Here is a 55463-nt window from a genome sequence, read left to right as displayed (position 1 = left end):
GTGCCAATATGGCGTCAGGTATGCGACCACGGCCAGATCCAGCAACGCAAGCGCCGTTGCGGCCACCAGATAGCGCGAGCCATACCGGACCCCGTACCCGACCGTCATCCAGAGCACGACGGCGTAGACGGGAAGCAGCGCGCGTCCGCCCAGAGCCAGATGGAAACCCAGGGCCGAATAGTCGTTGACCATGGCGAACACACGCCGGGCCGGATAGTTTCCCGGCCAACGGATGATGGCCCATCGCAGCAGTAGCGAAATGATGAGAAACGCCATGCCGTGCGCCGCCAGGAGCGCGGCGCGTTCCATGGGCAACTGCCCTGCCCATGCCAGGGCTGGCGCGTAGACCGTGACGAGCAAGGCGCTCAAGAGCCGCACGGTGGCTTGCGCGCGTTCAGTGTCTTTGACTTGTTCTGCCATGGTCCCCCAGCTTTCCCCCAGGCGTCGCCCCACTGGGCGGTCGACCGGTATTTTCCGCCCCTTTCAAGCGGCCCCGTCTGATCTGCCCGGGTTTCCGGTGTACTAGTACACCGGAAACCCGGGCGAATTCTTGATCGGGCAAACCTGCCCACTTATTATTTGCAGCGCAAAGGCGCAGGCGGGGAGGCTTGGCCGCGCACAATAAAAGGAAAAGCACGTGCGATTCAGTTTTCAACGAGCAGTGTTGGCATGCCTATGCGGCACCTTGCTGACGGCATGCACCACCTGGGACATCGCCCTGGCACGCCAGAAAGGCCGACCGGTCAATGACCTGGTTGCCGAATGGGGTCCGCCCAACAAGGTCTACGCAAGCGACGAGCTTCCGATCGGCCAATTGGTGTATTTGTACTCGACCGCCGACAACGTCGAGTGGAACGAAGCCGTGGGCTCTTACGGCAACTTCAACTACGGCGGCACGATCTACCAGCGCCGCTCCGGGGTGGCGAATTGCTACACCAGCTTCTTCGTCGACGAAAACGGCATCATCGTCGGTGGCAACCTCGAAAATGAGGGGGTGCGTTGCAAGATGTGGTGACCGCGGCCAACTTGCCTTGGCTCAAGTCCCCCATACCGCACGCCTACCGTACTCTCGCGAGCAAACCCAAGATGATTAAAAAAAACACCCTCGTCCCCTGGCTTCTGGCGGCCTTGCTGGGCATCTCGGCAGCAGCCCAAGCCGAAGAGAAAATGAGCCCGGGAGACATTTCCCGCGCTGTCGCCTACACCGATGCGATGCGCGCCCAGGCCTATCAAAAACAAGCCGAACAGTTCAAGGACTGGGCCGACAAAGTCGGCCCCGGCCAAGACGGCTCGGAAGCAATGGGCAAAGCGGTTAAGCTGATGGGATTGGCGAACCAAGCCATGCGGGCCGCCTGCACCCGAGAGCCCCACTATGTGGAAAAAGGCATCAAGGCGTTCCGCTGTAGCGCGTTGAAGTGATTTCGGCGCCGCTGCAACCATCATCGCCGCCTCCGGCAAGGGAAGACGCAACATGAAGAAGACTATTGCCCTCAGCACGACCTTTACCGCACTGGCCATCGCCACCTCCGCAGCACTCGCCCAGCCCGCGCCGGCTGGCATCCAAATGACGCCGGAACAACAGAAGCACCTGGATACCAACAAGGACGGCAAGGTCAGCCGCGCCGAATACCAGACCTTCATGGAAGCGTCGTTCGCGAAGCTGGACGCCAATGCCGACGGCCGCCTCAGCCAGAACGAGTTCCCGAAGAGCCTGACCGCGGAACAGTTTTCGGCCATGGACAGCAACAAGGACGGTCAAGTCGACCGCGCCGAGTTCATGAAGCAGGTCATGAAGGAATACAAGGACTGAACCCGCCTGGGTTCGCCCGCGCATGAAGCCGGCCCAGTTCACCATGCAACGCAGCGCGCTTGCCGGCGTGCAAGCGGTGGCTGCGCAAAGCCGGCACCGCTTCGCCCGGCACACGCATGATCAATTCGGTATCGGCGTCATCCGCGCAGGTGCGCAGGTCTCTCATAGCGGTCGTGGGCAGGTGCAAGCCGGTCCCGGCCACGTCATTACCGTCAACCCCGGCGAGGTCCATGACGGAGCGCCCATCGGCGATGGCATGCGCGCCTGGCAAATGCTGTACCTGGACCCCGACGTGGTGGCGCAAAGCGCAGCCGAATTGATTGCCGACGGACGGCGCTACGAATTTGAACACCCCGCCCAGAACCAGCCAGGCCTGGCGCGCGATGTGCTGGCGCTGTATGCCTGCCTTACCAGTGGCGTCAATGCCACGCTGGCCAGCGACGCCCTGCTATTGCGCATTGTGGCCGCCGCGCACAGCCCCTATGCCCCACAGGCCATCCACCTAGGCGCTCCCGCCTCCATACGTCATGCGCGCGCCCTGATCGACGACGATCCTGCCGCCGAGCGTTCGCTGGCGGACCTGGCCGTGGTCAGCGGCCTGAGCCGTTATCAGGTATTGCGCGCCTTTGCCAACGCCACCGGGCTGACGCCCCACGCCTATCAAATACAACGCCGCCTGCTATTGGCCCGCCGCCTGATTCGTGACGGCGAGCCGTTGGCACACGCGGCCGCGGCGGGCGGCTTTGCCGATCAAAGCCACATGACCCGCTTGTTCGTGCGCGCTTACGGCATATCGCCCAGCCGCTATGCGCTGGCAACGCGCTGACTGCCGTCTTTCCGCTTCCCATCCTGCAATTTCGTTCAAGACCCGCCCCCGGCTCGGGCCCTACGCTGCGTTTTTCTCGACACGCGACGTAGACAGACATGCATGCAAAGAGACTGGGGTATTGCTATCTGGCGGCAGCCATGGCGCTGGTGGGCAGCACGGTGGTGGCCAGCAAGATCATCGGAACCGGGCTGCCGCCCTTCACCGCGACCGCGCTGCGGTTTGCCATCGCGCTGCCCTGCTTTGCGCTGCTGATGGCCGCCACCGGCGCTCGCCTGCCGCGCCTGGGCCGGCGCGATTGGATCTTGCTGGCGGCGCAAGCCATCGCCGGCAGCGTGGGCTACACCACGCTGCTGATCGCCGGACTACAGCGCACATCGGCGGTGGACGGTGGCGTCATTCTGGGAACGCTGCCGCTGGTTACCGCCGCCATCGCGATCCTGCTGCTGGGAGAACGCCCGGGCAAAGCCTTGCTGGCCGCGATTGCCACCGCCGGCTTCGGGGTGTGGCTGATGACGCGCCATGCCAGTGGGGCGAATGGCGTGTCGTCATTGACCGGCAATGCGCTGATCCTGGGCGCGGTGCTGTGCGAAGGGCTGTTTATCCTGCTGAATAAGCGCCTGCGGGTGCCCGTGCCGCCGCTTGCGCTGTCCACCGTCATGACCGGCTTTGGACTGGCGTTCTCGGCATTGGCGAGTCTGGCTGAATCCCCCTGGCAAGGCAGCTTCAGCACAGATGCCGTTCTTGCCGTGGCCTATTACGCCGTGGTGCCCACGGTAGGCGGCTTCCTGCTTTGGTACGCGGGTGCTGCGCGCGTGCAAGGCTCTGAAGCCGCGCTCTTCACCGCGCTGGCGCCCGCATCCGCCGTGGGGCTGGCGGCGGGACTGCTGGGGGAATCATTGACCGGTGCGCAGATCGCGGGCATGGCTTGCGTGCTGGGCGCGGTGACGTTATTGGGCTGGCCACGCCGCAAACGAGCTGCGGCCAGCCATTAACCGTTTGCCGTTGGCCGTTAGTCGTCATCCATCAGCCGCGACTGAACGCCAACGCGAAATCGTCAGAGAAGATATCGGCCAATGATTGCCGCAAGGCGGCCGCGCGCTCTACGCCAAAGGCGGCTTCAAAGCGGTTCTGCGCATCCTTCCACAAGCGTTTGGACTCGGCCAGCTTGGCGCGGCCCGCTTCCGTCAATGCCACGCGGCGGCTGCGGCCATCGTGTTCGTCACGCGCCGTTTGCACATAACCGTCGCGCTCAAGCGGCTTCAGGTTGTGCGCCAGAGCGGAACGGTCCAGCACCATGGCGCGCGCCAGGTCCGTCATCGACGGCGTGCCGGCACGGGCGATATGAATCAGAATCGAATGCTGCGACACTTTCAGGCCGCAAGGCGCAAGCACCGTGTCATACAGCTGCGACACGCGCCGGGTGGCCTTGCGCAAGGCGGCGCCGTTGCAAACAAGCGGGTCCGGCACGACAGCGGAGACGGAAGGATCGGTAGCGGGCATGGCAAGGGGCTAACGCAGGAGCACTCGGGAAGGATTACCCGGCAGCAAGGTCATTACGCTACTGCCGGGACGGGATCGCGTCCAGTTCATTCTTGACAGATATTGGCATATGCACGTAAATTTTACCGCATCCCGTTCTGGTCATCCCCCATGTCAGCGACACCTTCGCCACGCCCCGCCAATGCGCGCTTGCAGGCCATGCTTGAAGCGCCCATCGCCCCGACGCTGGCACGTCTGGCCTGGCCCAATATCCTGATGATGTCGGCGCAATCGGCCACCGGGCTGATCGAGACCTGGTTCCTGGCGCGGCTGGGCACCTCCGTATTGGCGGGCGTGGCGTTGGTGGTGCCAGTGCTGTTCCTGATGGGAAATATGTCACAGGGCGCCATGGGCGGCGGCATTTCCGCCGCGGTGGCGCGTGCGCTGGGCGGCGGCCGGCAACAAGAGGCCGATCAACTTGTGCTGCACGCCGTCGTGCTGAATGCATTGCTCGGCTTGCTCTTCTGCATCCTGCTGCTGGCGTTTGGCCCGCAGCTGTATCGCGCACTCGGCGCGGAAGGCGAAGCGCTGGACGCCGCGCTGGCCTATTCCAACGTCATCTTCGGCGGCATCGTGCTGATGTGGCTGATGAACGCCTTCGCCAGCGTCATCCGGGGCACCGGCAACATGCTGGTGCCCGGCGCAGTGATCTGCGGCGGAGCGTTGTTGCTGATCCCCCTGTCGCCTTGCCTGATCTTCGGCTGGGGCCCCTTTCCCGCCCTGGGCGTGGCCGGTGGCGGTTGGGCGCTGGTCATCTACTACGGCGCGGGCGCGCTTATCCTGGGCGCGTACTGCGCCAGTGGGCGCAATCCTGCGCGGCTGGTCGCCAGCCGGCTGCACCTGAGCCTGATGCGCAGCATCCTTAGCGTGGGTGCGCTGGCCACGTTGAACCCGCTACTGACCAATGCCCTGGTGGCACTGACCGCTGCGTTGGTCGGCGCGTACGCCGGCACGGCGGCGGTGGCCGGTTACGGCATCGCCGTGCGTCTGGAATATCTGCTGATCCCCATCGCCTTCGGACTGGGCGCCCCCATGGTCGCGATGGTCGCATCCAATATCGGCGCTGGCCAACCAGAGCGCGCCATGCGGATCGCCCTGACCGGCGGCGCGATGGCCTTTGTGCTGGCCGAGACCATCGGCTTGGCTGCGGCGTGCTTTCCAGAAGCATGGCTACGGCTGTTCGGCGCTGAAGACCACATGCTGGAAGCCGGCTCCGCGTATCTACGCATGGTCGGCCCGGTATATGGGTTCTTTGCGCTGGGGTTTTCGATGTACTTCGCGTCTCAAGGCGCAGGCCGGCTGAAGTGGCCGTTGGTCGCGGGTTTCCTGCGCTTGCTGATCTGCGTGGGCGCGGGCGGTGTCGCGCTGCACCTGACCGGATCGCTGACCGTGTTCTTTCTGACTGCGGCAGTGGGCATGTGCCTGTACGGCTTGATCATCCTGACCGCCGTAGCGTCCGGGTCGTGGTTCAACCGGGGACATCTTCGCAAGCCCCAGTCGCTGGTGCGTCCGTAGCCGCAGGCGCATCGCGCAGCGCATAGGCCACCAGTTCGGCGGCGTACGCCGGCAAGGCATCGCGCACGCATAGCACCAGATCACGCGAGGCCCAGTCGTCCGCCAGCGCCACGCGCTGCACGCGGGCGGCGCGGCCATAGCGCACTGCGGCCACGCGCGGCACGATGCCGATGCCGACGCCTTGCCCCACCATCCGGCATACCGCGTCAAAGCTGCGCAGGCGCACGCGGTAGGACAGCACCTTGCCGCCACGCCGAGCGTGGTGCGCAAGATGCTCCTGCAATGCACTGCCCTCCACCAGCCCCACGAACTCCTCGTCCGCCACATCGGCCAGCATCACCGACGGGCGACCAGCCAGCCGGTGGCCGTGCGGCACGATCAGCGTCAGCGGATCATGCCGGAAGGTCTGCACATGCAGGCCGTGCAAGTCCGTCGAATCCGCCAGCACGCCGATATCGCAAGCGCCCGCGCGCAAGGCATCGGCGATCTCGTAGCTGAGCCGTTCCTCAAGGTCCACGGACACGCGCGGATGGTCTTTCAGGAAATCTCCCAACACCGCCGGCAGATATTCGCTTAGCGCCGTGGTGTTGCACAGCACGCGCACATGGCCCTTCAGTCCGTGGCCGTAGTGATCCAATTCGCCACGCATGCGGTCCATCTGCGCCAGCACCACCCGCGCGTGATGGGCCAGCGTGCGGCCGGCAGGCGTCGGGTCAACGCCCCGATGCTCGCGCAGCAGCAGCGGCACGCCCAGGGTGTCCTCCATGCCACGGATGCGCTCGCTGGCGGAAGCCAGCGTCATGTGGGAACGCTTGGCGCCCGCCGTGATGGAGCCGGTTTCCTGGACATTCAGGAAGAGCCGCAGATCGGTCAGGTCAAATCGCATTCGGTCAGCGTAGCACGCAAGACTCAGGCTGAACCATAGGCAGGCTATGAAAGATCCCGATGCCGGATTCGGTGACATGCGGCGCAGAATGAGGCGTATCGCCCCTTGTCGCACGGCGCGGAATCCCTCTCATCAGCCCCCGGAACCAGACCATGACCCCGAATCGTTGCACCAGCCTGGCGCGATGGCCAGGCGTGACGCTGCTGTTGCTGGCGTTGCATACCTCAGGCAATGCCATAGCCCAGCCCGGCCTTGCCGCCCACACCACCCCCGCGCAAAAATACGCACTGGCGCTGGAAGCCCAGACCGAGGGCGATGTGCCTGCCATGCTGGCCTGGCTGCGTGCCGCCGCGCGCGATGGCCACGCCCCCGCGCAGCGCCTGCTGGGCATGGCGTTGCTCGGCGGCCCAGCCCTCTACGGCCCGGCCATGCCGACGGATCTGTGCGAAGCCCGGCAATGGCTGCTGCGCGCCGCGCGCCAGGACGGCGCGGGACCCGGGGATGTCGCGTATGCCCTATACGGCCGCCCCAGGCAGACGCAACCCCAACCTTGCGAGCGCTCATGAACCCGCTGGATCTGTTGCCCGGCGGCACACCCGCGTTGTTGGCCACGACCGTCGCCGTGTTTGTCCTGGCGGGCGTGGTGAAGGGCGTGGTGGGCTTGGGCCTGCCCACCATTTCCATGGCGATGCTGGCCCTGGTCATGGCGCCCGCGCAGGCCGCCGCCTTGCTGATCGTGCCGTCGCTGATCACCAATCTGTGGCAAGCCCGGCCCTTGCCCACATTCGGGCAGATCCTGCGCCGCATCGGCGCCATGCAGGCAGGTGTGTGCGTCGGCACCCTCGCCGGCGCGCTGTGGCTAGGTGCGCCAAGCGGCCATTGGGCCAGTGTCTGCCTGGGGTTGGCGCTGATCGCCTACGCGGCCTGGGGCCTGTTGGGATCTCCACCCGCCGTGCCGCCCCAGCACGAGCAGGCGCTGGGCGCTGTGGTCGGCGCGATCACTGGCGTGATCACGGCGGCGACTGGCGTATTCGTGATTCCGGCCGTGCCCTATCTGCAAGCGTTGAACCTGGGCAAGGATGGATTGATTCAGGCCATGGGCATATCGTTCACGGTGTCCACGATCGCCCTGGCTGCGGGCCTGTGGCTGAATGGCGGTTATAACGCCGGCGCCGCCAGCGCTTCGATGCTGATGCTCTTGCCCGCGCTGATCGGCATGGCGTTGGGACAATGGCTGCGCAACAAGTTATCCGCGCGGACCTTCAAGCTGTGCTTCATGATCAGCCTGGCGTTACTGGGCGCGTATCAAGCGGTGCAAGGCTGGACCGCGTAAGTCCTGCCCCGCACCCGGATCCACGCATCAGGCGGCCAGACGGCGCTCGTCGACAAAGCCGATCGAGACCGACATCTCGCGCCAGCGCGCCAGCTCCTGCTGCACCGACTGGATCTTGCCGCGCGCCTGATCAAAGGCGTCCCGGCCCAGAAACAGATGCAGGGGCGCGTATTGCGCCTCGGCGGCGCTGATCAACGCTTGCGCCGCCTTGATCGGATCACCGCCCTGCTCTGGCCTTAGCGGATCGCGTGCGGCCATTTCCGGCGCGCTGGCGCCATCGGCGTTCATACCCGCGCGCATGGCGCCCGGATACACCAGCGACACGCGCACTCCCCACGCCGCGGCCTCTGCCGCCAGCGCTTCGGTCAAACCGCTGACCGCGAATTTGGCGGCGCTATACGCGCCCCATTCCGCGTGGCCGCCATCAAAACCCAGGATCGACGAGATATTGAATACGTGCCCGCTGCGTTGCGTCCGCATGCGCGGCAGCACCGCGCGAATGACGTTCAGCATGCCGAAGACATTGATATCGAACGTGCTGCGCAGCGCGTCGTCGGACAAGCTGTCCAGCGACCCCTGCAAAGCGTCGCCCGCATTGTTCACCACGACATCCACACCGCCGAACGCGGCCATCGTGGCGTCCACCGCGCGGCGCACGTTGTGCTCGTCGGCCAGGTCCACCGACAGCGGCAGGAACTGTCCTTCCAGCTTGGCGCCCACGGCTTCCAGCAGGGCATCGCCATCCCGGGCCGTCGCCGCCACCAGATGCCCCCGGTCCAGCAGCATCTTCACCAACACCAGCCCCAAGCCCGTCGACGCGCCCGTCACCAACCAGATTTTTTCGGATTTCATGCGATACCCTTCCCTTGCTAGCCTGCATGCTTGCAGCCGCCGGCAAGATGCCGAACGGCCAGGCCGGGCCGATGCGTTCATGACGAACCGTTCGGCCCTGAGCCTGGAAGGGATATTAAGAATCCGGCACCCGGACGTACAGGCTCGTTCTTGCGTGAAACCTGCCTATTTCTCCGTTGATGCCTTGGCCGCGGGCGAACGTGGGTTCAACCCAGCGCGCTGCGGTAATGCTCGCTATCGAACGCGGGCGCGGTGTCCTCGGCCACGACGGCCGGTGCCGCAACCGGTTCGTCTGCCGTCTGCACGCCGAACAACGAGAGCTCGGCGTTGACCAATGCCAGTAAGAAATTTGCCATGATGACTCCTAGAGTGAAGCGTCCCGGCCCCGGGACTGCGCCGTGGCCTTGGTAAGGACATGAGCGTCATGGTGCGGGCCATGCCGCGCGGCGTCCATTTGCTTTACTCAATGGTGGCGATAAAGGGCGACGATGCACCGTTGCGGTGCTTGCCCGATCAGCGCCCGAAGCGTCGCCGCTGCCCTGTCTGCCTGACCGCCGTCACCAGCGCCTGCACGGCGGGTTCGACAGAGCGCAAGTAGGCATAGAAGCGCGTGATCGGCAGTTCCGGCATGCCGTCCTCATGCGACAAGGCCCGCAAGCCTTCACGCAATTGACTGCGCGCAACCGGTGCCACGGCGAATCCCGCCAGCGCGGCGGCCAGGCAACCCGCCATGCTGCCGCTTTCAAACGCAGGCACCCATCCTTGCTGTGTCTGGCCCAAGGCGTTGATGGCTGCTTCGCGGTACACGCAAGGTTCGGGAAACACCGCCAACGGCACGGGCCGGCCCGGCTTCCAGGGCTTGTCCTCGCCCCATGCCCACACCAGTTCCTCTTCCCACAAGAGTTCGCCATCGTCCTGCACCCGCGAGCACTGCTTGCCGAACACCACGTCCAGCTTGCCCCGCGCTTGCTGGCGCAGCAGGTCGGCGGTGACGCCCACCTTCAACTCGATGGAGGCCTCCGGGTGGCCGCGATGAAAGGCTTGCAGCACCTCGGCCAACCAGGCCCCTGCAAAGTCCTCGGACGAACCAATGCGCAAGCGGCCCTTCAAGCGCGTGCCGCTCAGACGGGCGCGCGCCTCGCGCTCCAGGTCAACGATGTTGCGCGCATAGGCATACAGCGTCTCGCCCGCCGGCGTCACTTCAAAGCTGCGCGTCGTGCGGTCCAACAGCGTGGCGCCCGCCAACACCTCCAGGCGCTTGATGTGCCCGCTGACGGCCGATGGCGTCAAGGCAAGCACATCGGCGGCCAACGCAAAGCCGCCGCTGTCCACGACCTCCAGGAACGTGCGCAAAAGCGTCAGGTCCAACACCGCGCCTGCGGATTCGGGGATATCCATCGCCTGCCATCCTTCTATTCATGATTTGTTGATAATAAGCGCTAATTCATCAAGAATCATGACAAGACCGGCCGCTATCGTGACAGCACCCTCACCGAAAGAAGGAACTGCATCATGTCCGCCTATGCCCACATCCAGACCCCTTTGCTGGACATCGCCTACCTGGAATGGAATCCTTCCGGATCGCGTAGCGCCGTGCTGGTACATGGCTGGCCCGACAGCCCCGAAAGCTGGAACACCGTGGCCGAACGTCTGGCGGCAGACGGTTACCGCGTGCTTTGCCCCGCCTTGCGCGGCTTCGGCCCGACGCGGTTCCGCGACGCCGCCACGCCGCGCAGCGGTGAACTGGCGGCCCTGGGGCGCGACCTGCTGGACTTCATCGATGCGCTGGGCCTGCAACGGCCACTGCTGGCAGGACACGACTGGGGCGCGCGGGCAACCGCCAACGCCTGCGGCCTGCGGCCTGGCGTGGCGGCTCAGCTGGCGCTGTTATCGGTGGGCTATGGCACCAACGACCCGAATCAGGTTTTGTCGCTGACCCAGGCACGCAACTACTGGTATCACTGGTTCATGGCCACCCCGCGCGGCGCCGACGCGGTGCACGGCAATCGCCGGGAATTCACCCGGACCATGTGGGACACCTGGTCGCCCGGCGCCTGGTATGCCCCCGAGGATTTCGATGAAGCGGCGCGCGCCTTCGACAACCCCGACTGGGCCGACGTGGTGCTGCATTCCTATCGCCATCGCTGGGGGTACGCGGAAGGTGATCCCGCCTACCTCGCCGACACCGCCGTGCTGACGCCCGCCCCGGTGCTGACCGTGCCTACCCTGGTGCTGCACGGCGGCGCCGATGCCTGCAACCAGCCCGCCACCTCAGAAGGCAAAGACGCCTTTTTCACGGGCGGCTATGAACGCCGCGTACTGGACGGCGTGGGCCATTTCCCGCAGCGCGAAGCCCCGCAGGCTGTCGCCGACGCCATCCTGGCGTTCTGCGCCAAAGCCGGTGCCTGAGGCCCGCATTTCCCCGCAGGGCGATGCGCGCCACGTCCCACGCGGGCCGCCCGTTGGGCAGCCCGCCCCGGAATGGCGGATAATCCGTCTGTTTCCCGCCGCTTCATGCGGCGGATTTTCGTGGGCGCACGGCGCCCGACAGCATTCGGAGTCAGCTATGTATCGCGACATTCAGGCGATTGAACAATTCATGGAATCCATCGGCCTGACCTGGCGCCCCGGCTCGACCGAAAGCGCCGAGCTGCGCGTCAGCTACCGCATCGGCAACACCCGCCCCCTGGGCATCGACCGCACCTTGGTGGAATTTCACTGTGACGCCAAGCGTCCCAAGGTCTGGGTTCCGGAGTTTTCCCGCACCAGCTTCCACCAGTGGTTTGAAGTGCCGTTCCAGGACTTTGAATTCACTCCTGGCGGCTCGATGCTGAAAATCAAGGCAGCCGCCCGCGGCAACGCGCCCCCTTACAGCGTGGGCATCAAGCCGCTGGCCTGACGCGCCCCTGTCGCTTGGCGCCGGCTACACCCGTTTGTACATGATCGTTGTCGCATCCAGCTTGCCCGCGTCGTGCGGGTCGCGGCTGAATCCCGGGATCTGGCCCACCACCACATAGCCCAGCGACACATACAAGGGTTCGGCGCTGTCGCCGGTGCGAATATCCAGCGTGATCAGGCTGCGCCCCATGCGCACCGCGTGCGCTTCGGCTTCACGCATCAAGCGCCGGGCAATGCCCTGGCGGCGAAAATCGGGGTGCACCAACAGCTTGCGCACTTCGGCGCGATGCGGCTGATTGGGCGGCGTGTCGCAATCCAATTGCACCGCCCCCGCGATCCGGCCCCCTTGCCGCACCACCCACAACGCCAACTTGCCTTCCAGCAGCGCCGGCAGAACCTTGGCACGCCAGAAGGCTTGAGCGTCTTCGGGCGAATACGGCAACACGAAACTGACGCTGGCGCCGCCCTGCACGCAGGCATGCAGCAGTTCGCCCAGCGCGGGCAGGCTTGCGGCGGCGTCTTCCGCCGTCAACAGGGTCAATTCAAGGCTAGCGTGGTCTTGGGTCATGGCGGGTTCAGACGATGAAGAGCAGGTAACGGGCGCCGCAATGCGGCGGGGTGACAAACAGGCTGGCGCCGAACAACTGATAGCGCAGGCAATCGCCGGGCGCCAGGGAGTGAGTCTGGCCATCGACGGTAATGAGCAATTCGCCTTCCAGCATCAGCAGATGGTGTTCCAGCCCCGGCCGCGGCGATTCCTCGTAGGCAATGCGCGCGTCAGCCTTCAATTCGCAAGCCAGCACTTCGCCGGCCAACTGCTGCGCGGGCGGAGACACCGAGCGCCGACGGAACCCCGCGCTGTCGTCGACCCACACCGCCTGCGCGTGTTCGGGCACCAGCGGCGCGAAGTCGTCTTCCACCAGCATCATCAGCCGCGACATCGTCAGGCCGTGGGCCGCGCACAGCTTTCCCAGCACGCTGGCCGTGGGACTGACTTCCGCATTCTCCAGGCGCGACAGGGTGGCGCGGCTGACGCCGGCCAGGCTGGCCAGCTCATCCAGGGACCAGCCGCGGTCTTGACGCAGGGTCTTCAGGCGCTGGGCGATGCGCCGATCCAGATCGCCATCGATATTGGGTTTTTCCATATATGAGAATTTATCCCTAATACGGAAAATTATCAAGCCCGGGCTTCCGCCACGTTTTTCGGCACAATACGGGCATGTTTCTGGCCAAACCCCTACTTATGACCGCCCTCTGCCTTTCGTTTCTCAGCGGATGCAGCCTGCCCCCGCTGGACAAGCGCAGCGAATCGCAGGCGCTGACACCCGAACAATCCGCCACCACGCCGCTGGGCCGCGGCATTGCACCGCTGGCGGCGGCGCATCCCGGCAAATCGGGCATCCACCCGCTGGCCAATGCCTATGACGCCTTCGCCGCCCGGATGATGCTGGCGCGCGCGGCCGAGCGCAGCCTGGATGTGCAGTACTACATCTGGCACGACGACATGACGGGCACGATGCTGCTGGAAGCCTTGCACGAAGCGGCCGAACGTGGCGTGCGGGTGCGCCTGCTGCTGGACGACAATGGCACCTCGGGCATGGACAAGCTGCTGGCAGCGCTGAATGAACATCCCAATATCGAGGTGCGGCTCTACAACCCGTTTGTGCTGCGCTGGCCGAAGCCATTGGGTTATGTCACCGACTTCAAGCGCTTGAACCGGCGCATGCACAATAAGTCCTTCACCGCCGACAATCAGGCCACCATCATCGGCGGCCGCAACATCGGAGACGAATACTTCGGCGCGGCCAACGGCGTGCTGTTCACGGACTTGGACGTGCTGGCGATCGGCGCGGCGGTCAATGATGTGTCGAAGGATTTTGACCGTTACTGGGCCAGTGAGTCGGCCTACCCCGTGGACCGTTTGCTGAAACAGGCCGAACCTGGCGCGCTGAACGCGCTGGAACAACGAGCCCTCGAAGTCGAGCGCTCTGCGGAAGCTGCCGCCTACGCCAACGCCGTCAAGCAATTGCCTTTCATTCGCCAGTTGCTGCAAAGCGAGCTAAGCCTGGAATGGGCCGAGACCCGCATGGTCAGCGACGACCCGCGCAAGACGCTGGGCACCGCGCCGCCCGAAGCCATGCTGCCGCATCAGCTGCATGAAATCATCGGCACGCCCAAGACGGATCTGGAACTGGTGTCCCCGTATTTCGTGCCGACCGAAGTCGGCACGCAGGCCTTCGCGAAAATGGCCCAAAGCGGCGTCAAGGTGCAAGTGCTGACCAATGCGCTGGAAGCCACGGATGTCGCGGTGGTGCATTCCGGCTATGCCAAGCGCCGCAAGGATCTGCTGGCCAGCGGCGTGGAATTGTTTGAAATGAAGCGCATGTCGAGCGAGGTCGAACGCAACAAGAGCATGGGGCCCTTCGGCAGTTCGGGTTCCAGCCTGCACGCCAAGACCTTTGCAGTGGACGGGCAACGCATTTTCGTCGGATCATTCAATTTTGATCCCCGTTCCGCCACCTTGAACACGGAATTGGGTTTCGTGATCGAGAGCCCGACACTTGCCGGCCACATCGCAGACGCCTTCAAGCAGGAGGTTCCCAAGGGAGCCTACCGCGTCTGCCTGGACGACAAGGGCAATCTTTATTGGCTGGAACAGCGCAACGGGGAAACGATCCGCCACGACACCGAACCGGGCACGACCGCATGGAAGCGGTTTTCCGTCTGGTTTGTGTCACTGCTGCCGCTGGAACCCCTGCTGTGATGCCGCCGCAACAAGCGGAGTTCGCATAGCGAGCGGCAAGCGCAGACTGGAACCTTCGCCGCCCGCCTCTATCGCCCATGGATACCCTGCCCTCCGCCTCCTTGCCCGACCTCGATTGGAACCAGATCACCGAGTCGCTGGACAGGCTCGGCAACGCCATCGTCCCCGGCCTGCTGGCGCCCGCGCAATGCGCCGCGCTGGCGGAGAACTACGCGGCAGCCGACGGCTATCGCAGCCGCATCGTGATGGCGCGGCACGGTTTCGGGCGAGGCGAATACAAGTACTTCTCCTACCCTCTACCGCCCCTGCTGCACGACCTGCGCACCGGTTTGTATCCAAGGCTGGCGCCCATTGCGAATCGCTGGAACCACCAGATGGGCATCGCCGTCCAATACCCTGCCGATCACGCGGCCTTCCTGCAACGCTGCCATGACGCCGGCCAGCGCCGCCCCACGCCGCTGATCCTGGAATACGGCCCTGGCGACTACAACTGCCTGCATCAAGACCTGTACGGCGAACACGTATTCCCCTTGCAGGTGGCGGTGCTGCTGTCGCGCCCCGGCCTGGATTTCACGGGTGGTGAATTCGTGATGACGGAAACCAGCAGCCGCGAACAGCGTGCGGACGTGCTGCCGCTGCAACAAGGCGACGCGCTGATCTTCACCGTGAATCAGCGGCCGGTGCCCGGCACCCGGGGTTGGCGCAAGACCGCCATGCGGCACGGCGTCAGCGCCCTGCGCAGCGGCAGGCGCCACACGCTGGGCCTGATCTTCCACGACGCCCAATGATCATGGCCACGACGCTGGACCTGTTTGGCGACGACGACACTGCGCAAAGCGGCCGGGAGGCCATCGGCCCGCAATCCTTCGTGCTGCGCGGTTTCGCGCTGCCCTATGTCCAGGCGCTGTTGCAAGGCGTGGACACCGTCACCGCGCAGGCGCCGTTCCGGCAGATGGAAACGCCGGGCGGCTACACCATGTCGGTGGCGCTGACCAATTGCGGGCGGCTGGGCTGGACGACGGATGCGCATGGCTATCGCTATACCCGCATCGACCCGCTTTCCGGCCAGCCCTGGCCCGACCTGCCGCTGGCCTTTCTGCAACTGGCCCAAACGGCGGCGGCCGACGCCGGTTTCCCGGACTTTGCCCCGGACGCCTGCCTGGTCAACCGGTACGAACCGGGGTCGCGCCTGTCCCTGCACCAGGACAAGAACGAACGCGACTACAACGCGCCCATCGTGTCCGTGTCGCTGGGCATGCCCGCGGTCTTCCTGTTTGGCGGCAACGAACGCCAGGACAAGACCACGCGCGTGCCCCTGTTGCACGGCGACGTGGTGGTCTGGGGCGGCGTGGACCGGCTGCGCTATCACGGCGTGATGCCGATGAAAGACCTGCCGCACCCCAAGCTGGGTAGCCGGCGAATCAACTTCACCTTGCGCAAGGCGGGCTGAACCGCGCGGCATGCTGGCCAACTGCCATCAGCGCCGCGCAGGGGAACAAGCCTGGCGTGTCGACGCGGCGATGGGCCGATGCCGGGTGACGCTGAGCCCCACAGCAACATGAGGGTTCCCCGCGTCTGGTTGCGCGGACGCGGCGGCCCTACTATGGCGCATCCTTGGCCCTGCGCACCCGCGCCCACGACCGTCCATGCGTCCCCGCTCCCGCTTGTTGTTTGCCAGTTTCCTGTTGCCGGCCTTGCTGCTGCCGGCCTTGGCCGCGTCTGCGGAACCTCCTGCCCTGATCGAGAATTCGCTGGGCATGACCTTCGTGGCCATCCCCGCCGGCACCTTCCAGATGGGTAGTGACGAACCCCCGGAGACCCTGGCCCGCGACTATCCGCAGTACCCCAAGGACCGCTTCACCCAATTATTCGACGAAGCCCCCGTGCATACCGTGCGCATCACGCGCCCGTTCTACCTGGAACGCACGGAAGTCACGGTAGGGCAGTTCCGGCGCTTCATCGAGGCCTCTGGCTACGTACCCGAGTCCGAGGCCGACGGCACCGGCGGCTATGGCTACAACGCCGCCTACGACCCCGACAAATCCGAACGCGGCGACGCCTTTGAAGGCCGCGACCGTCGATACTCCTGGCGCAATCCGGGGTTCGCCCAGAGCGACGATCACCCCGTCGTCAACATCAGCTGGAACGACGCCGAGGCCTTGGCCCGTTGGCTGACCCAGAAAGAAGGCCACGTCTACCGGCTGCCCACCGAAGCCGAATGGGAGTACGCCTGCCGCGCGGGTACTCGTACCCGCTACCAGAATGGCGACAACCCGGCCGACATGCCCGATGCCGGCAACGGCTTCGATGCCGACGCCGAACCGCTGTGGCCGAAATGGCGGGCGTTCGCGTCTTCCCGCCACGACGGTTATACGTTCACCGCGCCGGTCGCCAGCTTCGCCCCCAACGCCTTCGGCCTGTACGACATGCATGGCAATGCCTGGGAATGGGTGGCGGATTGGTACGGCGAGGACTACTACGCGCACTCCCCCACGGATGACCCGAAAGGTCCCGACCATGGCAACGTGCGGGTCCGCCGGGGCGGCTCCTGGCATACCTGGGCGCTCTACACCCGATCGTCCTACCGCAACTGGAATACCCAGGAAACCCGTTATCCCCTGGTGGGACTGCGGCTATTGCGGGAGGCCAATAGCCGGTAAAGCGCCCCGTCGGGTTAGCATAGCCGCACGCTTAACATCAAAAAGAGTCCTGACATGCATTCGCTGGGCCGTCTCGTCCTTCTCGTGAACGACTACGACAATGCCATTTCCTTCTACAAAGACAAGCTGGGCATGGAGGTGGTTGTCGACATGCCCGTGGGCCAGCAACGGTATGTGCACTTGCGCCTGCCGGAGCAACCCGCTGTCGGCGTCTGGCTGCTGCAAGCCCTGACCCAGGCGCAACGCGACCGCGTCGGCGACCAAACCGGTGGCCAGCCGGTGGGCGTGTTCTACACCGACGATGCCGTTCGCGACCACAGTAACTTCGCCGCCCGAGGCGTGCGCTTCACCAAGGAACCCGTCCATGATGAAACCACCGTCTACGCCCACTTCATTGACCTGTACGGCAATGAATTCGTCCTGGTGCAGGTGAAGAAGTAGGCGCTGCCTCACACCCGTCATGCCATTGGCCGAACCGAAACGGGACTGGATACTGCGCGCCGCGCCCTCGGGCGTAGAGCGCATCGAAGCCTACTTCGGCGGTCACGGCTACGATATGCACCGCCACGACACGTACGCCATCGGGCGAACGCTCTCGGGCGTGCAGAGCTTCCACTATCGGCGTGCCTTCCGCCACAGCTTGCCCGGCAGCACCCTCGTGCTGCATCCTGACGAACCTCATGACGGGCAGGCGGGCACGGACGCCGGTTTCCATTACCGCATGATCTACGTCGAACCCGCGCTGATCCAGCAGATCCTGGGCGGCCAGCCGTTGCCGTTCGTCCCTGGCGGCATCTCGACCGATCCCCGGCTGCATGCCGCAAGCAACGCCCTGCTGCAAAGCACGCAGTCCGCTATCGATCCCTTGCAGGAAGACGACGCACTGTACGACTTGGCCCATGCGCTGTGCGCCGCCGCCGGACGCCGCCAGGGGCGCCGCTCAGCCGACTACCCCGCGGCCGAACGCGCCCGGCAGTTTATCCACGCCTCGCTCGACCAGCCCATCACGCTGGACCAGCTGGCGCAGGTTGCCGGCAATGACCGCTGGCGCCTGTCGCGCGACTTCCGTGCACTGTTCGGCACCAGTCCGTATCGCTACGTGATGCTGCGCCGCCTGGACCTGGCGCGGCGCCTGATCGCAGCGGGCCAGCCGCTGGCAGACGCCGCGGCCGGCGCCGGCTTTACCGACCAGAGCCACCTGACGCACCGTCACGTCCAGACCTATGGCATGACCCCCGATCGCTGGCGGCGGATGCTGCACGCATAACCGCGCCTGCGGCAGTCCGGAAAACCTGCAAGAACGTACAAGACAGCACGCGGCCGCGCGCCCTATGCTGCAAGCGTCCCAACTTGTTCAGGCCAAGCCATGTCCCCCATTACCGCCATCAATATCGCCGGCAAGCTGTCGCTATTCTCGGAACACTGGCAACCCAAGGTCATCGCGCAAATGAACGACTACCAATTCAAGGTGGTCAAGGTGCAAGGCGATTTTGTCTGGCACAGCCATGCGGACACCGATGAGACCTTCTTCGTCATCAGCGGGCGATTGCGGATCGAACTGCGCGACGGCCATGTCGATCTGGCCCCCGGTGACATGACGGTGATCCCCAAAGGCGTGGAGCACAAGCCCTGCGCGCTGGAAGAAACGCATCTGATGCTGGTGGAACCCTGTGGCGTGGTCAACACCGGCGACCAGGGCGGCGCACGCAGCGCGCCGAACGATGTCTGGATCTGAGGCCGCGGCGATTCTGCTACCGTGACGGCCACGCAGGAGAAAATCATGTCCAAAGTCATGCTCGTCACCGGCGGCAGCCGCGGCATCGGCGCCGCCGTCGCCAAATTGGCGGCCCGCCGCGGCTATGCGGTGGGCGTCAATTATCACGCGCGGCCGGATGCGGCTGACGCCGTGGTCGCCGAGATCCATCAAGCAGGCGGCAAGGCGCTGGCCATCCAGGCCGACGTCTCCCAAGAGGACCAGGTGCTGCGCATGTTCCGCACGCTGGACGAACGCCTGGGCCGGATCGACGCGCTGGTCAACAACGCCGGCATCCTGGAAACGCAGATGCGCGTGGATCAGATGGACGCCAGCCGCCTGCTGCGCGTGCTGTCCACCAATGTCATCGGCCCCTTCCTGTGCGCCCGCGAGGCCGTGCGCCGGATGTCCCCCCGCCACGGTGGCCAGGGCGGCGCCATCGTCAACGTGTCCTCCGCGGCGGCACGCCTGGGTTCGCCCAACGAATACGTGGATTACGCCGCCTCCAAGGGCGCGCTGGACACAATGACCATCGGTCTGTCCAAAGAGGTCGCGCCCGAAGGCATTCGCGTCAATGGCGTGCGCCCCGGCACGATCTACACCGACATGCACGCAAGCGGCGGCGAGCCAGGCCGGGTGGATCGGCTGAAAGGCGTGATCCCGCTGCGCCGGGGCGGTTCTGTGGAAGAAGTGGCTGGCGCCGTGATGTGGTTGTTCTCGGACGAAGCGGGCTACACCAGCGGCTCGTTCATCGACGTCTCGGGCGGCAACTGAACGCCGGCCGGCGATCAGCCGTCCCGCGCCGGCTTTCCATCGGCGGCAATGACGCTTGCTCTTGCCTGACGGGCCGAAATGCGCGCTTCGACCCGGCGCAACACCGCCAGCACAAATAGCGCCATCAGCGTGCTGACCAGGGCCGTGGCCTCGCGGCCCATCCCTGCCGCCACGCCGATCGCGGCGGTCATCCAGATGCTGGCTGCCGTGGTCAGCCCGCGGATCTCGCGTTCGTCGCTGAGTTTGATGATCGCGCCCGCGCCCAGGAAGCCGATGCCAGCGATCACGCCTTGCAGCACGCGGCTGATATCGCCGACCTGCATGCCTCCCTGCAACGGCACCAGTACGAAGATCGCCGCACCCAGCGCCACCAGCATGTGGGTACGCAGGCCTGCCGCCTTGCCGCTGCGTTCACGCTCGTAGCCCAACAAGCCGCCGAGGATCACGGCCATGCCTAGCCGCAGCACGATGCGCGTGGCCTCGCCCACATCAGGGATATCGGCGAATTCGCTACGCACGGTGGTCCAGATTTCCAGCCAGATTTCCGCCATCGCCATGTCCTTGTCGTCCAGGTGGATTCAGCATAGCAGGCACGGCCCGGAAGGCGCCATGCCGCAATCGGGCTGGCACCGCCGCGCCAACTGGTTTACAACCTAAGCGTTCCCCGCGCGTGCGGGCGTGAATCGACAGGAGCTTTCCATGGACTTGCAGCTGGCCGGAAAACGTGTGCTTATCACGGGCGCTTCCAAGGGCATTGGCTTGGCGTGCGCCGCCGCCTTCGCGCGTGAAGGCGCGGACCCGATCCTGGTGGCGCGCGACGATGCCGCGCTGCATCAGGCCACGGCGTTGATCCGCGAACAGACCGGCCGCATCGCGCAAGCACTCGCATTGGATCTGGCCGTGCCCGGCGCGGCCGAGAAGCTTGCGAAGGAGACCGGCCCCATTGATGTGCTGGTGAACAATGCGGGCGCGGTGCCGGGCGGCGCACTGGATCAGGTGCAGGATGAACGCTGGCGCGCGGGCTGGGACTTGAAAGTGCATGGCTACATCAACCTGGCGCGGCACTACTATCCCGGCATGCGCGAGGCGGGCGCCGGCGTCATCGCCAACATCATCGGCATGGCGGGCGCGGCACCGCGTGCGGATTACATCTGCGGCGCAGCGGCCAATGCCTCATTGATTGCGTTCACCCGCGCCTTGGGCGGCGAGGCGCCACGCCATGGCGTGCGCGTGTTTGGCGTGAACCCATCGCGCACCCGCACCGACCGCGTGCTGACGCTGGCCCGCCAGCGCGCGCAGGCCCGCTGGGGAGACGAATCGCGCTGGCAGGAAACCCTGTCGGACCTGCCCTTCGGCCGCTTGATGGAGCCCGACGAAGTGGCCGACATGATCGTGTTCGGCGCGTCGCCGCGTGCCGGCTACCTGAGCGGCACGGTGATCGATCTGGATGGCGGCGAACAATACGCCAATCACGCGCGCTAGCGGCGCGTGATGGGTCGGCGGCGCTTAACGGGCGCCAGCCTGCCAGCCCGCCAACAGCGCGGGCAGTTGCTTCATATCGGTGAACACGTGGGCCACGCCCACGTCGCGCAAGGCGCTGGCGGCGCTATGGCCATTGGTGTCCGGGCTGTATCCGAACACCGTGGCGCCCGCCGCCACGCCGGCGGTCGCGCCCGTGACGGTATCTTCCACGACCGCGCAACGCTTGGGATCCACGCCCAACACCTGCGCGGCGGCCAGGTACACATCAGGGAACGGCTTGCTGCGCGGCATTTCGTGCCCGCTGAAGACACGCCCATCAAAACAATCGGCGATGCCCACCTTGGCCAGTTGCAATTCCACCTTGCGGCGATCCGCGCCAGAGGCCACGGCGATGCGGCCATCCAACGCCAGGTGCAGGGCGCGCACGGCATCCGGCGCACCGGGAATCTCCAATAGCTCGCGATCCAGGGCGGCATTGCGGCGCTGGCGGAATTCGTCAAACCATTCCGGACCCAGCGTCGTCCCGGTGTGCGACTGGATTCGCGGCAGTTCGTCCCGGACGGCCTTCCCCGTGAAGATGCGCATCGTCTCGTCGTGCGTGATGTCCCAGCCCAGCTCGTTGAGCATCTGGGTCAGCACGTGGCTGGTGATGGGCTCGGAATCAACCAACACGCCGTCGCAATCGAACAGCACGGCGTCAAAGGGGAAATCAGTCATTGCAGGCGCTATGAAGAAGGTTCGTGAAGCCAACAAGCATACTTCAAGGGCTGAGGGCGATACCCGGCCCCCGTCCCGGCCAGCGCAAGCAGCGGAGTGACGCGCGCGCTGCCCGCGCCTATCCTGTGAGTCCGTGCACGCTTTTTCCCTGATTCCCCCATGACGCCTGACCGCCCTTGCCTGAACCAATACGATTGGGGATTGATCGCCCGCCAACTTGACGCCGAGGGCTGGGCGATGCTGCCCGGCCTGTTCCCGGAAGAGATGGCGCGGCGGCTGGCCCAAGCCGGCATCGATCCGGCCTGGCTCAGCGCGCTGCGTGAGGATCTGTACCGGCACTTGCTACCCATCGCCCGCGCCTGGACGGCCGCGCTCGGACTGGACACGGCGTTCCCCGACGATTTCCCCTCCTGGACACAACGCAACCACGATGCTGGGCAAAAGCGGCCCCTGTCCGGCCTGCATCGTCTGCGGCAAGATGGCTATCAACCGCTGATCCAGCATGCCGACGGCGCGCACGTCTTTCCGCTGCAACTCGTTGCGCTGCTGTCCGCCCCCGGCCTGGACTTCACGGGCGGAGAATTCGTGATGACCGAGCAGCGCCCGCGCATGCAGTCGCGCCCCATGGTCCTGCCCCTGGGGCTGGGCGACGCCGCCGTGATCGCGGTGGCGCACCGCCCCTTCCAGGGCACGCGCGACCCCTACCGCGTCACGGCAAGACAAGCGATCAGCCAGGTGCGTACCGGGGAACGGCTGGGGCTGGAAGTGCTGCTGCATGACGGCCCGTAGCCGCGCATGCTTGCTGCTTGTCGAATGCTGCGTGCATTGCCCGCCCCGCCAGATCAAACAGTTGCCGTGCCGCAGGCGTCAGCCCCAGCATATGGATGCAGGCATGGATCATTCCCGGCAGGCGGTGGCTTTGCGCTGCGACTCCGCCATCGTGCAGACGCTTGGCATAGGCCTCGCCTTCGTCACGCAACGGGTCGTACTCGCTGACCAGGACGGTGGCCGGCGGCAAGCCCGCCACCGTCGACACGCGCAGCGGCGACGCATAGGGTGACGCGCCATCCGCCGCATTCAACAAGTACGTAAACCAGCAATAGCGCATGATCTCTTCGGTCAGGAAGAAATTGCGTCCATAAGCCTGGTAGGACTGCGTGGAAAAATCGTGGTCCAACACGGGGTACAACAGCAACTGATGGGCAATGGATGGCCCATCACGGTCGCGCGCCATGATCGCCACGGCGGCGGCCAGATTGCCACCCGCGCTATCGCCGCAAACGGCAATGCGCGACGGGTCGATGCCCAGCGCCGCGGCATTGCCGCTGACCCATTGCAGCCCGGCGTAGACGTCTTCGACGGGCACAGGAAACTTGTTCTCTGGCGCCAGCCGATAGTCCACCGAGAACACCTTGCATCCGGTGGCATTGGCCAAGGCGCGGCAGGGGTTGTCGTACAGATCCAGCGAACACTGGAACCAGCCGCCGCCGTGCGCGAACACCACTGCCGGCAAGGCATCGACATGCCCCAGGCCCGCCGGGGCATACGCCCGTATCCGCAGCGGATGCCCGTCCTGGCAGCGCGCCTCGTGGTCGGTCACGGCGTCCACGGCTTCCGTGTCACCTTGCAGCGCGCGCAGGCTGATCTCTGTCGCGGCCCGAATGTCTTCCAGCACCAGCGGCGCCGACGTGCTCGACAAGCGGGTGAGAAAGGCGTTGATGTTGGCGTCGACGGGCACGTTCAACCCTCCCGCGACAGAAAGGCCAGCAAATGCGCGGAGAATTCCTCGTGGCATTCCTCAGTCACGAAGTGGCCGCAGTCTGGAATGATCACGCCCGTCAGATCGGTGGCGTTGGCGCGCATCGTGATCAGCGGCGCATCGCGCGTGGCGTGTTCTGCGCCAATGGCCAACGTGGGCATGCGTAGCGGCGTCTGGGACCGCGCCTGGTTCTGGCGTATCGTTTCAGGAATGGCGCGATAGTAGGCAAAGCCGCTGCGCAACGCGCCCGGCGCCGAATAGGCGTCGATGTAGACGTCCGCCGCCACGCGGTCCCGCCGATGCGACCATTTGTCGAAAATGAAATTCAGGTAGGCGCGTTCCCGTCCGGTGATCAACGCTTCCGGCAGGTCCTGCAACTGGTTGAACATGAAATGCCACAGGAAGATGTTCTCTTCGGGCGCCACGAAGATCGGCGGCGCGGGCGCCAGGCCCGGAATCACGGCCTCGGTCAAGGCCAGCCGGCGGACGGCCTCGGGATGGTCGCTGGCCAGCGCGTACGCCACCCACATTCCGATGTCATGCCCGACAACCTGATAGGCCGCATGCCCCAACTGCCCCATCAGGCGATGCAGGACGCTGGCGATGGCGCCGGTGTCATAGCCGTGTGCCGGCCGCGCGGAATCGCCCGTGCCTGGCGGGTCCACGGCGATCGCCGTGAAGCCCGCCTGGGCCAGCGCCTTCATGACGTGGCGCCAGGTGAACCAGGTTTGCGGCCAGCCGGGAATCAACAATACCGGCGGCCCGTCGCCTGCCATCGCGCAATGGATGCGGCAGCCGTCCACCAGTACATATTGGTGCGTCACGCCATCGGCGGCGGTGAAGAAAGTAGCGTCTTGATGCGTCATGATGAAAATATCCGCGATTAGGCAATGCCCAGCAGGGCATGAATCTGTTGCTTGTCGATGGCCGCGCCCGCAAAGTCGTCAAACACTTTCGACGTGACGGGGATGATGTGCCGGTTGATGAATTCGACGCCCTCGCGCGCGCCGGTCTCCTGGTCTTTCAGGCAGCACTCCCATTCCAGCGTGGCCCAGCCCGAATAGTCGTATTGCGCCAGCTTCGAGAAGATCGCCTTGAAGTCGACCTGACCGTCTCCCAATGACCGGAAGCGCCCGGCGCGGTTGATCCAGGACTGGTAGCCCCCGTAGATGCCCTGGCGTCCCGACGGATTGAACTCGGCATCTTTCACATGGAACATGCGGATGTGGTCCTTGTAGATGTCCAGGTATTCCAGGTAGTTCAGCTGTTGCAGGACAAAGTGGCTGGGATCGAACAACATCGCGCAGCGGGCGTGCGCGCCAACACGTTCATGGAACATCTCGAAGGTGATGCCGTCATGCAGGTCTTCGCTGGGATGGATCTCGAAACACAGGTTCACCCCTTGCTCGTCGCAAGCGTTCAGCACCGGCAGCCAACGGCGGGCCAGCTCATCGAACGCGGTCTCGATCAGGCCTTCGGGCCGCTGCGGGAACGGGAACAGGTAGGGCCACGCCAGCGACCCTGAAAACGTGCCCATGTCGGTCAGGCCGAGCCGCTTGGAGGCACGCGCCGAATTCAGCAGCCCCTGCTTCGCCCAAGCCGTCCTGGCCTGCGGATTGCCGCGCGCCTCTTGCGGCGCGAAGTTGTCGACCAGCGCGTCATAGGCCGGATGCACGGCCAGCGATTGGCCAAAGATGTGCGTCGTGAGTTCACTGATGACCAGACCATGCGCGGCCAAGGTGCCGGTAACCTCGTCGCAGTAGTCCTGGCTGACGGCCGCCGTTTCCGCATCGAAGAATCGCTGGTCCCAGGCCGGGATCTGCAAAGCCTTGAACCCCACGCCCGCCGCCCATTCCGCGATGGCCGGCAAGCTATTGAACGGCGCAGCGGCGTCACTGAATTGCGCAAGATGCAGGCTGGGTCCCTTGATGGTCTTCATATCGAATCCTTAATTGTTTGTCGATCGACAAAGAATAGGCGATAAATGCGCCGGACGCAAATCGCGTGGCAGGCGGGTACACTGCATCCAGTTCATTTCCCCGAGACCGTGATGGCAGGCAGACCCAGAGAATTCGACCGCGACCTAGCGCTTCAGCAAGCGATGCTGGCGTTCTGGAAGCAAGGGTATGAAGGCACGTCGATGGCGGATCTGGTGGCGGCCACGGGCTTGGCGTCGGCTCGCCTGTATGCGGCCTTCGGGTCCAAGCAGGACCTGTTCCGTGAGGCCGTTGCGCGCTACGAGGCAGGTGACGGCTCGTTCGCCGAGAAGGCCCTGGACACGGATAACGATGTACGCAGCGCGATCGAAGCGCTGCTGACCGAAGCGGTGCTGACCTACACCCGCCGAGGCCGGCCCCAAGGCTGCATGGTGGTCAGCGCCGCCACCAATTACGCCGCCGAGAACGAAGGCGTCATGGCCTGGCTGACCACGCACCGCAAGGCCCGCACGCAAGGCATCATCGACCGCCTTGAATCCGCCTTGCGCAACGGCGAACTCAAGGCCGGCACGGACGTACAGGCCTTGGGGGACTACTACGCCGTTGTCTTGCACGGCCTGTCGGTGCAGGCCCGGGACGGCGTGGGCAAGGCGCGGCTGATGGCCATGATCCCGCCCGCCCTTTGCGCGTTGGACGCAGTGGCGCGCTAACGCCTGCGGGGTGGTGCGCTAACGCCTGCGGCTTAGTTTTCCGCGGTGATGTGGCCGTCGGTCACCACCTTGGCGAATACGGCCGTCTGCGCCTTGATGAAGGCGCGGAATTCATCCTGGCTCATGGGCTGCACCTCGCCGCCCAGTTCACGAATGCTGGCGACGAACTTCTCGTCTTTCAAGCTGCGCCCGATCGCGGCCGCCAGCTTCTGCTGCACCTCGGCCGGTGTGCCTGCCGCCACGAAGACACCAAACCAGTTTTCCAACGCATAGTCCTTCAACGGGGCGTACTCGGCAATCGCCGGAATGTCCGGCGCGAACGATGCGCGCGTGGCCGATGTCACCGCCAGCGGCTTAACCTTGCCGCTCTTGATGAACGGCAGCGCGCCCGCCAGGCTGACGAAGGTCAGGTCCACGCTGCCCGCCGCCACATCCACCAACTGCGCGGACGCGCCCTTGTAGGGCACATGCACCATCTTGATCCCGGCCAGTGACTGCAACAGTTCGCCATTCAGATGCTGCGGGTTGCCCACGCCGCTGGTCGCATAGGTGAGCTTGTCGGGATGCGCGCGGCCATAGGCCACCAATTGCTCCACATTGCTCACCGGCAGCTTGGGATTGGCGACCAGCACGTTGGGCACGCGGGCGATCAACGCAATCGGCACCAGATCCTTTTCCGGCTGGTATTGCATCTTGCCCTTGAAGACCAGCGGGTTGATGGCGGTTTCCCCCGCTGACCCAAGCAGCAGCGTGGAGCCGTCCGGCGTCGACCGCACCACGGTCTGCGCGCCCAGCATGCCGCTGGCGCCAGGCTTGTTTTCCACCACCACCCCCTGCGGCATTTCACTGCGCAGGCGTTCCGCCAACAAACGGCCCATGCCGTCGACGCCGCCGCCCGCGGCAAACGGCACGATCAGGCTGACCGGGCGGCCGGCGTCGGCGGCGCAGGCGGAATGAAACGGGGCCAAGGCGGCCACCGCCACGGCGGCGGCAAGCAGTTGGAATCGGATTCGGGGCATGGTTTGTCTCCTGATCGGCCTGTCCGGATGGCGGCCGGGTTTTTACTTAATTGCATTTTATAGATGCAATATGCAAAACTGGCAGCTATGGAAAACACCAATGCCCTGTTGCGCCACGCCCGTTTCACCCTGGACGGCGCGTCCCACACCTGTCTGGACCTGCCCGCCACCTTTGGCACGGACTATTTCCGCTTGCCCGTTGTGCTGCGCCTGCTCCTGGAGAACGCGCTGCGCAACATGCAGGGAGACGAACGTGATGCGGCGGTGGCGGCGCTGTTTGCGTGGCTTGCGCACGGCACCAGCGACGCCGAGATTGCCTTCCAACCCGGCCGGGTGCTGATGCATGACACCACCAGCACGCCTGCGCTGGTGGACATCGCGGCGATGCGCGACGCACTGGCCGAGGCCGGTGTGGATCCTGCGGTGCTGAATCCCGTGCTGCCGGTGGACGTGTCGGTGGACCATTCCTTGGCCGTCGAGGCCTATGCAGAAGCCGACGCCGCCGTGCGCAACCTGGACCTGGAATTGCGCCGCAACGCCGAGCGCTACCGGTTTCTGCGCTGGGCGTCCAAGGCGCTGTCCAACGTGCGCATCCATCCGCCGGGCACCGGCATCATGCACACCATCAATCTGGAGCAACTGGCCACGGTGGTCTGCCAGGACGAGGACGGCCGCCTGTATCCCGACATGATGATCGGCACCGACAGCCATACGCCGATGATCAACGGCATCGGCGTGCTGGGCTGGGGCGTGGGCGGCCTGGAAGCGCAGACCGTCATGTTCGGCATGCCCACGCTGCTGCGCATTCCCGATGTGATCGGCGTGCGCCTGACCGGTGCGCTGACGGCGGGCGTGACCGCCACCGATCTGGCGTTGACCGTCACGCAGCGGCTGCGGGCGATCGATGTGTCGGGCGAATTCGTGGAGTTTTTCGGCCCCGGCGTCAGCACCTTGTCGGCCGGCAGCCGCTGCGTGGTCGCGAACATGGCGCCGGAATATGGCGCCACCACCGGCTACTTTCCCATCGACGGCGAAACGCTGGCCTATCTGCGCCAGACGGGCCGCGCCGAGGCCCATATCGCGCGCGTCGCGGCCTATGCCGAACGCACCGGCATCGCGCTGGACCCCGAGGCGTCGCCGCGCTATACGCGCGTGATCGAGATCGCGCTGGATCACGTGCAAATGCACGTCGCCGGGCCGAAGCGGCCGCAGGACCTGCACCCCTTCAGCCAGACCCGCACCCTGTTGTCGGCATTGAACTTCGCGCCGGCGAATGGGCCCCACGGCAGTCTGCCCCGCCATCCGATCGCCATCGCCGCCATCACCAGTTGCACCAACACGTCGGACCCGCGTTTGTTGATGGCGGCGGGCCTGTTGGCTCGTAACGCACGCCAGGCCGGTCTTGGCGTGCCGTCCTGGGTCAAAACCTCCCTGGGCCCGGGGTCGCCCGCCGCAGCCGATTACCTTGCCCGCGCCGGCCTGCTGGACGACCTGGCCGCCGTCGGCTTCGATATCGTGGGCTATGGCTGCACGACCTGCATCGGCAACTCGGGCCCCTTGCCCCCGGCCGTGCGCGAGGCCATGGCCGCGGGCGCGGTCCATCCGGTGGCAGTGCTGTCGGGCAACCGCAACTTCACCGGCCGCATCCATCCCGATCTGGACCTGGGCTTTCTGATGTCGCCCCCGCTCGTCATCGCGTTCGCCCTGGCGGGCGATGCCGAACGCGACCTGAGCCAGGAACCGGTGCAGACCACCGCCGACGGCCGCGCCATCCATCTGCGTGACCTATGGCCGGACGAGGCCGATATCGACGCCGCACTGGCGCTGGGCTTGCGGTCGGACGACTTTCACGCCGCCTTCAAGATCGCCAGCGCCAACCCCGCCTGGCAAGCCCTGGAAGCACCGGCGTCGCCGCGCTTTCCCTGGGATGCCGCGTCCACCGCGCTGCGGCGTCCGCCGTTCGCCTCGACCCAAGAGGCCAGCCAACTGGGCCGCTACGCCGCGCATCCGCTGCTGGTGCTGGGCGACGACGTGACCACCGACCACCTGTCGCCCGCCAGCGCCATCCCCCCGGACAGCCTGATCGCGGACTTCCTGGTGGCGCGCGGTGATGACCGCAACGACCTGAACGTGTTCGCCTCCCGGCGGGGCAATTGGGAAGTGATGATGCGCGCGGCCTTCTACAGCAAGAGCCTGAAGAATCTGCTCTGCCCCGAGGCGCCCGTGGGCCACACCCGGCATGCGCCCAGCGGCCGCGTGGAGCCTATCTGGGAAGCCGCCGAGCACTACCGCCAGGAACAACAGCCGGTTGTATTGCTGGCTGGCGCGCGCTTTGGCACCGGTTCATCGCGCGACTGGGCGGCCAAGGGCCAGCGCCTGCTGGGCATCCGCGCGGTGCTGGCCGTCAGCTTTGAACGGATCCACCGGTCCAATCTGATTGGCATGGGCATCCTGCCCTTGCGGCTGCCCGACGGCGTCACACCCGATACGCTGCGCGTGCAGTCCGGCGACCGCATCGAGATCGACGCGCCGGCGGAAACCTTGGCGCCGCGCATCGGCGTGCCGGTACGCATCCTGCGGGCTGATGGGCGCGTCGACGCATGGCATGCCACCGCCGCCGTCGAGACCCAGCTGGAAGTGCGTTTGTTGCGGATGGGCGGCGTCATTCCCGCTATCCTATCGGATACCCTCCGGCCAGCCACGATCCCATGAGCGCGCAAACCAATACCGTCACGAAAATCCTGGACCTGATCCGACAGGACCGCCTGCCCGGCGGCGCACACCTGACGGCGCAGAAACTTGCCGACCGGCTGCGGCTGTCGCGATCGCCAGTCAATGACGCCCTGGGCGTTCTGGAACAACATGGCATCGTGGCGCGCAAGCCCAACCGCGGCTACTTCCTGCAACAGGACTTCGACGCCCTGCCCGATGCCCCCGCCGCGTTGACGCCGCCCTCCGTGGACGACATCGTGACGCAAAGCTATTTCAAGCTGGCTGACGAATTGCTGCGCGGCGAACTGTCCATGCAATGCAGCGAGGCCCAGTTGCGCGCGCGCTATGCCTTGACCAACGCGCAGACGCAGGCCCTGCTGGCCCGCGTGTCGCAAGAAGGCTGGGCGCAACGGCGGCCGGGCTACGGCTGGGAATTCTCATCCATGATGACCACGCCGGACAGCCTGATGCAGTCGTACCGCCTGCGTCTGGCGCTGGAGCCCGCTGCGTTGCTGGAACCCTCGTTCCGCATCGAGAAAAGCACGCTTGCGCGTTGCCGCGCTGCGGAAAAACATCTGCTGGACGGCGGCATCGCGACCGACACGGCCGACCAGTTGCATGAACGCGGCGTGCGCTTTCATGAGTCCCTGGTGGAAGCCTCCGGCAATCCGTTTTTCATTGACACGATCAAGCGCGTCAATCGCGTGCGCCGATTGTTGTCGTACCGCTCCATGCAGGATCGCAGCCGCTACCAGCAGCATTGCGACCAGCACCTGGCGATCCTGGATCTGCTGGAACGCGAACGCAACGAAGAGGCCGCCGCTGCCCTGTCCAGCCACCTGCGCAGCACGCTGGACAACCTGGCCCGCATCAGCGGCATCTTGACTTCCTAGGCCCGGCGCCCGCGCGCATGGCCGCTTATTCTTCAAGCTGAGGGTGGTTTCATGCACGTCTATATCGGTTCTCGCACCACGCGGGAACGCCATGCCCGTGGCGATGGCATCAGTGTGTTCGATTACGCGCAGGAGACCGGCGCGCTGACCTTGACGCAGGTCGTGGGCGGTTTGCTCAATCCGTCGTATCTGCTGCCGCACCCGGCGTTGCCGGTGCTCTACACCGTGCATGGCGATAGCCAGGAAGTCAGCGCCTTGCAGCGCGATCCGCACTCCGGCGCCCTGACGCCATGGCGGCAACAAAGCTGCGAAGGCCGCAATCCCGTGCACCTGGCGCTGGGCGCCTCGGGCCGTTACCTGATGGTGTCCAACCACCTGACCGGCACCTTGGCCGTACTGCCGGTGGCGGGTGACGGCGCGCTGGCACCGGTAGTGCAAACCGTGCCCATGTCTGGCGAACCCGGCCCGCATCGCAAGGAGCAGCCCTACGCCAAACCACACTACAACCTGGTGGATCCCTCGGGCCGCTATGTGGTGGTGCCCGACAAGGGCCTGGACCGCGTCTTCCTTTTTGCGTTGCAGGACGGCGGCGTCAGCGCCGAACCGGCTTGCGTGGTCGACACGCGCGAAGGCGCAGGCCCCCGGCATGCCGCCTTTCACCCCACCGGCCGCTGGCTGTATGTCGTCAACGAACTGGACAACACCGTGGCCGCCTATGCCGTGGAAGCGGGCACGCTGCGGCCCTTCCAGGTACTGCCGACCCTGCCCGACACCTATACCGGCAATAGCCGCGCCGCCGGCATCGCGCTTGATGCGCACGGCCGCCATCTGTATGTGTCGAACCGGGGCGACGACAGCATCGCGGTGTTCCGGGTGGACCCGGCCCACGGCCGGCTGACACCCGTGCAGCACGTGGCCACCGGCGGCAAAACGCCACGCTTCTTCACCCTGGCGCCGGATGGACGCTTCCTGTTCGCCTTGAACGAAGACAGCGACACGCTGGTGCGCTTCCGCGTCAACGCCCAGGACGGCACGTTGGTGCGCGATGGCTATGAAGTCGGCATCGGCAGCCCCGTCTGCATGGTGTTCGCCCGCCGCCGCGCTTGATGGCCAGGCGGCGGACGGTGGTCGATCAGAAGTCCATCGACGCCGACAGCATCACCGTGCGCGGCACGCCCTGCGAGACCGTGCCGTAGGACGCCACGCCGGACCAGTACGCGCGGTTGAACACATTGACGAGATTCGCGCGCAACGTCACCTCCTTGCCCTGGATCTTGGTGGCGTAACGGGCGCCCAGGTCGAACGTCGTCCATGACGGCACCGACTGCGTGTTGGCCTGGTTCACATATTCGCGGCCGGTGTAGATCATGCCGCCGGTCAGTGTCAGGCCCGCCACCCACGGCGTGTCCCATTCCGCGCTCAGGTTGGCCGAGAATTTCGGCACGCCCACGGGTTGGTTGCCAACGGTGGCAGCGTTGTTCGTCCGTGTCAGCTCGGCATTCAGGTACGTCACCCCGCCCAGCAGGCGCAAGCCGCGCGTCGGTTCCCCGGACAGGTTCAATTCCAGGCCACGGTTGCGCTGTTCGCTGTCGGCGCCATACACGCCGTTGGTCAATTGGCCACTGGGCTTGGTGATCTCGAAGGCGCTCAAGGTCAGCATCGCCTGGTCCAGATCCACCTTCACGCCCACTTCCTTCTGACGCGCCTTGTAGGGCTTGAACACCTGGCCCGCGTTGGACGCGGTGGCCGGTGCCACGTCGCCTTTGCTCAGGCCTTCGATGTAGTTGGCGTACAGCGACACATTGCTCCACGGCTTGATCACCAGGCCGGCCAGCGGCGTCGTCGCACTCTCGTCATAGCTGACCGTGCGCACGCCGGTCGTGCCATTGAAGTTACGTGATTCGATGCGTTGCTGGCGCACGCCCAGCGTCAGTTGTGCGCGCTCGTCCAGGATGCTCAGCGTATCCGCCAAGGCAAAGCCGGACAGGTCAGATGACGACACCTTGGGCACGTTGGCCGGCGCCGGAATGTGCTGCTCGGGGCGCGTGATGGGATGGTAGATATTGGACGTCAGCGGCGTGCCCGACACGCTGGCTTGCAGGTTGCGGTCACTGTACAGGCTTCCCATGAAACTGATGGCGTGGCGTACCGGACCCGTATCCAGCTTGGCGCGCAGGCCCGCGTTGTAGGTCGCGCGGTTGACCTGGAAGCGGAAATTATTGGGCGTCACCAGCGTGTCGCCCGCCGCGTTGACGATCGTGGGCGTCTGGTCCGACAAACGTGACACGTCCGTATCCGATCCGCCCGCGTCGGCGAATACCGTCAGGCGGTCGCTGATGTCGTACTCCACCCGCAGCAGCGCCGATTGTCCGTCGGACTTCCACCATCCCCAGGGCTGCGTCGCGTTGCGGCGGCCATCGGCCGCGCGCGGCACGTCAATGCCTGCCGCCACCAAGAAGGGGCGCGTTGGCGCATCCACTTTTTCATTCTGCGTCAGCAGGTCCAACGATGCGCGCAGGCGTTCGCCCTGATAGTCCAGCGACAACGCACCGATGTCCGTGCGGGAATACAGGTTGTCCAGCGGCGTATCGCCCTGGCGATGCATGCCATTGATCCGCACGCCCCATTCGCCGTCATTGCCAAAGCGCCGGCTCAGGTCCACCCGGCCGCCGAACTGCGAATCGCCCACGTAGTCGGCGGACAGGCGCGTCAAGTCTTGTGGCAACGACCGCTTGGGCACCATGTTGATCACACCGCCCACGCCGCTGTTGGGCGACATGCCATACAGCAGGGCCGCCGGCCCCTTCAGTACCTCAACCCGTTCGATGTAGTCGGTGAACACGTGGTAATTGGGCGCCACGCCGTATACGCCGTCGAAGGCGATTTCGCCCAGGTTGCCTTCGCCGATCGGGAAGCCCCGGATGTAGAACGAATCGGTCACCCCGCCAATCTGACCAGTGAAACGCACCGACGGTTCGGCGTTCAGCGCGTCGGCCAAGGTCACCGCTTGGCGGTTGGTCAGCAGTTCCGACGTGTAGCTCGTCACATTGAACGGCGTGTCCATGACGTCGCGGTTGCCCAACAGGCCCAGCCGGCCGCCGCGCGCCACCTGGCCACCGGCGAATTCGGGCGGCAACGCTGAGGGGCTGACTCCCGCCCCGGCAACGGTGATGCTGGGCAGAAGGGTCGCGGCATCGCCCTCGCCCGCCGGCAGCTTGCGCAGGGAATAAGCGCCCGCGCCTTGTTCGGCCAAGGCATAGCCCGAACCGCCGAGCAAGCGCGCAAAGCCCTCGCGCACGGTGTAGTCGCCCGACAAACCCTCGCTGTGCCGCCCGGCCATCATGGCCGGGTCGAACGACAACGGCACGCCGGCCGCTGCCGCGAACTGCGCCAGCACATCGCCCAGCGGGCCGCCAGCAATCGCATAGGACTTGCGCGAGGCGGATGCGCCAGCGCTGGCCGCGTCGGCGGCGGCGGCCGGTGCCGGCACGCCCGCCACCGCCAGCAGCATCAAGCCCATGCCAGTGGCCTGCATGATCGTCGCCAGCGGCGACAGGACGGCTTTGCCACGGGGCGGACGCTGCGAACGGGAAATTCGGGAAACCATGAAACGATCCTTCGTAGGAGACTGGGTGACGCTCGCATGTCGCGACGATTCACCCGGTACACCGGACGAAGCCGAAAAAAGTGTCAGCCTATCGGCGATTAATTTGTAACGCTGGCGCGCGGCGCCACCGTGATCCAGAACGGCGTGATCCGGCTGATTCGCACGGGCAGCGTTTTCTCCAGCAAGCGCAGGCTGCCATCGGTGTCGGCCAGCGGGAAGGCGCCCGAGACCCGCAGCCCCGCCACGGCCGGATCACAACGCAGGACGCCCCGGCGATATCGGGCCAGCTCGTCCACCAGATCGGCCAGCCGCCAGTTGCGCACCGCCAGCATGCCTTGCTCCCAGGACGCCGACGCCGAATCCGCCTCCACCAGCGGTTCCACCGCGTGGGCGTTGAACACCGTCTGCTGGCCGGCCGGCAGCACCACAGCCGCCGCACCGGCGTCCTGCGGCTGGATCTCAACCGCGCCTTCAAACACCGCCACGCGGATGGTGGCGGTTTCATCGCGCACCATGAAGCGCGTGCCCAGCGCGCGCACCGTGCCTTGCGAGGTGCGGACAATGAAGGGCCGATGGGTGGGCGAGGGATCGTGGCCGGTCGTCAACAGGATTTCGCCCGCGCGCAACCACAGTACACGCTGCTCGGGGGTATAGAGAATGTCGACGGCGCTGGCCGTGTTCAGTACCAGGCGAGTACCGTCGGCCAATTCCATGTAGCGCTGTTCGCCCGTGGCGGTGCGCACATCCGCCGCCCACTCTCGCCAAGGCAATGCACGCCATCCTGCCCAGGCCGCCGGCCCCAGCACCAGCAGGGCGCCCAGCGCGCGCATGGCTTGCCGCCGGCCCGGACGGTCCAGCCGGCGCAGCGTGTCGCGGCCGATACGGGGCGGCACCTGGCCAAAGCCTCGCAACATCGTTTCCACGCGCTGCCACGCGGCACCATGCGCGGCGCTGCGGTTCAGCCAACGGTCGAACGCCGCGCGATCCCGGGCGGACAAGGTATCGGATTGAAAGCGCACCAGCCAACCGGCGGCCTCTTCCAGAATCGCGGGGTCGATCACCTCGCTCATGATCCGTGGACCTGATAGGCGATCAAGCAGGCCGTCAACGCCTTCTGCATGTGCCGTTTGACGGTCGCCAGGGACACACGCAGGTCTGCGGCGATGTCGGCGTACGCCATGCCATCGAATTGCGACAACAGGAAGATCTCGCGCGTCTTGGCGGGCAAGGTCCGCAAGGTGGCGTCGATGGCGTGCAGGGTGTCAAGGATCAGCGCCCGCGCTTCCGGCGACGGCACTTGCGGCGCGGGCAATTGCGCCACCACGGCCAGATAGGCATCTTCCAGCGCGCGACGGCGCCAATGGTCCACCACCAGCCCCTTCGCGATATGGGTCAACAACGCGCGCGGCTCGGCGCCCGCGCCGTCCTTGCGCCGCCCCGCCATCAGGCGCACGAAAGTGTCGTGTGCCAGATCCGCGGCGTCGAAAGAGTTGCCCAGCTTCTTGCGCAACCACATCGACAGCCAGCCGTGATGGTCACGATAGAGCTTCGTGACGGTATCGGCGGGCAGGAAGTCGGGCGAAGGCAAGGCGCACCTGGCAAGATTTGTAAATAGGAACGATTTCTATTTTATCTTATCCCTGCCCCGCCCGCTGCCGCGGGTTAGCCCGCCCCCTGCGCCCGCCTCATGCCACCCAACTACAGCTTGGGCGCGTAGCGTACCGTCAGCATCACGTTGCGCGGCTCGCCGTAGTAGTTGTTGCCGCCCACGGTGTTGTAGGACGGCACGTAGTACTTCTTGTCGAACACATTGTTCAGGTTCAAGGCAAAGCTCAACTCCGACGTGGCCTGATAACCCACACGCGCGTTCCAGACCGTGAACCCGGCCAGTTTGAACTCGCGATCCGAACTGATCGTGTCGGTCTGCGTATTGACGCCCGCGCCGACGCTGACGCGGTTCATCATGCCCGGCAGCTTGTAGTTGGCCCACAGACGCAGCATGTGCTTGGGCGTCCAGGTGTTGAAGACCGCGCCCTGATTGTCGGGATCCGACAGGTACTTGGTGGTGTTGTAGGTGTAGCCGGCATACAGTTCCAGGCCCTTGATCACCTCGCCCGAGATCTCGGCTTCGACGCCCTGGCTGCGCACCTTGCCCGACGCGCGCGAGCAATACCAGCCGTCGCAGGCGAAACCGGCGTCGTAGTCGTTGACCGCGCGGTTCTTGTGGTCGTAGCGGAACAGCGCAACCGAGGTATTGACCCGGCCGTCCATCAGTTCACCCTTGACGCCGACTTCGTAGTTGTTGCCCTCCACCGGTTTGAGCAGGCTGCCGTCCAGGCTACGCTCGGTCTGCGGTTCAAACACCGTGGTGTAGCTGGTGTAGGCGGACCAGTTGTCGGTCAGCGAATAGACCAGTCCAACGTAGGGAATGAACTTGCCCGATGTCGTCGATGTCGTGGTGCTGCCGCCGGCGGTGTAGCCGTAGTCGAACCAGCCCACGCGACCGCCGCCGATCAGCGCCAGCGACTCGGTGGGTTTGACGCGCCACGTGCCGTAGATGCCTTTCTGGCGGATGTCGTAGCTGCTGCGCGAGTCATAGCCACTTGTCGCCGCGATGCTGTCGATGTCCTGCCATGGCCGATGGTGATCGATGTCGAAGACATTGCCGCCGGATTCCCAGGCGCGCGTGAAACGGTCGGCGGTCGTCAGCTTGGAATAGGCGGCGCCCACCACGACTTCCTGCTCCATCCCCAACGCGGTGAAATTGCCGCTGACCGACATGTCCAACCCACGCTGCTTGCTCTTGAAATCCACGCCGAAATTGCCGTAGTCCAGTCCGCTTCCATCCGGCTGGATTGGGCCCACCGCGCGCTGATGCACGGTCGTGTTCTTCTCGTTCATGGCCACGCCGGCCAGCCGGAACCGCCATGCATCGTTGAAGCGATGGGTCACGTCGGCGTTGAAGATGGTCTGGTCGTTCTTCGCGCGGTTCCAGGTGGACCCGGTGAAGGTCGAGCGCGGCAGATCGATATCGCCGCCGTCCTCATAGCGCGGATAGCCCACAAACATCGGGCGCGAACGGCTGTAGCGGTTGCTGATGCCGATACCTACCGTGGTGTTCTCGGTGATGTCGTAGTCCAGCGCGGCATACAGGTTGCGCGTCTTGTCCCACACGTAGTCGATGAAGGAATCGCTTTGGTCCTCATCCACCACCACGCGGCCTCGCAGGGTGCCTGCCGCATTCAAGGGGCCGCCCGCATCCAGCTGCAAGCCGTAGTGGTCCCACGAACCGGCCTTGCCGGTGATGACCACCGACGGTTCCGCGCCACCGCGCTTGCGCACCAGGTTGATCGCGCCGCCCGGGCTGCCCGCGCCTTGCAGCAAGCCCGCCGCGCCACGCAGAATTTCCACGCGGTCGTAGAACACCAGCGAATCCTGCTCCCAGTTGCCCAGGCTGTAGCTGTTGCGCAGCAACGCCACGCCGTCGTATTGCAGCAAGTCCACGGGGAAGCCACGCGCGTTGATCGCCACGCCCGGCCCCACGCCCTGCACGCCCACCATGCCCGCCGTGTTGTTGATGGCATCCGGCAAGCTGGTCATGTCCTGGTCATCCATGCGCTGACGGGTCAGCACCGTGATGGACTGCGGAATGTCCTTCAACGCCTGAGTGGTCTTGCCGATCGTCACGGCGGGCGACGTGTACGAACTCGTTCCATCCGTGGTCGCGTTGTAGCTGCCCGTCACCGTCACTGGCGCAAGCGTCGCCGCCTGACCGGGCGCAGCGGCCTGGCGCAAGCGATAACCGCCCTCGGGCCGCGCGACCGCCTGCAAGCCCGTGCCCGCCAGCAGACGCTCAAGCGCCGCAGCCACCGGATACGTACCCGTCACGCCATCGGTTCGCGCGCTGGCCGTCAACGCGGGGTCAGACGCCACCATGACGCCGGCTTGCACGCCAAACGCCCCCAGCGCCGCGCTAAGCGGGCCTGCCGGGATGCTGAAAGCCACCGCGCGCTGGCCGGCCGTCGCCTGCGCGTGCACGGCCGACGGCCACGGCGCGGCAATCACGACGGCAGGCAGCGCAAGCCGCAGCGCGGCGCTCAAACGGGTGCGTGGCAGGGTAAAACGGGCAAGGACCGCGGCGCGGGCAGGACGAGAAGACATGAAGGGATTCCCTGGCTCATGAAGGATCGGCGCAGCCTCGGAGGGGGGATCGTCCGGGTTGCTTTCCTTACATGAAGCGCGAGACCGGGATTTACGCCGTTTCAGTTACAAATTAGACCAGCCCCACCGTGACCCAATAGCGGGTGTAGTGGCGCACCCGCACGGGCAGCACTTCTTGCAACATGGTCAGCACCTTGTCGCCATCGGCCAGCGGGAAGGCGCCCACCACGCGCAGGGCGCCGGCCGCCTCGGAGCAGCTCAGCAAGCCGGGGCGATACCGCCCCAGTTCGCGCAGGAAGTCCGCCAGGGGCAATTCATCGGCGATCAGCATGCCGGTCAGCCACGCGGACGTCGCGGGCTCCAGCGGACTGGCGACAAAGCCGCCCCGGGCTGAGAACTCGGCCTGTTCGCCCGCCGCCACGCGCCGGGGCGCATCTGTCGCCTCCAGGCCACGCACGTCCACCGCCCCCTCCAGCACCGCTACTCGCAGCTTGCGGCCGTCATCCAGGTCACGCACCAGAAAGCGCGTGCCCACGGGCGTCAGCACGCCGCTGCGCGTACGCACGGTGAAGGGGCGGCCTTGTGGGTCTTGCGCGGTGGTCACCAGGATCTCGCCTTCCAACAACACCAGCTCGCGCTGGCTGGCCGTATAACGCAGGTCCACCGCGCTGGCGGTGTTCAGTTCCAGCCGCGTGCCATCCGGCAAGGTCATTGCGCGCCGTTCACCGGTGCCGGTACGCAGGTCCGCCGTCAGGCGGCGGATCGTGCCGCGTTCGCCCACCGCCCACGCGCCCAGGCCCAAGCCGGCCGCCGACACCATCCAGCGGATCGCGTTGCGGCGCGACTGGATCACCGGCGCCTGCCGCAAGGTGCGGGCGGCGACCTCGCTGCCCGCCTCGGACACTCCCAGGGCCACGTCACGGGTCAGCGCGCTCATCCGTTGCCAGGCGAGTTCATGGGCGGGCTGCGCCAGGCGCCAAAGCTCAAACCGCGCGCGATCAGCATCCGTCGCATCCTCGCGCAATCGCGACCACCAATCCGCAGCCTGGCGGATGACCTTGGGATCGATCCGGCCGGCCTCCGGCGCATAGGGCCGCAACAATTTGGCGTTGTCCATCAGACCGTGGCTCATCCGTACACGGCGCTGTAGCAATGCACCAGCGCGCGCGCCAGCGATTTCTGCACGGCGTTGGGCGTCAGGCCCAATTGCTGCCCGATGTCGGCATAGGACATGCCATCCACTTGCGCCATCAGGAAGATCCGGCGGCTGGCCATGGGCAGGCTATCCAGCAATTCGCAAACCTGTTCCAGCGCTTCCAGGATCAGTGCGCGCGCCTCGACCGACGGCTCCACCGCCACCGGTTGCAACGCCACCGATTCGGCATAGGCCGTTTCCAGCGCTGCCCGCCGGGCGCGGCCAATCAGCAAGCGGGTGGCGATGGTGCGCAGATAGGCGCGCGGTTCGCTCAGCGGTTCGCGCACATTGGCGCGAATCAACCGTTCAAACGTGTCGTGCGCCACATCGGCCGCGTCGGAGGCGTTGCCCAGCTTGCGCTGCAACACGCCCCGCAACCATTGGTGGTGGGCCTGATAGACGGATTGCACCTCGGTGCGAGGGGCGAATGAAGAGGATGACATGGCGTTGCGCCCCGGCGTCACCGCCAGATGTCCATACACAATGAAAATGATTCGCAATTATAAATGCGAATCATCCATTGACAAGGACCCCCCGCTTTGCACCGGGAAAGCGGCGTGGGAACGACTACGCGGCAGGCGCCCTGCCGCGCAACTGCTCGACCAACGTCGCCAGCACGGGCTTGTCCAATGTCTGCACGGCGTAGCACAGGCCCACGCGGCGCGACATTTCCAGCCCGTCGATGGGCCGGACGGCCACGCCCGCCTGGCGCCGCGCCAGGGATTCGGGCGCCACGCAGGCGCCCAGCCCTGCCGCCGCCAGTTCCAGCGCCAGGCGCAGCGAGCCCGCGTGTGCAGCGGGCGTGCTGGCTGCCGCGCCGTAGTAGGGCAACAGGCGTTGATGCGTCGGATGGGCCGGACACACAATCCAGGGCAGCGTGGCATCGGCGCCGCTGCCTTCGGGCAGCGCCAACACATAGGGGTCCACGGACAAGGTCAGGAACAGTTCGTCCTCGCAGCGCTCGTCTTCCGTCGACAGCCGCGCGTCACCCACGCAACCTTCAAGCAGATGCACGACCAGCGACGGCACGGCCTCGCGCGCCAACCGCACAAATGCGTTCACGTCCTGCCCCGCGATGTCGGCTTCAACCCCGATCTCGATTTCCGACACGTTGACGCCCTGGCGGAACTGACGTGTCATGGAGTCCGTCTGCGACAGAATGCGGCGTGCCTGCGGATACAGGATGCGCGCGTCTTCCGTCACGGACACGCCGCGCGGCAGGCGCTCGAATAGCTGCGTCCCCAACAAGTCTTCCAGGCTCTTTACCGTGCCGGACAACGCAGGCTGACTCAGATGCAAGCGGCGTGCCGCAGCGGTGATGTTGCGTTCTTCAAAGACGGCGACAAAGGCCTTGAGTTGACGGCTATCCATAAGTTTTCCCGATTGCTGCGAAAAGAATAAACCATTTTTCAGCGGAATTTACCCGGCCTAGAATGGTTTTCATCGTATTCACATATCGAAAACAAATACCTGGAGCCTTAGCATGAGCACCTCGAAGAAGCCCCTCATCATCATCACCGGCGCAAGTTCCGGCATTGGCCTGGCCACCGCCCGCTTGTTCTCATCCCATGGCCATCCGCTGTTGCTCGTGGCCCGCCGGCTGGAACGCATGCAGGCGCTGAACCTGCCCAACACGCGGGCGGTCTCAGTGGACGTGACTGACCGTCAGGCGCTGGCCGCCGCCATCCATGATGCCGAAGCCGCATTCGGCCCCGCCGACGCCATCGTCAACAACGCGGGCGTCATGCTGCTGGGCGACATCACGCGACAAGACCCCTCTGAATGGGACCGCATGCTGGATGTGAACATCAAGGGAGTGCTGAACGGCGTGCACGCCGTGGCGGCCGGCATGGCCGAACGCAAGCGCGGCACCATCATCAACATCAGCTCGGTGGCGGGCCGCAAGACCTTCCCCAACCACGTGGCGTATGTCGGCACCAAATTCGCGGTGCATGGCTTATCGGAAAACCTGCGCGAAGAGCTGTCGGCGCACAACGTGCGCGTGGTGACCATTGCCCCGGGCGCGGTGGAAACCGAATTGCTGGGGCACACCACCGACGACGGCATCAAGACGGGCTATGAAGCCTGGAAGGCCGACATGGGCGGCAAGGTGCTGGCCGCGGAAGATGTGGCCAACGCCGTCCACTACGCCTATGCGCAGCCGGACGGCGTCTGCATCCGCGAAATCGTGCTGGCGGCCACGCGCCAGCAGGCATGACGCGCTAGAACTTCGCGGTCAGGTTCACGAACACGCTTCTGGGTTCGCCGTAGTAAACCTGGTTCCCCACGCCGCCCAGGTAGTACTTCTTGTCGAACAAGTTGTTCAGGTTCAACTGCGCGGACAAGCGCGAATTGAAGTCATAGCGCGCCATCAGGTTGTAGATGGCGTAGGCCTTCTGCTTGGCGGTGACGGTGGCGTCGCCCGCGCTGACTTCGCTGTACGTGGAGATCTGCCAGTTGACGCCGCCGCCCACGGTCAGCTTGCTGAAGTCTCCCGGCAGCCGGTAGGTCGTGAACAGCTTGGCCATCGCGCGCGGCCGCTCTGGGTTGACGGACACGTCTTGCGCATCACGGCTGGTGTAGTAGGTGCCGCCTGCGTAGGCGTTCCAGCCCGGCGCCAGTTGCCCGCTGACTTCCAGTTCGACGCCCTTGGTGGTCACGCCGTCGGCGGTCGTGTAGGCCTGCTCGAACGAGCCTGGCACCAACGCATCGCCATCCAGCACCGCCACCTTGCTCTGCTTGACCTTGAAGAGCGCGATGGACGCATTCACCCTGCCATCCAGGTATTCACCCTTCACGCCAATTTCGTAGTTCTTGCCTTGCACCGGATCCAGGTAGTTGCCGTTGCGGTCGCGGTTGTCCTGCGGCTGGAAGATGTCGGTGTAGCTGGCGTAAGCCGAGTACGTGTCGTTCACGTCATAGATCACCCCGGCATAGGGGATGAACTGGGAATCCTTCTGGTCGCGCGTGTCCGACTTCGATTTCCACGTGGCATAGCGGCCGCCCGTGATCGCGGTCAGGCTGTCCGTCAGCGACCAACGGATCGCCCCGTAGGCCCCTTCCTGGTGTGTCACCGTCGGCCGCAGGCTGGCGGTGGTCCACGTGGGCTGCGCGAACGACCCGTCCCATTGATAGAAATTACCCGTGCTGGCCAGCGACGCGCTGTCAAAGCCATAGCGGTAGAAGTCTTCGCCGTACCGGCTACGCATCGCGCCCATCACCACCTCATGCTTGCGCCCCAGCAAGTTGAACGGCCCCTTCACCTGCAAATCCAGCGACGTCTGCTGCGCGTAGGAATTCCAATAGCCGGGCAGCGGGCGCAGGCCCGTGCCCGTCTCGCGGTCGAGCTCGCCGTACAGGTACAGCAGCTTGGCGTCGTACTTGCTCTTGCGCTGCGACCAGTCCGCCTTGACCTCCCAATCGCTGTCAAAACGATGTGACAGCGTGGCGAACATCGTCTGATTGGTCGTGTGCCAGTAGGTCCAATCGGCTGCCGTGGTCTTGGACCGCCGCCAATCCGTCGCCGTGCCGTCGCTAAACACCACGGGCAGGCTACCCCAGGTGGAGCCACGCGGGCGCTTGTCCTGATAGTCCGCCCCCACGCTCAGTCGCGTGGAAGGCGTCAGATCCGCATCGATCACGCCATAGAAGACCTGCTTGTTGGCGTGGTACAGATCAATGTAGGAATCCCGGCCCTGGTACAGCGCCACCATGCGCGCACGCACGGTGCCTTCCTCATTCAACGGCGTCGACATGTCCACCGTTCCGCGGTATTGGTTCCATGAACCAAAACCCGCGCTCACCGAGCCCGTGAACGTCTTGCTGTTGGCATGTTTGCGAACCAGGTTGATCGACGCGCCCGGGTTGCCCGCGCCCGTCATCAAGCCGGTCGCCCCACGCACCACCTCAATGCGATCGTAGATGAAGGAATCGTTGTCGGATTCCCCATACATCGACAGACCGATGGTGGTCGGCACGCCGTCGTATTGCAGGCTGTCGATGTAGAAGCCGCGCGACCAGAAGTCCGTGCGATCCGAATCCTCGCTGACCACCTGCACACCCACCACATTGCCCATCACCTCGTCCAGCGAACGCAGGTTCTGGTCTTCGATGCGCTGGCGCGTCACCACGCTGACGGACTGGGGCGTCTCGCGCAGCGACAGGGTCAGACCGGTGGCGGCGGATGTCGCCGGCGTCGTGTAGGACCCCGTGCCCTCGGTCACCTGCGGGTCCGAGCTACCCAACACCGTCACGGGCGCCAGGCTGGTCACGCCGCCTTCGCGCGACAAGATGATGCTGTCGCCTTGCCAGCGGTACGCCACGCTCGTGCCTTGCAGCAGACCGCGCAACGCCTCCTCGGGCGGCAGGCTGCCGCGCAAGCCGCGCGTACTCAGCCCGGCCACCACATCGGGCGCATAGAACACGCGCACCTTGGTCTGCGCCGCCCATTGCAACAGCGCATCGCCCAGTGGCTGCGCCCCGATATCGATCGACACCGTGGCACTCTGGGCGCGCGCCGCGCCCGGCGCCGCGCTGATCGCCAAACCCACGGCCAGCACAAGAGAAGAAAGCACAAAGCACGGAGCCGCGCCTGCGCGGCGCGTTGCCGCGATGGAATACCTGCCTGCTGAAAGAGTCACGACTACCTGCTGTTTCGGTTCGACGATGAGAGGGGGTGGCCCGGGCAAAGACGCACGGCGCTCGGGCCTTCCTTCATAGAACGCGCCAACCGAAAATAAACCTGAATCTCATTCCCGTTTATTTTGTAACAGCACGGCCATCGCTCGCGACGGCATGGATATCGATAGGGCCACCGGGACGCGGCGTCAGGCGCACGGGCGCCACGGAGGGCAAGGCATCAACCAGCGCCTCGGGCCGGTCCAGCGTGAACGACGCCGACACCCGCAGGCGCCCCGCCTGTTCATCCGCCAGCCGTAGCGGCGTTGCCAGATAGCGGTTCATTTCACGCACCACCTCCGTCAGCGGCGCGTTCCTGAACACCACGCGCCCATCACGCCATGCGGTCGCGGTCTGCACATCGGCAGGCGCGGGCACGCCGATGGCGCCGCTGCCGGGCACCCGGATGCCGTGCCCCGCCCGCAGCACGGCATGTCCCAGGTTCCACCAATGGCCGCCTGACACTTCCACCGTGCCGGACTCCACCAGCACGGCCACCTGATCGGCATCGCGACGCACGTCGAACACCGTGCCCGTCACGCGCACCACCCCGCTGCCAGCATGCACCGTGAACGGACGCGCGGCATCGGGACTGACAGTGAAATTGATCTCTCCGCGATCCAGCGCCACCTCGCGGCGGCCGGCATACAGCTTGACCTCTGCCCGGCTGCCGCTATTGACCTCAAGCACGGAGCCGTCCGGCAGCGTGACTTGGCGCCGTTCGCCCCGCTCGGTACTGACCATCGTGGTGAACGACGGCGCTTCCACCGGCAAGCTCAACCAGACACCCACGGCCACCGCCGCCACACCCGCACAGGCCATGGCGATCCGCAGTGGAACCAGGCGCCCGCGCCACCAAGAGCCATCCGGCCGCGGGCGTGTCCGCGCCGCCGGCCGCACCGGCACCGGACCTCCCAGCAGCGACTCCACGTGGCCGCGTGGCAAGTCGGCGGCAGCCGAACCCAACTGCTGCATGCGGTCGAACTCCCGCGCGGCCTCGGGATGGTCGCGCCGCCACCGGGCAAACGTGCGCCGGTCCCGGCGCGTCAGCTCGCCCGAGTGCCAGCGCGCGAACCACCACGCAGCGGTGGCCGGTTCGCGCTCAGCATCGCGATCGTTATAGGAAGACATCGTCATGGATTGTGTTCACGCAGCCGGTCGCGCACAAATTCGATTGCGCGCATCACGTAACGCTCGATCATATTCTTGGACAACCCCATATGCTCCGCCACCTCGGCCTGCGTCCAACCTTCAATGCGGTTCAGCACGAAGGCCTCGCGGCACTTGGGGGGCAATTCTGCCAGGACGTTGGCCAGATCATCGGCCAGGCGTGAGGCCCTTATCGGCGCGTCGGGGTCGTCGGACACCAACTGATCGGCTTCGTCCAACTCATCCAGCGAAATGTGCTCAGCCCGGTCCTGCCGGCGCCAGCGATCGATCAGGCGATGCCCGGTCACCTGGAACAGATAACCCCGGGCTTTCAGCGCCACACTGGCGTCCGCTTTCAGCAAGCGCTCGACGGCGTCGTGCGCGGCGTCCTCCGCATCATGCCGGTTACCGGTGCGCCGACTCCATACGCCCACCAGCTCGTCGTAATAGGCGAGCCAGCCAGTGCGGGGCGAGGAAGGGCGGGACATGGACCGATCGGAACGTAAATGAGGCAAGGTTGCGAATTTTACAAATAATTCTCATTATCGCAACTGCTGCCCATCGCGCGCCGGATCAGCCCCGGCCATGCCTGCTAGTAATCCATGGGGATATGGCTTTGCGCCGCCCGCAGTTCCTGGATGTGGCGTTCAGCTTCTTCTTTCTCGGCGTCGGGCGGCAATGGCCGCCAACTCACCATGTTGCCGGGCGTCTTCACCGGCATCCAACCCAACACGCTATACAACGTGATGGCAGTGCGTCCTGTGTCGAACCGTGTTTCGTAATAGCCCTGCCGATCCGGCGCGGTATCGCCGGACGTCCAATCCAACTGAGACATCCATGCCTCCTTATTGAAGCTTATTGGCCGGTGCGTCTGCCCCGCGATTCGGGCGAACTGCCACTTGATCGTATAGCGCCCTTTGATGCCTGTAGCGTCACCTTGCGCCCGCTTTGCAATTCTTGACAGAGGGGAATCCCTAGGATTTGACGGCATGTTGATTGCTAAACCGGGAAAACAAGGGCTAGGATGTAGAAAAATATTCTTACAGACACGGGCACGGGCTTATTCGTTCGCACGGACTCTTGGGCAGACCGCGATGCCAAAATCGATCTTGCTGCGTTACCCGAAAGATCGGCTGGCCGCGTTGGCAAGCGCGAGCGCATTGCGCGCCATACGCGAAGGCCTGCTCTGGACCATGCCCTGCCTGCTGGTCACGGCCCTATTCCTGGTCTTGTCCGTCATCGCCCGCCAGTTTGGCCTGCCTGCCACTATCGTCGAACTGTTGACCAGTGTGCACGACAAGCTTGCGGGCATCATGCCGATCCTGGTGGGCACCTCCATCGGCTACATGCTGTCGTTCCGCCACCGCGTGCCGCATCTACCCACGGCATTCCTGTGCCTGTCATACGTGGTGATCGCCGAGGACTTGCTGGCGCCTTATCCCCAGGCAGCATCCACCCTGGTGCTCTTCATCGCCATCATCTCGCCATTGCTGACCGTGCCCTTGATGGCGTGGTTTTATCGCTGCCGCTGGACGCGGCTGGCGCCTGACGGGCTGATCAGCGAAAACGTCCGCGACACGCTGAACATGGTCGTGCCCGGCCTGCTGATCGCGGGCCTGGTCGTGGTGGCGCTATCCGCCGCATTGCGCATTCCTGGCGTGGCGCAATTCAACATCCCGCTGAGCCTGGCCTCGCTGGACAACCCTTTCACGTCAGGCGCGCTGATGGCGGGGCTGAATTCCCTGCTGTGGTTCTTCGGCATACACGGCTATCACGCGATGGCGCCGGTCATGAACGTCATGGATCAGGCGGCCGTCTTGAATTCCGTCAGCCAAACCGCGGGCTACGAAGGCATGTATGCGTTGAACAGCACCTTGCTGGGCGCCTTCGTCTTCATCGGCGGATCGGGTGCGACGCTATCGTTGGTGGCCGCCATCCTGCTGTTCTCGCGCAGCGATTCCCTGCGCGTGCTGGCGCTGGCGGCGCTTCCCGTGTCGCTCTTGAACGTGAACGAAATCCTGCTGTTCGGGCTGCCCTTGATCCTGAATCCGCGCCTGCTTATTCCCTTCGTCCTGGCGCCCGTGATCAATGTCACCATCGCGTTGGCCGTCGTGTATCTGGGCTGGTTGCCATCCGCCGCCACGGCATTGCCGCTGACCTCGCCGGTGCTGTTCAACGCCTATATCGCCGCCGACGGCCACCTGGGCGGAGTAGTGCTGCAAGTCGTGCTGGTGATGATCGGTACCTGCCTGTATGCCCCCTATGTCGTCGCGCTGGAGCGGCAACGCGCAGAAACCGCGACGGTCTATTTCAAGTCCCTGGACACGACCTTCCCTCGGTTGCAGGAAGAATCCCTGTTGTACGCGCACGATCCCGTCGTGCAGACCTACACCGACCGCGCACGCCGCATGACCGAGAACGCGCGCATCCGCGCGATCAGCCAATACGATTTCTACTTGGAATTCCAGCCGCAGGTGTCATTGCGCAGCGGCCTGTGTACCGGCTGCGAAGCGCTGCTGCGCGCCACCGGCCCGGAAGGCACGCAACAGGCCCCGCTGGAATTCCTGCGGTGGCTTGCGCAGGCCGATCTGATGCGCGAAGTGGACTTGTGGGTAGCCAGGCAGGCGGTGCTGCAATGCCTGCATTGGCGCAAACATGATTTCGTGCTGCCGATGACGATCAACGTCACGGCGGGCACGTTGACGTCCAGCGCCTATCTCGAAAAGTTGATCAAAGTGCTGTCGCAGGCCAGCGGACAGGTCTCGGTGGAACTGACGGAAGACGCGCTGGTGGAAGACGCCCAGGCCCTGCACGCCGCGTTTGACCGCTTGCACGAGATTGGCGCCCGGGTGTACATCGACGACTTTGGAACCGGCTATTCCGCGCTGAGCTACCTGCACCAATTCCAGATCGATGCCGTCAAGATCGACCGCAGCTTCGTCATCGCGCAAGACTCCGATCGTGGGGCCCTGGTCATGAGCGGGCTACTGCGCTTCTGCGAAGCGTTGAACCTGCAAATCATCGTGGAAGGCGTGGAAACCGACCAACAACTGACGACGCTGGAATCCCCCGCCGAGATCATCGTGCAGGGGTGGTACTACAGCAAGGCATTGTCGGGCGAGCACATCATGGACTTCACGCGCCGGCGGCAGGCGTCAGCGCCCGTGCCGGCACATCCCTGGGCCGCAACGTCTACTTGATGCCAATGAACGGCAGGGCCGCGCCCGGCACCTGCGTGGACGGCAGCACGCCATCCCACTTCTCGACCGCATTCAGGCTGACCAGATTGGTGTTGGCAGCCAGCGCCTCGGCCTTGGCACGGATCGACGCCGCTTCGGCGTCGCCGCGCATGCGGATGCCGTCGGCTTCGGCCGTGAACTGCTGACGGCGCGCATCGGCTTCAGCCTTGGCTTTCACCACCTGGATCTCGGCGTTGATCATCGCCGTTTCCTTCTGTTGGCGCGTCGTCTCGATCTGCACCTGGGCCAGCATGCGTTGCTCGATCGAGTGCTCATAGGCCTGCGAAAAACCGACCTCTTCGATCTGCACGCCCACCACTTGCACCGGAGCGCCTTCCATCGTCTTGAGCACGGCGTTGTTCACGTCCAGGCCCAGTTTCTGGCGCTCTTGAATGGCGCGCACGGCGGTGTACTGGCCAAACACATTCTTCACGGCGTCAGGCGTCTTGCGTTCCAGCACGCGCATTTGCAGGTTGGCGATCGTGCCGTACTCGGAATACAGCTCGGCGACGTGCTCGGGCGGCACGCGGTACGTGACGGACACGCGCAGATGCGCGGGCTGCTGGTCATAGCTGTAGGCTTCCAGCTTCTCGAACACGAAGGTGTGGTCGCGCACGGACACCGTCATCACGTTATCAATGAAAGGCGTTTTGAAATCCAGGCCCGGCTCGGACACGCGGACCAGCTTGCCGTTGCGCAGCACGACGCCGCGCTCGCCCTGATCCACCTGGAACCAAGAGCCGAATGCCAGGAACAGAATCAACAAGAACAGGATACCGGTGCCGAGGGCGACCTTTATGCTGCGCGGCTTGACCGCGCCGATCGTCTTGACCATCTGAATGTCTGTCGGCTTCACTTGGAATCCCTTTCTGATTTTGAACGTTTACGATCCGAGAGCACGGCCGCGATTCCACGAGCCAGCAAATAGGCGACCACCGCCGCCCCAACCAAGATCAGGAAATACCTCATCGAGCGCCCCCCCCGGGAATGAAGCATCGGATTCTATCCCGTGAAAGGGATGGAATTCTCATTCAAAACGCCGCCAATGTTGCCAGACATTGCTGAACGTTGCCAGCCATTCCGAAAGCGGTTTTTCAAGCCCCGTAATGCCGCAAACCCAGACGCGACAGTGAGTCCGGATAGTCCCAGAATGCGTGGTCCAGTTCCTCCATTTCCTGTTGCTCCGCCTGCGTCATCGCACCATAGATATCGTTCAGTGCGATGACTTCGGGTGCGTCCTCGAAACGGTCGATCAATCCGCGCATGCGCGACAGCACGGCCAGCATGTTCGATGCGCCGATCTTCTTCAGCGCCTGCAACGCCAGTTGGCAGGTCGGGTCGCCCCAATTGCAAAGGAATTGCATGAAGCCGCCATTGTTGATGTCCGCCTCCATGCGCCATAGCGCGACCAGATCCTGATCGGTTGGCGACAAGTCTTCAAGCCGCCACTGCGCCGCCTGCAATGCCGCCAATGACTGTTCGTAGCGTTGGTCCCAAAGCAGGTCATGCACGTTCAGCATGCCCTCGGCGGAGGGCGCAAGCAGCGCCGGCCACACCACGCCGTGGCCGTCGTCAACCAGTTGCCATTGCTCGCGCTCGGCGGCCGTTGCCTCTGCCAGCCGGATGTAGCGCTTGATGGGTTCGGACAGCGTGTGGCCGCTTGCCAACGTCAACAACAAATCCGTGTCGGTCAATTTGAGGGTCTGGATGCGGTAATCGGAAGACGACATGGGATAGCGGCTGTGCGAGTTCTGGAACGCACGAAAAATACCGGAATGCCTCTACGCTGTCGAGGCACGCGCATCAGGCCCCACGCCAGGCGGATTGGCGGATACGCACGCTTGCTCGCATCAAGCCGCAGACTGTTACGCCCGCCGCGCGAAGTGATCTGCTACCGTGGGCATTCGCACAGACGGAGACCTGACCATGGCGCGTCCTTCCGAATCCGCCCCGCTGATTGGCGTGATCCCGCCCTACGTGCTGGACCGCCTGGCGCAGCATGCCGACGCCCGCGTCAGCATGCCCGCCGTGAAGACCCTGATCATCGACCAGCAACAACGCGGCTTGCGCGAAATGGCGGAGCAGCCGCCGCGCGCCACGCTGGCCCCTTCCCGCCAAGCCGCTCCCGCCGGCACGCCGCAACGGGCCGTGCATGATGCCGACAACACCACTACGCTACCCGGCGCGCTGGCGCGGGCCGAAGGCCGGCCAGCCAGCGGCGACCCGGCAGTGGATGAAGCCTATGCGCATCTGGGCGCCACCTACAAGCTGTTCTGGGACATCTACAAGCGTCACTCCATCGATGGCCACGGCCTGCCGCTGATCGGCACCGTGCACTACGGTGAAGACTATGACAATGCCTTCTGGAACGGGGCACAGATGGTGTTCGGCGATGGCGACGGCGAGGTCTTCAACCGCTTCACCATCGCGGTGGACATCATCGGCCACGAACTTACCCACGGCGTCATCGATGCCGAAGCCGGCTTGCTCTACCAGGGACAATCCGGCGCGCTGAACGAATCGCTATGCGATGTCTTCGGCGTGCTGGTCAAGCAGTACGCGCTGGGCCAAACGGCCAAGCAAGCGGACTGGCTGGTGGGCGCGGGACTGTTCACCGAAAAGATCAGCGCCCGCGCGCTGCGCTCCATGGCCGAACCAGGCAGCGCCTACGATGACCCGCTGCTGGGCAAGGACCCGCAACCCGCGCACATGCGCGACTATGCCGACACGCCGCGCGACAACGGTGGCGTGCACATCAATTCCGGCATCCCCAATCGTGCCTTCTTCCTGGCGGCCACCACGCTGGACGGACCTGCCTGGAAAGGCGCGGGGCAAGTCTGGTATGACGCCTTGTGCGACAAGCGACTGCGCCACGATGCCGACTTCAAGACCTTTGCAGCCCTGACACTGACAGTGGCCACCGAGCGCCATCACGCGAACGTCCGGAAGGCCATTGCAGAGGCCTGGGCCGCCGTGGGAGTCCTGTCATGATCGAACTGCCGCCGTTGGACCTGGTGTTGCTGGTGCGCTTAAGCCGCGAGGGCGGGCTGGCCTACCTTCCCGCGCTGGCGCGACCCCGCAGCATCAATCTGGCAACTTGCCCCCCCGACGTGCGCGAGGAAGTCTGCGAGGCTCTGCAAGGCGCGGCCCCCTTGGCCGTGCCGGAATGTGGCCAATCCGGTGGCGACCAACGCTACTTTCACATCGAAATGGTGATGGACCGCGACGACCAGACGGCCGTCAGTTTCGACGTGCCCGAAGCCGATGCGCCCGACACGCTGGTGCGCCTATGGAAGGTCCACGCCAACCCCGCATGAACTGATCGGCGCTCAGCGCGTGGCTGGCGCGGTCGATGCCGGCCGCACGGCGTGGTCGCGAAATCCGCCAATCTGAATCGCACGTCCGGCATACAGGCCGATCACCGCCATCAACACGCACAGGGCGGCGCACACACCCAGCGCCACGCCCCAACCGCCCAGACGGTCATGCAGCGCCCCCACCAGCGCCGGGCCGCTCGCCGCGAACAAATAGCCCACGCATTGCGCCATGCCAGACAGCGCCGCCGCCTGCTGCGCGTGGCTGGCGCGCAGCCCCACGAACGCCAGTCCCAGGATGATGCCGCCTCCCGTGCCCAAGCCCAGCAGCACGATCCAGGCGGTCGCCCAGCCGGGGGCAATGACCAGGCCCAGGAATGCCACCAACGAGGCCGTCGCCGAGCAGAACGCGGCCCCGCGCTGATCCTTCAGCCGGCGCACCACCGGCGCCAGGAACAGCGCCGGGCCGGCGGACATCAGCTGAAGCAGCCCGTGCAGCGACCCTGCCTGTTCGGCCGAATAGCCCGCATCCCTCAGTATCTCGGGCAGCCAGCTCACGCCCACATAGAACACAAAGGAATTGATCCCCAGAAACAAGGTCACTTGCCAGGCCAGCGGTGAATGCCACAAGCGGCCGCCATGCGGCGCATGGGTGGTGCTGGCAGCGGGCGCGGTGTGATTGGCCAGCTGCGGCAACCACAGCAACAGGCTGACGACAGGCAATGCCAGCAGGCACAGCGTTGAAAACCGCCAGCCGCCCGTCGACAGGTTGGCCAGCGACAGGTTGGCCAGCGGTATAGCAATGGCGGAGGCCACGCCCGCCGCGATGCTCATGGTCAGCACATAGGCCGAGGTCAGCCCGGCCACGCGCTGCGGAAAATCGCGCTTGACCAAGCTGGGCAACAACACATTGCCGATCGCAATGCCCGAGCCGATGATGGCCGTGCCTGCATAGAGGCCCCAGGCCGCACCCTGGGTGCGTGCAACGATGCCGACGGTGATCAGCAACAGCGCACCGAACAACGTGCGCTCCAGCCCGAAACGCCGCGCCAGCCCCGCCGAGAATAGCGACACCACCGCAAACGCCAGCAGCGGCAAAGTAATCAACATGCCGGCCGCGGTCGAGGACAAACCCAGCTGTTCACGGATCATGCCGATCAGCGGTGCCACGCCTGTCACCGGCGCACGCAGCGCCATGGCTATGCAGAGAATGCCCACAAGGAGCAACACCGGACGCGCACCGGGACGGGAGGAAGCGGGAATTCTAGTCATGCCGCCAGCTTACGCAGACACTGCTTTACCGAATTTCGAGACAATGACAAACTATCCCTAAATTCTGCCAATCCGTATTTACCCGAAACCCTTGCTGCGTACGCCCATGCGTCTGCCCCACGATCCGCCCCTGCCTTTCGACACCGACTCCACGGAGCAACGGACGTTTGCCATGCACGTGGATGCGGCCGGCCAGGACAACGAGTCCCCCACCCACCATCACCACATGGGGCAACTGGTGCTGGCGCTGCGCGGCGGGGTCACCTGCTCGGTGCAGCAAGGGCTGTGGATGGTGCCGCCACAGTGCGCCGTGTGGATTCCTGGCGGCGTGCCGCACAGTAACCGCGTCACAGCGAACGGCCGCGTCTGCTTCCTGTTCGTTCCGGCCGACGTCCCCGGACTGCCCGCCCATTGCTGCACGCTGGCAATCACGCCACTGGTGCGCGAACTGCTCGTGCACCTGGCCAACTTGCCCCTGGAAGACGCCGCGACCGCCCCCAACCGTCAGTTGGCGGACGTGCTGGTCGAACAACTGACGCACATGCCCACCGAACACCTGCATCTGCCGATCTCGCAGCATCCGCGCCTGCGCCAGATCGCGGATGCGCTGAACGCGGATCCCGCCGACCGCAGCACGGTCTCGCAATGGGGCAAGCGCGTCGCCATGAGCGAGCGCACGCTGGCCCGGCTGGTGCAGCAGGAAGTGGGCATGAGCTTTGGCCGATGGCGCCAGCAATTGCACATCATCCTGGCCTTGCAGCGTCTGTCCGCGGGTGTCTCCGTGCAACGCACCGCCGAAGACCTGGGCTATGAATCGGTCAGCGCCTTCATCACCATGTTCAAGAAGACGCTGGGCAAGACGCCCGCCCGCTACTTCGCGGACAAATCGGACGCGCAGGCCCAGACCTAGCAGCGATGCCCGATACCGGCCGCGACCGCCGTGTCCCTGACGTCGCGGCGGAACGAAAAATTGTCGGCATGGGCAACGGCGGTCACCAGCGGTACGTCAGCGTCGCCATGACCGTGCGCGGGGCGCCGAAGTAGCAGCGCGTGTTGCTCAGGCAGACGCCGACGTAATCCTTGTCGAACAGGTTGTTCACGTTCAACGCCACGGAGGCATTGCGCCATTGGCCGCCGAACGTGCGCAGGTCGTAGCGCAACGCGGCATCCACCAGCGTGTAGGAGGCCAGTTCGATCGTGTTGGATGCATTGCCGTAGCGCTTGCCCACATATCGCACGCCGCCCCCCGCCCACAAGCCCGCCAGGGCATCGGTAAAGGCATAGTCCAGCCAGGCGGATGCTTGCTGGCGCGGCGTGATGCTGACCTGATTGCCCTCGTAGCCGTCATTGCTGCGCTTGTACTCGGCGTCGGTGTAGGTATAGGACGCCAGCACGCTCAGCTGGCGGCTGAGTTCCAGCTTGCCTTCCAGCTCCACGCCGCGCACCCGGGTTTCGGCGGACTGGACAATGAAGCCGGGGTTCACCGGATCCGTCGTGGCCATGTTCCGTTGCGCCACGTCGAACAGCGCAACGCCGACAAAGCTGTTGTGGCCGGCCGGTTCGTACTTCACGCCCACTTCATACTGCCTGCCGGTTGTCGGCTTGGCGGGCGAACTGGGATAGATCAGGCCCGATGTGGGCTGGAACGATTCGGCGTAGCTGGCGTAAGGCGTCACGCCGCTGTCGAACAGGTACGCCGCCCCCACCCGCGCCGTGAACGCATGGTCGGAACTGCGCGTATTGGTGTCAGACAGGCGATCCATCATGCTTTGACGAACGCGATCCCATCTTCCGCCCAGCGTATACGCCCAGCGGCCCAGCCGGATCTGGTCCTGTGCATAGACCCCGAAACGTTCCTGGTGCTGCAACGCATCGGTGACAGGCAGCTCAGGACGCTGGATCGTCTGCCCGTAGACCGGGTTGAACAGATCAATGGGCGGCGCGCATTCGGCCGTGCCGCAGATCCAGTTCAGGCTGTCATAACGTTGCCGCGCATATTCCACGCCG

General features: G+C 65.1%; 58 protein-coding genes (2 of these 58 running past the window's edge). 29 read left to right on the top strand and 29 right to left on the bottom strand.

Going from position 1 to position 55463, the window contains the following annotated elements; genetic code table 11:
- Nucleotides 1-420 carry the start of a hybrid sensor histidine kinase/response regulator gene (locus HV753_RS15790; RefSeq protein ID WP_175175417.1) on the bottom strand. It extends 1230 nt beyond the left edge of the window, so only the first 420 of its 1650 coding nucleotides appear in the window; it begins with the start codon at nt 418-420; its stop codon lies off the left edge, out of view.
- A 217-nt stretch (nt 421-637) separates the two neighbouring features.
- Here HV753_RS15790 and HV753_RS15785 point away from each other — a divergent pair, with 217 nt between their 5' ends.
- From HV753_RS15785 to HV753_RS15765, 5 genes are all read left to right on the top strand, one after another.
- Nucleotides 638-1015 (top strand): hypothetical protein, encoded by a 378-nt coding sequence (locus tag HV753_RS15785; RefSeq protein WP_175175416.1) that lies wholly within the window; start codon nt 638-640, stop codon nt 1013-1015.
- Complete coding sequence (locus tag HV753_RS15780; RefSeq protein ID WP_246288294.1) at nt 1009-1419, top strand: hypothetical protein; 411 nt, start codon at nt 1009-1011, stop codon at nt 1417-1419. The genes HV753_RS15785 and HV753_RS15780 overlap by 7 nt, the downstream gene beginning before the upstream one ends.
- A gap of 52 nt (nt 1420-1471) precedes the next feature.
- On the top strand, nt 1472-1810 hold the full coding sequence (locus tag HV753_RS15775) for an EF-hand domain-containing protein (protein ID WP_175175415.1): 339 nt from the start codon (nt 1472-1474) through the stop codon (nt 1808-1810).
- Nucleotides 1811-1832: 22 nt separating this feature from the next.
- Nucleotides 1833-2636 (top strand): AraC family transcriptional regulator, encoded by an 804-nt coding sequence (locus HV753_RS15770; RefSeq protein WP_175175414.1) that lies wholly within the window; start codon nt 1833-1835, stop codon nt 2634-2636.
- A gap of 98 nt (nt 2637-2734) precedes the next feature.
- Nucleotides 2735-3631 carry a DMT family transporter gene (locus HV753_RS15765; protein ID WP_175175413.1) on the top strand — a complete coding sequence of 299 codons (897 nt, stop codon included), beginning with the start codon at nt 2735-2737 and terminating at the stop codon, nt 3629-3631.
- 31 nt (nt 3632-3662) lie between these two features.
- Here HV753_RS15765 and HV753_RS15760 read toward each other — a convergent pair whose 3' ends face one another.
- The gene (locus HV753_RS15760; RefSeq protein ID WP_175175412.1) at nt 3663-4139 is read right to left on the bottom strand and encodes a MarR family winged helix-turn-helix transcriptional regulator; all 477 of its coding nucleotides are present in this window, start codon (nt 4137-4139) and stop codon (nt 3663-3665) included.
- Nucleotides 4140-4289: 150 nt separating this feature from the next.
- Here HV753_RS15760 and HV753_RS15755 point away from each other — a divergent pair, with 150 nt between their 5' ends.
- On the top strand, nt 4290-5693 hold the full coding sequence (locus HV753_RS15755; protein ID WP_175175411.1) for an MATE family efflux transporter: 1404 nt from the start codon (nt 4290-4292) through the stop codon (nt 5691-5693).
- Here the strand turns inward: HV753_RS15755 and HV753_RS15750 are convergent.
- Entirely contained in the window at nt 5647-6579 is a 933-nt protein-coding gene (locus HV753_RS15750; protein ID WP_175175410.1) for a LysR family transcriptional regulator, read from the bottom strand. The genes HV753_RS15755 and HV753_RS15750 overlap by 47 nt on opposite strands.
- 152 nt (nt 6580-6731) lie before the next feature.
- On the opposite strand from HV753_RS15750, the gene HV753_RS15745 reads away from it, so the two are divergent.
- Nucleotides 6732-7145, top strand: a complete 414-nt coding sequence (locus HV753_RS15745) for a sel1 repeat family protein (RefSeq protein ID WP_175175409.1) — start codon at nt 6732-6734, stop codon at nt 7143-7145.
- Nucleotides 7142-7912, top strand: a complete 771-nt coding sequence (locus HV753_RS15740) for a sulfite exporter TauE/SafE family protein (protein ID WP_175175408.1) — start codon at nt 7142-7144, stop codon at nt 7910-7912. The genes HV753_RS15745 and HV753_RS15740 overlap by 4 nt, the downstream gene beginning before the upstream one ends.
- Nucleotides 7913-7939: 27 nt before the next feature.
- Here HV753_RS15740 and HV753_RS15735 read toward each other — a convergent pair whose 3' ends face one another.
- From HV753_RS15735 to HV753_RS15725, 3 genes are all read right to left on the bottom strand, one after another.
- Nucleotides 7940-8764 (bottom strand): SDR family oxidoreductase, encoded by an 825-nt coding sequence (locus HV753_RS15735; RefSeq protein ID WP_175175407.1) that lies wholly within the window; start codon nt 8762-8764, stop codon nt 7940-7942.
- A gap of 206 nt (nt 8765-8970) precedes the next feature.
- Nucleotides 8971-9120 carry a hypothetical protein gene (locus tag HV753_RS15730; protein WP_175175406.1) on the bottom strand — a complete coding sequence of 50 codons (150 nt, stop codon included), beginning with the start codon at nt 9118-9120 and terminating at the stop codon, nt 8971-8973.
- A gap of 157 nt (nt 9121-9277) precedes the next feature.
- Nucleotides 9278-10162 carry a LysR family transcriptional regulator gene (locus HV753_RS15725; protein ID WP_175175405.1) on the bottom strand — a complete coding sequence of 295 codons (885 nt, stop codon included), beginning with the start codon at nt 10160-10162 and terminating at the stop codon, nt 9278-9280.
- A 114-nt stretch (nt 10163-10276) separates the two neighbouring features.
- Between HV753_RS15725 and HV753_RS15720 the strand changes: the two genes are divergently transcribed.
- On the top strand, nt 10277-11173 hold the full coding sequence (locus HV753_RS15720; protein ID WP_175175404.1) for an alpha/beta fold hydrolase: 897 nt from the start codon (nt 10277-10279) through the stop codon (nt 11171-11173).
- A gap of 157 nt (nt 11174-11330) precedes the next feature.
- The gene (locus tag HV753_RS15715; RefSeq protein WP_175175403.1) at nt 11331-11663 is read left to right on the top strand and encodes a hypothetical protein; all 333 of its coding nucleotides are present in this window, start codon (nt 11331-11333) and stop codon (nt 11661-11663) included.
- Between the two features lie 24 nt (nt 11664-11687).
- Here the strand turns inward: HV753_RS15715 and HV753_RS15710 are convergent, their stop codons facing one another.
- A complete protein-coding gene (locus HV753_RS15710) occupies nt 11688-12230 on the bottom strand; it encodes a GNAT family N-acetyltransferase (protein ID WP_175175402.1) in 543 nt (180 codons plus the stop codon).
- 7 nt (nt 12231-12237) lie between these two features.
- Nucleotides 12238-12807: a helix-turn-helix domain-containing protein gene (locus HV753_RS15705; protein WP_175175401.1), complete on the bottom strand. Its 570-nt coding sequence runs from the start codon at nt 12805-12807 to the stop codon at nt 12238-12240.
- Between the two features lie 98 nt (nt 12808-12905).
- Between HV753_RS15705 and HV753_RS15700 the strand changes: the two genes are divergently transcribed.
- The 8 genes from HV753_RS15700 to HV753_RS15665 all read left to right on the top strand — a co-directional run bounded on the left by HV753_RS15700 (nt 12906) and on the right by HV753_RS15665 (nt 19613).
- Nucleotides 12906-14426, top strand: coding sequence for a phospholipase D family protein (locus tag HV753_RS15700; protein WP_425485896.1), 1521 nt, complete (start codon nt 12906-12908; stop codon nt 14424-14426).
- A 77-nt stretch (nt 14427-14503) separates the two neighbouring features.
- Entirely contained in the window at nt 14504-15214 is a 711-nt protein-coding gene (locus HV753_RS15695; RefSeq protein WP_175175400.1) for a 2OG-Fe(II) oxygenase, read from the top strand.
- Nucleotides 15215-15216: 2 nt separating this feature from the next.
- Entirely contained in the window at nt 15217-15876 is a 660-nt protein-coding gene (gene alkB, locus HV753_RS15690; protein WP_175175466.1) for a DNA oxidative demethylase AlkB, read from the top strand.
- A 196-nt stretch (nt 15877-16072) separates the two neighbouring features.
- Nucleotides 16073-17086, top strand: a complete 1014-nt coding sequence (locus tag HV753_RS15685) for a formylglycine-generating enzyme family protein (protein WP_175175399.1) — start codon at nt 16073-16075, stop codon at nt 17084-17086.
- A 54-nt stretch (nt 17087-17140) separates the two neighbouring features.
- Nucleotides 17141-17527, top strand: a complete 387-nt coding sequence (locus HV753_RS15680; protein WP_175175398.1) for a VOC family protein — start codon at nt 17141-17143, stop codon at nt 17525-17527.
- 19 nt (nt 17528-17546) lie between these two features.
- Nucleotides 17547-18353: an AraC family transcriptional regulator gene (locus HV753_RS15675; RefSeq protein ID WP_175175397.1), complete on the top strand. Its 807-nt coding sequence runs from the start codon at nt 17547-17549 to the stop codon at nt 18351-18353.
- Between the two features lie 99 nt (nt 18354-18452).
- Nucleotides 18453-18821: a cupin domain-containing protein gene (locus HV753_RS15670; RefSeq protein ID WP_175175396.1), complete on the top strand. Its 369-nt coding sequence runs from the start codon at nt 18453-18455 to the stop codon at nt 18819-18821.
- Between the two features lie 45 nt (nt 18822-18866).
- Nucleotides 18867-19613, top strand: a complete 747-nt coding sequence (locus HV753_RS15665; protein WP_175175395.1) for an SDR family oxidoreductase — start codon at nt 18867-18869, stop codon at nt 19611-19613.
- A gap of 14 nt (nt 19614-19627) precedes the next feature.
- On the opposite strand, the gene HV753_RS15660 is transcribed toward HV753_RS15665, so the two are convergent.
- Entirely contained in the window at nt 19628-20164 is a 537-nt protein-coding gene (locus HV753_RS15660; protein WP_175175394.1) for an MgtC/SapB family protein, read from the bottom strand.
- Nucleotides 20165-20312: 148 nt separating this feature from the next.
- On the opposite strand from HV753_RS15660, the gene HV753_RS15655 reads away from it, so the two are divergent.
- Nucleotides 20313-21095: an SDR family oxidoreductase gene (locus HV753_RS15655; RefSeq protein ID WP_175175393.1), complete on the top strand. Its 783-nt coding sequence runs from the start codon at nt 20313-20315 to the stop codon at nt 21093-21095.
- 24 nt (nt 21096-21119) lie between these two features.
- Here HV753_RS15655 and HV753_RS15650 read toward each other — a convergent pair whose 3' ends face one another.
- A complete protein-coding gene (locus tag HV753_RS15650; protein ID WP_175175392.1) occupies nt 21120-21812 on the bottom strand; it encodes an HAD family hydrolase in 693 nt (230 codons plus the stop codon).
- 159 nt (nt 21813-21971) lie between these two features.
- Here HV753_RS15650 and HV753_RS15645 point away from each other — a divergent pair, with 159 nt between their 5' ends.
- The gene (locus tag HV753_RS15645; protein WP_175175391.1) at nt 21972-22601 is read left to right on the top strand and encodes a 2OG-Fe(II) oxygenase; all 630 of its coding nucleotides are present in this window, start codon (nt 21972-21974) and stop codon (nt 22599-22601) included.
- Here HV753_RS15645 and HV753_RS15640 read toward each other — a convergent pair.
- From HV753_RS15640 to HV753_RS15630, 3 genes are read right to left on the bottom strand one after another with little or no spacing between them, the layout of a single operon-like run.
- Nucleotides 22540-23550, bottom strand: coding sequence for an alpha/beta hydrolase (locus HV753_RS15640; RefSeq protein ID WP_175175390.1), 1011 nt, complete (start codon nt 23548-23550; stop codon nt 22540-22542). The two genes, HV753_RS15645 and HV753_RS15640, sit on opposite strands and share 62 nt — an antisense overlap.
- A gap of 2 nt (nt 23551-23552) precedes the next feature.
- Nucleotides 23553-24437 (bottom strand): alpha/beta fold hydrolase, encoded by an 885-nt coding sequence (locus tag HV753_RS15635; protein WP_175175389.1) that lies wholly within the window; start codon nt 24435-24437, stop codon nt 23553-23555.
- 17 nt (nt 24438-24454) lie between these two features.
- Complete coding sequence (locus tag HV753_RS15630) at nt 24455-25510, bottom strand: sugar phosphate isomerase/epimerase family protein (protein WP_175175388.1); 1056 nt, start codon at nt 25508-25510, stop codon at nt 24455-24457.
- 111 nt (nt 25511-25621) lie between these two features.
- Between HV753_RS15630 and HV753_RS15625 the strand changes: the two genes are divergently transcribed.
- A complete protein-coding gene (locus HV753_RS15625; RefSeq protein ID WP_175175387.1) occupies nt 25622-26218 on the top strand; it encodes a TetR/AcrR family transcriptional regulator in 597 nt (198 codons plus the stop codon).
- A gap of 32 nt (nt 26219-26250) precedes the next feature.
- Here HV753_RS15625 and HV753_RS15620 read toward each other — a convergent pair whose 3' ends face one another.
- Nucleotides 26251-27237, bottom strand: a complete 987-nt coding sequence (locus HV753_RS15620; RefSeq protein ID WP_175175386.1) for a Bug family tripartite tricarboxylate transporter substrate binding protein — start codon at nt 27235-27237, stop codon at nt 26251-26253.
- A gap of 87 nt (nt 27238-27324) precedes the next feature.
- Between HV753_RS15620 and acnA the strand changes: the two genes are divergently transcribed.
- The 3 genes from acnA to HV753_RS15605 are packed head-to-tail and all read left to right on the top strand — an operon-like array spanning nt 27325 to nt 31949.
- Nucleotides 27325-29949 (top strand): aconitate hydratase AcnA, encoded by a 2625-nt coding sequence (acnA, locus tag HV753_RS15615; protein ID WP_175175385.1) that lies wholly within the window; start codon nt 27325-27327, stop codon nt 29947-29949.
- A complete protein-coding gene (locus HV753_RS15610) occupies nt 29946-30842 on the top strand; it encodes a GntR family transcriptional regulator (RefSeq protein ID WP_175175384.1) in 897 nt (298 codons plus the stop codon). Before acnA ends, HV753_RS15610 begins: the two co-directional genes overlap by 4 nt.
- Before the next feature lie 51 nt (nt 30843-30893).
- Complete coding sequence (locus HV753_RS15605; protein ID WP_175175383.1) at nt 30894-31949, top strand: lactonase family protein; 1056 nt, start codon at nt 30894-30896, stop codon at nt 31947-31949.
- Between the two features lie 25 nt (nt 31950-31974).
- On the opposite strand, the gene HV753_RS15600 is transcribed toward HV753_RS15605, so the two are convergent.
- The 7 genes from HV753_RS15600 to HV753_RS15570 form a co-directional block, all read right to left on the bottom strand.
- The gene (locus tag HV753_RS15600) at nt 31975-34449 is read right to left on the bottom strand and encodes a TonB-dependent receptor (RefSeq protein WP_175175382.1); all 2475 of its coding nucleotides are present in this window, start codon (nt 34447-34449) and stop codon (nt 31975-31977) included.
- A 98-nt stretch (nt 34450-34547) separates the two neighbouring features.
- A complete protein-coding gene (locus HV753_RS15595; protein ID WP_175175381.1) occupies nt 34548-35519 on the bottom strand; it encodes a FecR domain-containing protein in 972 nt (323 codons plus the stop codon).
- Nucleotides 35516-36037 (bottom strand): sigma-70 family RNA polymerase sigma factor, encoded by a 522-nt coding sequence (locus HV753_RS15590; protein WP_175175380.1) that lies wholly within the window; start codon nt 36035-36037, stop codon nt 35516-35518. Before HV753_RS15590 ends, HV753_RS15595 begins: the two co-directional genes overlap by 4 nt.
- Before the next feature lie 110 nt (nt 36038-36147).
- Entirely contained in the window at nt 36148-38610 is a 2463-nt protein-coding gene (locus HV753_RS15585) for a TonB-dependent siderophore receptor (RefSeq protein ID WP_175175379.1), read from the bottom strand.
- A gap of 112 nt (nt 38611-38722) precedes the next feature.
- Nucleotides 38723-39727, bottom strand: a complete 1005-nt coding sequence (locus HV753_RS15580) for a FecR domain-containing protein (protein WP_175175378.1) — start codon at nt 39725-39727, stop codon at nt 38723-38725.
- Nucleotides 39728-39738: 11 nt separating this feature from the next.
- Nucleotides 39739-40248 (bottom strand): sigma-70 family RNA polymerase sigma factor, encoded by a 510-nt coding sequence (locus HV753_RS15575; RefSeq protein WP_175175377.1) that lies wholly within the window; start codon nt 40246-40248, stop codon nt 39739-39741.
- Between the two features lie 124 nt (nt 40249-40372).
- Nucleotides 40373-41176: a LysR family transcriptional regulator gene (locus HV753_RS15570; RefSeq protein WP_175175376.1), complete on the bottom strand. Its 804-nt coding sequence runs from the start codon at nt 41174-41176 to the stop codon at nt 40373-40375.
- A 112-nt stretch (nt 41177-41288) separates the two neighbouring features.
- Between HV753_RS15570 and HV753_RS15565 the strand changes: the two genes are divergently transcribed.
- Nucleotides 41289-42023: an SDR family oxidoreductase gene (locus HV753_RS15565; RefSeq protein WP_175175375.1), complete on the top strand. Its 735-nt coding sequence runs from the start codon at nt 41289-41291 to the stop codon at nt 42021-42023.
- 4 nt (nt 42024-42027) lie between these two features.
- On the opposite strand, the gene fhuE is transcribed toward HV753_RS15565, so the two are convergent.
- The 4 genes from fhuE to HV753_RS15545 all read right to left on the bottom strand — a co-directional run bounded on the left by fhuE (nt 42028) and on the right by HV753_RS15545 (nt 46466).
- Nucleotides 42028-44445, bottom strand: coding sequence for a ferric-rhodotorulic acid/ferric-coprogen receptor FhuE (gene fhuE, locus HV753_RS15560; protein WP_175175374.1), 2418 nt, complete (start codon nt 44443-44445; stop codon nt 42028-42030).
- A 118-nt stretch (nt 44446-44563) separates the two neighbouring features.
- A complete protein-coding gene (locus HV753_RS15555; RefSeq protein WP_175175373.1) occupies nt 44564-45619 on the bottom strand; it encodes a FecR family protein in 1056 nt (351 codons plus the stop codon).
- Nucleotides 45616-46119 carry an RNA polymerase sigma factor gene (locus HV753_RS15550; protein WP_175175372.1) on the bottom strand — a complete coding sequence of 168 codons (504 nt, stop codon included), beginning with the start codon at nt 46117-46119 and terminating at the stop codon, nt 45616-45618. Before HV753_RS15550 ends, HV753_RS15555 begins: the two co-directional genes overlap by 4 nt.
- 104 nt (nt 46120-46223) lie before the next feature.
- Nucleotides 46224-46466, bottom strand: coding sequence for a hypothetical protein (locus tag HV753_RS15545; protein WP_175175371.1), 243 nt, complete (start codon nt 46464-46466; stop codon nt 46224-46226).
- A gap of 259 nt (nt 46467-46725) precedes the next feature.
- On the opposite strand from HV753_RS15545, the gene HV753_RS15540 reads away from it, so the two are divergent.
- Nucleotides 46726-48831, top strand: coding sequence for a PTS sugar transporter subunit IIC/EAL domain-containing protein (locus tag HV753_RS15540; protein ID WP_175175370.1), 2106 nt, complete (start codon nt 46726-46728; stop codon nt 48829-48831).
- On the opposite strand, the gene HV753_RS15535 is transcribed toward HV753_RS15540, so the two are convergent.
- Both HV753_RS15535 and HV753_RS15530 read right to left on the bottom strand, forming a co-directional pair.
- On the bottom strand, nt 48824-49705 hold the full coding sequence (locus tag HV753_RS15535; protein ID WP_175175465.1) for a prohibitin family protein: 882 nt from the start codon (nt 49703-49705) through the stop codon (nt 48824-48826). The two genes, HV753_RS15540 and HV753_RS15535, sit on opposite strands and share 8 nt — an antisense overlap.
- A 259-nt stretch (nt 49706-49964) precedes the next feature.
- A complete protein-coding gene (locus HV753_RS15530; protein ID WP_175175369.1) occupies nt 49965-50600 on the bottom strand; it encodes a DMP19 family protein in 636 nt (211 codons plus the stop codon).
- A 196-nt stretch (nt 50601-50796) separates the two neighbouring features.
- Between HV753_RS15530 and HV753_RS15525 the strand changes: the two genes are divergently transcribed.
- Both HV753_RS15525 and HV753_RS15520 read left to right on the top strand, forming a co-directional pair.
- Nucleotides 50797-51861, top strand: a complete 1065-nt coding sequence (locus HV753_RS15525; protein WP_175175368.1) for a M4 family metallopeptidase — start codon at nt 50797-50799, stop codon at nt 51859-51861.
- Entirely contained in the window at nt 51858-52187 is a 330-nt protein-coding gene (locus HV753_RS15520) for a protealysin inhibitor emfourin (protein WP_175175367.1), read from the top strand. The genes HV753_RS15525 and HV753_RS15520 overlap by 4 nt, the downstream gene beginning before the upstream one ends.
- A gap of 12 nt (nt 52188-52199) precedes the next feature.
- On the opposite strand, the gene HV753_RS15515 is transcribed toward HV753_RS15520, so the two are convergent.
- Nucleotides 52200-53456 carry an MFS transporter gene (locus tag HV753_RS15515; protein ID WP_175175366.1) on the bottom strand — a complete coding sequence of 419 codons (1257 nt, stop codon included), beginning with the start codon at nt 53454-53456 and terminating at the stop codon, nt 52200-52202.
- Nucleotides 53457-53562: 106 nt separating this feature from the next.
- On the opposite strand from HV753_RS15515, the gene HV753_RS15510 reads away from it, so the two are divergent.
- Complete coding sequence (locus tag HV753_RS15510; RefSeq protein WP_175175365.1) at nt 53563-54366, top strand: AraC family transcriptional regulator; 804 nt, start codon at nt 53563-53565, stop codon at nt 54364-54366.
- Between the two features lie 82 nt (nt 54367-54448).
- Here HV753_RS15510 and HV753_RS15505 read toward each other — a convergent pair whose 3' ends face one another.
- A protein-coding gene (locus HV753_RS15505; RefSeq protein WP_175175364.1) for a TonB-dependent siderophore receptor crosses the window boundary here: on the bottom strand, nt 54449-55463 show its end. 1391 nt of this gene lie beyond the right edge of the window; the window shows 1015 of its 2406 coding nt (coding positions 1392-2406); the start codon falls outside the window, past its right edge — the gene reads right to left on this strand; its stop codon occupies nt 54449-54451.

The sequence above is a fragment of the Achromobacter pestifer genome (assembly GCF_902859625.1).
In the GTDB taxonomy this organism is placed as follows: Bacteria; Pseudomonadota; Gammaproteobacteria; order Burkholderiales; family Burkholderiaceae_B; genus Achromobacter; species Achromobacter pestifer.
Note: the sequence above shows the minus strand (reverse complement) of the source record. Positions and strands in the feature narration are given on the sequence as shown.

Excerpts from the sequence above, each read along its gene's own strand:
- HV753_RS15775 (WP_175175415.1), top strand. The coding sequence starts at position 1,472 with ATGAAGAAGACTATTGCCCTCAGCACGACCTTTACCGCACTGGCCATC.
- HV753_RS15770 (WP_175175414.1), top strand. The coding sequence starts at position 1,833 with ATGAAGCCGGCCCAGTTCACCATGCAACGCAGCGCGCTTGCCGGCGTG.
- HV753_RS15765 (WP_175175413.1), top strand. The coding sequence starts at position 2,735 with ATGCATGCAAAGAGACTGGGGTATTGCTATCTGGCGGCAGCCATGGCG.
- HV753_RS15760 (WP_175175412.1), bottom strand. The coding sequence starts at position 4,139 with ATGCCCGCTACCGATCCTTCCGTCTCCGCTGTCGTGCCGGACCCGCTT.
- HV753_RS15755 (WP_175175411.1), top strand. The coding sequence starts at position 4,290 with ATGTCAGCGACACCTTCGCCACGCCCCGCCAATGCGCGCTTGCAGGCC.
- HV753_RS15750 (WP_175175410.1), bottom strand. The coding sequence starts at position 6,579 with ATGCGATTTGACCTGACCGATCTGCGGCTCTTCCTGAATGTCCAGGAA.
- HV753_RS15745 (WP_175175409.1), top strand. The coding sequence starts at position 6,732 with ATGACCCCGAATCGTTGCACCAGCCTGGCGCGATGGCCAGGCGTGACG.
- HV753_RS15740 (WP_175175408.1), top strand. The coding sequence starts at position 7,142 with ATGAACCCGCTGGATCTGTTGCCCGGCGGCACACCCGCGTTGTTGGCC.
- HV753_RS15735 (WP_175175407.1), bottom strand. The coding sequence starts at position 8,764 with ATGAAATCCGAAAAAATCTGGTTGGTGACGGGCGCGTCGACGGGCTTG.
- HV753_RS15730 (WP_175175406.1), bottom strand. The coding sequence starts at position 9,120 with ATGGCAAATTTCTTACTGGCATTGGTCAACGCCGAGCTCTCGTTGTTC.
- HV753_RS15725 (WP_175175405.1), bottom strand. The coding sequence starts at position 10,162 with ATGGATATCCCCGAATCCGCAGGCGCGGTGTTGGACCTGACGCTTTTG.
- HV753_RS15720 (WP_175175404.1), top strand. The coding sequence starts at position 10,277 with ATGTCCGCCTATGCCCACATCCAGACCCCTTTGCTGGACATCGCCTAC.
- HV753_RS15715 (WP_175175403.1), top strand. The coding sequence starts at position 11,331 with ATGTATCGCGACATTCAGGCGATTGAACAATTCATGGAATCCATCGGC.
- HV753_RS15710 (WP_175175402.1), bottom strand. The coding sequence starts at position 12,230 with ATGACCCAAGACCACGCTAGCCTTGAATTGACCCTGTTGACGGCGGAA.
- HV753_RS15705 (WP_175175401.1), bottom strand. The coding sequence starts at position 12,807 with ATGGAAAAACCCAATATCGATGGCGATCTGGATCGGCGCATCGCCCAG.
- HV753_RS15700 (WP_425485896.1), top strand. The coding sequence starts at position 12,906 with ATGACCGCCCTCTGCCTTTCGTTTCTCAGCGGATGCAGCCTGCCCCCG.
- HV753_RS15695 (WP_175175400.1), top strand. The coding sequence starts at position 14,504 with ATGGATACCCTGCCCTCCGCCTCCTTGCCCGACCTCGATTGGAACCAG.
- alkB (WP_175175466.1), top strand. The coding sequence starts at position 15,217 with ATGGCCACGACGCTGGACCTGTTTGGCGACGACGACACTGCGCAAAGC.
- HV753_RS15685 (WP_175175399.1), top strand. The coding sequence starts at position 16,073 with ATGCGTCCCCGCTCCCGCTTGTTGTTTGCCAGTTTCCTGTTGCCGGCC.
- HV753_RS15680 (WP_175175398.1), top strand. The coding sequence starts at position 17,141 with ATGCATTCGCTGGGCCGTCTCGTCCTTCTCGTGAACGACTACGACAAT.
- HV753_RS15675 (WP_175175397.1), top strand. The coding sequence starts at position 17,547 with ATGCCATTGGCCGAACCGAAACGGGACTGGATACTGCGCGCCGCGCCC.
- HV753_RS15670 (WP_175175396.1), top strand. The coding sequence starts at position 18,453 with ATGTCCCCCATTACCGCCATCAATATCGCCGGCAAGCTGTCGCTATTC.
- HV753_RS15665 (WP_175175395.1), top strand. The coding sequence starts at position 18,867 with ATGTCCAAAGTCATGCTCGTCACCGGCGGCAGCCGCGGCATCGGCGCC.
- HV753_RS15660 (WP_175175394.1), bottom strand. The coding sequence starts at position 20,164 with ATGGCGGAAATCTGGCTGGAAATCTGGACCACCGTGCGTAGCGAATTC.
- HV753_RS15655 (WP_175175393.1), top strand. The coding sequence starts at position 20,313 with ATGGACTTGCAGCTGGCCGGAAAACGTGTGCTTATCACGGGCGCTTCC.
- HV753_RS15650 (WP_175175392.1), bottom strand. The coding sequence starts at position 21,812 with ATGACTGATTTCCCCTTTGACGCCGTGCTGTTCGATTGCGACGGCGTG.
- HV753_RS15645 (WP_175175391.1), top strand. The coding sequence starts at position 21,972 with ATGACGCCTGACCGCCCTTGCCTGAACCAATACGATTGGGGATTGATC.
- HV753_RS15635 (WP_175175389.1), bottom strand. The coding sequence starts at position 24,437 with ATGACGCATCAAGACGCTACTTTCTTCACCGCCGCCGATGGCGTGACG.
- HV753_RS15630 (WP_175175388.1), bottom strand. The coding sequence starts at position 25,510 with ATGAAGACCATCAAGGGACCCAGCCTGCATCTTGCGCAATTCAGTGAC.
- HV753_RS15625 (WP_175175387.1), top strand. The coding sequence starts at position 25,622 with ATGGCAGGCAGACCCAGAGAATTCGACCGCGACCTAGCGCTTCAGCAA.
- HV753_RS15620 (WP_175175386.1), bottom strand. The coding sequence starts at position 27,237 with ATGCCCCGAATCCGATTCCAACTGCTTGCCGCCGCCGTGGCGGTGGCC.
- acnA (WP_175175385.1), top strand. The coding sequence starts at position 27,325 with ATGGAAAACACCAATGCCCTGTTGCGCCACGCCCGTTTCACCCTGGAC.
- HV753_RS15610 (WP_175175384.1), top strand. The coding sequence starts at position 29,946 with ATGAGCGCGCAAACCAATACCGTCACGAAAATCCTGGACCTGATCCGA.
- HV753_RS15605 (WP_175175383.1), top strand. The coding sequence starts at position 30,894 with ATGCACGTCTATATCGGTTCTCGCACCACGCGGGAACGCCATGCCCGT.
- HV753_RS15600 (WP_175175382.1), bottom strand. The coding sequence starts at position 34,449 with ATGGTTTCCCGAATTTCCCGTTCGCAGCGTCCGCCCCGTGGCAAAGCC.
- HV753_RS15595 (WP_175175381.1), bottom strand. The coding sequence starts at position 35,519 with ATGAGCGAGGTGATCGACCCCGCGATTCTGGAAGAGGCCGCCGGTTGG.
- HV753_RS15585 (WP_175175379.1), bottom strand. The coding sequence starts at position 38,610 with ATGTCTTCTCGTCCTGCCCGCGCCGCGGTCCTTGCCCGTTTTACCCTG.
- HV753_RS15580 (WP_175175378.1), bottom strand. The coding sequence starts at position 39,727 with ATGGACAACGCCAAATTGTTGCGGCCCTATGCGCCGGAGGCCGGCCGG.
- HV753_RS15575 (WP_175175377.1), bottom strand. The coding sequence starts at position 40,248 with ATGTCATCCTCTTCATTCGCCCCTCGCACCGAGGTGCAATCCGTCTAT.
- HV753_RS15570 (WP_175175376.1), bottom strand. The coding sequence starts at position 41,176 with ATGGATAGCCGTCAACTCAAGGCCTTTGTCGCCGTCTTTGAAGAACGC.
- HV753_RS15565 (WP_175175375.1), top strand. The coding sequence starts at position 41,289 with ATGAGCACCTCGAAGAAGCCCCTCATCATCATCACCGGCGCAAGTTCC.
- HV753_RS15555 (WP_175175373.1), bottom strand. The coding sequence starts at position 45,619 with ATGACGATGTCTTCCTATAACGATCGCGATGCTGAGCGCGAACCGGCC.
- HV753_RS15550 (WP_175175372.1), bottom strand. The coding sequence starts at position 46,119 with ATGTCCCGCCCTTCCTCGCCCCGCACTGGCTGGCTCGCCTATTACGAC.
- HV753_RS15545 (WP_175175371.1), bottom strand. The coding sequence starts at position 46,466 with ATGTCTCAGTTGGATTGGACGTCCGGCGATACCGCGCCGGATCGGCAG.
- HV753_RS15540 (WP_175175370.1), top strand. The coding sequence starts at position 46,726 with ATGCCAAAATCGATCTTGCTGCGTTACCCGAAAGATCGGCTGGCCGCG.
- HV753_RS15535 (WP_175175465.1), bottom strand. The coding sequence starts at position 49,705 with ATGGTCAAGACGATCGGCGCGGTCAAGCCGCGCAGCATAAAGGTCGCC.
- HV753_RS15530 (WP_175175369.1), bottom strand. The coding sequence starts at position 50,600 with ATGTCGTCTTCCGATTACCGCATCCAGACCCTCAAATTGACCGACACG.
- HV753_RS15525 (WP_175175368.1), top strand. The coding sequence starts at position 50,797 with ATGGCGCGTCCTTCCGAATCCGCCCCGCTGATTGGCGTGATCCCGCCC.
- HV753_RS15520 (WP_175175367.1), top strand. The coding sequence starts at position 51,858 with ATGATCGAACTGCCGCCGTTGGACCTGGTGTTGCTGGTGCGCTTAAGC.
- HV753_RS15515 (WP_175175366.1), bottom strand. The coding sequence starts at position 53,456 with ATGACTAGAATTCCCGCTTCCTCCCGTCCCGGTGCGCGTCCGGTGTTG.
- HV753_RS15510 (WP_175175365.1), top strand. The coding sequence starts at position 53,563 with ATGCGTCTGCCCCACGATCCGCCCCTGCCTTTCGACACCGACTCCACG.